Here is a 57671-nt window from a genome sequence, read left to right on the forward strand (position 1 = left end):
GGTTTGTCAGCGGTCAGCTACAAGCCGCGCTCTCGATCAAGGACGACTACCGACCCGGCACTGAGATCACGTTTGATGTCGGCACCCACTACGAAGTCGCCGAGGGTCTGAATGTGCTGCTCCAGCTCAACGCCCGGCATCGCTCGCGTGACACCGGCGCCAATGCCAACCCGGCCTCCGGCGGCTACGCCTGGAATCTCAGCCCCGGCCTCAGCTACGCCATCGCGCCGCAAACGCAGGTCTATGGCTACGTCCAGTTGCCCATCGTGCAGTCGGTCAACACCGATCCCGCCGAAGCGGCTTCCGGGCAACTGGCGCCTCGCTGGTCAGCAACACTAGGCGTGACCCAGCGCTTTTAGGTCCGGCTGCATTCTTTTCAAAAAACCATCTTTTTCCGGTTGACCGTGGGACTTGCCGTTCAACCCATGGTCGCTACAGGCTGGGAGTCCCCACCGGAAATTCGGCAGAGTTCTACCGGATATAATGGCGGGATGATCGCCGGCCTCCGTCTCTCCCAGCCGAAACCACCTGAATGGCTGCACAGCGGCCGTTACTTGCTGCTCGCCCTGATCCTGCACGCCGTCGTTCTACTCTATCCGCTGACCCTGGCCACGGACAAACCCGAGCTCACGCCGCCCGAACCGGTGACCGTCACCCTGCACGAGAAGAAAATTTCGGCCCCAAAAGTGCTGCCTGTAGCCACGCCAGAGCCGGTCGCCAAACCGCGAACGCCGCATCGGGACAACCCCGCACCCGCGTCGCACCCGGTCATCGCCATGACCCCGGCACAGGTTGCAACACCGCCACTCTTCACGGTGCCGACACCGGCTGTTGCACCCGTACCGACGGCGCAACCAGCCCCCGCCCCCCATACCGCCGCCCCGGCAGCCACCACCGTCAGCGCAGCGCGCTTCGATGCTGCCTACCTGCAAAACCCCCATCCTGCTTACCCGACGCTCTCCCGCCGCTTGGGCGAAGAGGGCAAAGTGCTGCTCAGGGTGCGCGTCTCGCCAGATGGCCGGGCTGCTGCGGTCGACGTCGAAAAAAGCAGCAATTTCGAAAGACTGGATGAGACCGCACGGCAAAGCGTGGCGCGCTGGCGTTTCGTGCCGGCCAAACGGGGCGACGAAGCCATTGAGGCAACCGTCATCGTGCCCATCGTTTTCCGCCTGGAAAATTGAAGCCGGCTTTCCGGCAGGTGGACGTGACGACGGGGACCGAAGTCCCCGCCGGCTGTCTTGAGTAACAAGGCTTCAGCGGCCCCGGCTAACCGTTTTTAGGCGGCAATAGCGAATTGCTCATCATTGGCAATTATGGATTTGCTTCATTAACGTCGATCGCCTGACGAGTTGCCTGCGCACCTTTGCCCGCCCTGTCGAAGCCAGTACACCCCCATCCAAACACACTCAGCAGAATGCCCTTGGGTGGAGGTGAGGGGAATCGAACCCCTGTCCAGAACGCCTCCAGATTGCCGGAATTACAACCATGCTTAGGATTATGGGGGCGGGGGGGTTGTATTTCAAGGCTGACGATGCAAAACAACGACGACAGGGCTGGCGTTTCAGCGCTTGCACCACCGGCGGCCGTTCGCGTCGAAAAAGCCCATCATGCTTTCCGTCTGGCTCATGGTGCTCCGCACGCGGCGGCTGGTGCCGTCAAACAGCACGTTGAAACGAGCCGGCTCGCCCCAGTCGTCGCAATAGCGCCACTCCCAAACCAGTTCGTCACGCGCCTTGAAGTAGACCGTCCAGTGCTCCACCGGCGGGCCCAGCGTGCGCATGACATCCTGCTCCGTCATGCCAGCCTTGATCTGCGCGAAATATTTTGGATCGAGCACGTTGTCGTTGCTGACCAGCACACCGGCCACATCGGTACGCGCCATGTAGGTGTAAAAACCCATGAGCCCAAACGGGTAAGCCAACAGCTCCCCACCATCCGGCTCACGCCAGCGCATGGCCGGCAAGCCCATCGTTCGCTCGACTTCATCGATCCGACTGACACCCGGTTGCAAGCGACTGCCGCCGGGCACGGCACAACCGGCTAATAATGCAACCAGCAAGGCCAGACAGGAAAGTCGCCAGCCCGTCATTATCCGAGCTCGCGTTCCGCAGTGAGCAGCCGCTCACAATAGCGGGCGATCAGGTCAATTTCCAGATTGACCTTGCTGCCCGGCTTAAGTCGATTGAGCGTCGTGTTCTCCAGCGTGTGGGGAATCAGGTTGATGGTGAAATCGGTACCGCGAACATCGTTGGTAGTCAGGCTGGTGCCGTCGACCACGATCGAACCCTTGCGCGCGATGAACTTCGCAATGTCCTTCGGAGCACGAATTTCGAGCAGCCGGTTGTCACCCACCGGATCAAAACGCAGCACTTCACCGACACCATCGACGTGACCGGAAACCAGATGGCCACCGATGACATCGTTCAGGCGCAACGCCTTTTCCAGATTGACCGGGCCGGGCGCAGCCAGCCCGACCGTACAGGACAAGGTCTCCGGGGAGACGTCAACCATGAACTCATTGCCCTCCCTGCCGACAACCGTCAGGCAGACTCCGTTGTGGGCAATCGAATCGCCCAGTGCAACGCCATCGAGGCCAAGCGAACCGGCATCGACATGCAGGCGATAACCAACTTCGCGGGGGGTGAGTTTATTGATGCGGCCGACCGCCGCGACGATTCCTGAGAACATGGAAAATCCCGCTATGCGCAAAGATTCAACTTTATCACGTCGACCGCAGCGGATCGCCCTTGCAGAGGACGCTTGACCGCCGTGCAGCATGATCGGTCCATTCCGGACTCGATCATGCGCTGCCAGCACTAGCGCCCGCCGCGATCATCCTCATTGCCGTGGCGACGGCGCGGTTCGTTCTGGCCACCAGCTTGCGGTGTCGCCTGCGGCCGGGGTGGCTCAACTCGCTGCGGCATTGGCGCAACCGGTGCCGGCGCTGGTGCGGGCGCTCTGACTTCCGGTGGCGGTGCCGGCCGCGGCATTTCTGGCTGGCGCATGACCGGTGGGGGCGCAATGGCTTCGCGCTGGGCCGGGCGCTCCATGCGCTGGAAGTCACGCGGCGGCGGTGCGTCACGGCGCTGCTCGCGCTCTTGTGGCTGGATCATCGGTGGGCGCGGCGGCTGACGCGGTTCGCTGCGAACTTCCGGCATCGGCGCCGGCATCTCGCGACGTTGTGGCGCGGGGGCGAATACGGGTGCTGGTACCGGCGCTGCCGCCGGGGCTGCTTCAGGCGGACGAGCCGGCATGCCGCCCTCGAACCGCGGATCACCTTGGCGACGGAAATTTTCGCGGCGCGGCGTCGGCGCCGGTACGCTTTCCGCCGGTTGAGACGGCGGCTGGATCACAGGCTGTACGTCTTCCATACGGCGTGAAAACCCACGACGACTGTCATTCGGCGGAGGCTGGACCGCATCGGGCGTTGCCGGACGAAGCTCTTGCGGCGCCATCTCCCGACGCGGGAGCGGCACTGCGGGTGTAGCCGGCGTGACCTCAACGGACGGGCGGCCACGATTTTCAGCTTGCCGACGCATTTCCGGTGAACCACGCAATACATCGTGGCGCGGCTCCGGCCCGCGACCATTCATGATCTCCGGTACTTGCTGCCGAAAGGCGGGACGATCCGGATTACCTGGCATCGCCTCGGGGCGCGGCACCCCACGCTCCATCACGTTTTGCCTTGGCGCCTCATAGTCGCGCCGCGGCTGACGGTTGAACGCATCGCCTCGCTCTTCACCGTGGGGGCGGGCCGCACCGGGCATCGGCTTGAGCCAATCGGCATCCGGCGCTCTGCGAGCCACTGGTGCCCGCCCCAGTTCATCGCGAGGTTGCTCGCGAAGTACACCAGCTGTAATCCGTCGGCCTTCACGCATCAGATTGGCCGGCACAACCGTCACCGCACGCGGCAAGCTGTTGTTCGCGAAGGCCGGGCGCGGCCCGCCGCGTTCGGCGCGATCGATCGCGCCAACGTCGCGGACATGACCGGCGTTGAGCTGCCGAACGTAGTTGTGGCTGTAGCGATAGCCGGGTACATAAACTTCACGCGGGGCCAGCGGGAACCAGCCGACGGCCGGGGCGGCACCGGCACTGAAGCCAAGGCTCCAGCCGGGGTTACCGATCCAGGCGACCAACGCCGGTGCGTAGATCGGGCGTGCCACGTGACTGCCGGGCACCCAGCCCCAACGACCGCGAATCATCGCCCAGCGACCGTAGTGGAAGGGCGCAAAACCCCACGGCGCCTGATCGATCCACGTCCAGCCCCAAGGCGCAACCCACGCCCAGCGTCCGTAGCGATAGGGCGCCCAGTCATCGGCAACGGCGCCCGGATACCAGACGGCACCGTACTCGGGCACCGTCTGCCAGTCGCCATACGCATCGAGATCCTGATAGCCGGTCATGTGCGGCGAGACATAACGACGGGAGACGGACGCCAGCGTGACGTTTTCGCGATTGGCCACCCAATGGTCGAACTCATCCTGATCCCAATCGCCATCGACGCGCTCGCTACCGTTGTTCCACCGGCTGGCTTTCTGGCCGGCGGCAACCGGCACGACGCGACCACGGTCATCGAAAGTAGCCTGACCGGCCTGAACGCTTAGCTCGCTGTGATCTGAATAGACATCGACGCGATAACGCCCCGGCGTCAGGAACCGAACATCCCCGTCCGGCGTGGCGACCACAACGTCGTCCACCTGATCGCGGTCGAGAATACTGACCGCCAGGCTGCCGCCGTTGAGACGCAGATCGACGCTGCTGTCATCGACAGCGGAAAATTCCGCCTGACTATTGTCGGCCAGTCGGTACGCCGTGGAGCCGATCCAAACTTCGGCCCGGCCACGTCTGCCGGTTTCGAGAACGGCACCGCTGCTGACCGGCCAGTTCAAGGTAGCCGGTCCCCCCTGATCGTTGCGGTCAACCCGAAAAAAGACCTCATTTTCAATCAATGCAAGGCGGCCAACGCGGGCCGGTGGATCGCTTTGCGCCAGAGCTGGCAGGGCAATGGCCACTGCAAGGGCGAAAACGATCCGATGGAATATTTGCAACATCATGAACTCCCTGGATGCAAGGCGGCTCCCGCTCGACTAAGCGGAGAATGTGTAATCAACGCACCGGGACGCGAAAGGATGAACCAGCGGCTCGGAAAAATGGTTTCAAAATGTTGCTGCCGGCATTACCTCAGACTTTGTCGGTGGCAATGCCGTATTTTTTGGCGACCGTCAGATACTGCTGCCGCGCCGAGGCTACCTTGGGGCTCTTCCGATCCTTGCGCTGAGCGCGCAGCAGATAATCCTGGGCGCGGGCAGCCAGTTCCTCATCCCAGCCCCGCTTGTCCATCAAGGCATAAATTGCCTTGGCGGCATTGACCAGAAACTGCAGATTTGGCACCTGCTCGGCCGCCTGGATCAACAGTTGCACGGCGCCTTCGAGATCGCCACTGCGCGCCGCCATGACACCTTTGTTATTCAGCGCAACGATTTCTTTGCCGACCTGATCAAGTAGTGCCTTGCCGGCATCCGGCTGGCCGGTTTTCTCGAAGACGCTGGTGATGTGATCAATGAGGTGCGTGTCCTCGTGATTTTCCGCCGCCACCTGCCGCATGATTCTGGCCGCATCGCCTTCCTTGCCGGTCGCGTAGCAGGCGTGGGCCAGATCGACCGCCAGGCGCTGCGAAACGTGCTTGCCTTTGGCTGCCGCCTCGGCCTCAATCGTTTTCTGCAAGGCCAGCGCCTGATCGACCAGATGTTGCGCCTTGTCCGCCGCGCCTTCGTTGTTCAGACAGAGACTTTCGGTAACCAGTGCCGCCAGTTCGGCCTGCTTGTCGCCACGCCATTCGCGCTTCATGTCAGCGGTGATCTTGCGTGATGCAGCGACATCGCCCCGCTCGACCAGCACGCGCGACAGGTTGGCAAAGTCATCGACCGTACGCAGGCTGGACCCCCTGCTGCGCTCGATCACCTTGCCGTAGGCCTTTTCGGCCGACAGCAGATCCTTGTTGCGGGCCGCCACGTCGCCCACCAAGCGCTGCCGTAGCGTGTTGTGCGGCGAGGCATCGGCGGCGCGCTGCAAGGAATGCTGGGCATCCTGCAGGCGGCCCTGAGCTTCATGCACCGAGGCCAGAAAATCGTAGGCGGAAAGATAATCGGGTGCTTCCTGCGTGACCTGTTCGGCCAGGTGTTCGGCTTCGTCCAGCGCGCCACGGTCGCGCAGGGCCACGGCCAATCCCATCTTGGCCCAGGGCACGACGCGTCCTTCGAGCACACGCCGGAAGACCTCCTCGGCTTCTCGCGTCTTGCCCAGTGTATGCAGCAACTCGCCCTTGAAGCGCATCGCATCGTAGGCAAATTGCGGTTGCTGCTGAATCACCCGATCACAGGCGACAATGGCCTCCTGCAACGCGCCGCGTTCGATATGCTGGTAAATGGAGCGCAGCACATGCTTCTTGTAGATGGCTTTGACCAGCCGTATCTGCAATTGATCGGCGGTAAACGGCTTGATCAGGTAATCGTCCGGCGCCAGCTCGGCCAGCGCCACCACATTGGTATGGCCGCGCTCACTGGTGATGATCATGTAAACCGTGGACAGCGGGATAAGGTGAGCGTGGCGCAATTCTTCGAGCAGTTGCTGGCCATCCCGGCCATCGTCCAGCACGAAATCGGAGAGGATGATATCGAAGCGATTGGCTTTGACCTGCCGCAACACCTCAGCCGAATTTCCGGCGCCGTGCACTAGGATGACCCCAAGTGCGCCGAGCATCAGACGCAAGGAATCCCGCGCCGGTGCGTGACGATCGACGATCAGCACCCTCTTTTTGGTCAGCGACTGCTGCAAAACCAGCAGCATCTCTTCATTATCTAGAGGGTTGGGGCCTTTGGCCGGGTTCGTGCTCATTGCAACAACTTACTTGAGTTCACCAGACAGGGCAAGGAAACGGCAAAAACCTGTGATATTTCAGCGCTCTGAAGTAAAATCCGCGGTCCGCCATTGCGTTGAAAAAAACCCGAACCCATGCTCTATCCCACCCGTTTCGATGTCATCGTCGTCGGCGGCGGTCACGCCGGCACCGAAGCTGCGCTTGCCGCAGCGCGGGCGGGTGCGAACACGCTGTTGCTGACGCACAACCTCGACACGCTCGGGGCGATGAGCTGCAACCCGTCGATCGGCGGCATCGGCAAGGGCCATCTGGTCCGCGAGGTCGATGCACTGGGCGGAGCGATGGCGGCGGCGACCGACGAAGCCGGCATCCAGTTTCGCATCCTGAACGCCTCGAAAGGCCCGGCCGTGCGCGCCACCCGCGCACAGGCCGACCGCGTGCTGTACAAGCAGGCTATCCGCGGTCGACTGGAAAATCAGCCCAATTTGACGATTTTCGCCGAGGCCTGCGACGACCTGATCGTTGAAGGCGAGCGCGTCGCCGGCGCGGTCACGCAACTGGGCATTCGCTTTATGGCCGATGCCGTGGTTTTGACTGCCGGCACCTTCCTCAACGGCAAGATTCACGTCGGGCTGGAGAACTACACCGGGGGCCGCATGGGCGATCCACCGTCAAATTCTCTGGCCAGCCGCCTGAAAGAACTGAACCTGCCGCAGGGCCGCCTGAAAACCGGCACGCCGCCACGCCTGGACGGTAAAACCATCGATTTTTCGGTCATGGAAGAGCAGCACTCGGATAACCCGATGCCGGTCTTCTCCTTCCTCGGCAATGCAGCCCAGCATCCGCGCCAACTGCCCTGCTGGATCACCGAAACCAACGAGAAAACCCACGACATCATCCGCAGCGGACTGGACCGCTCACCGATGTACACCGGCGTCATCGAAGGCGTCGGGCCACGCTACTGCCCGTCAATCGAAGACAAGATCCACCGCTTCGCCGACAAGAACCAGCACAACGTTTTCCTCGAACCGGAAGGCCTGACCACGCACGAGATTTACCCGAACGGCGTGTCCACCAGCCTGCCGTTCGACATCCAGCTGGCCTTGGTGCGATCGATTCGCGGTATGGAAAACTGCCACATCCTGCGTCCCGGTTACGCCATCGAATACGATTTCTACGATCCGCGCGGCCTCAAGGACACACTGGAAACGAAGGTCATCCACGGCCTGTTTTTTGCCGGTCAGATCAACGGCACGACAGGCTATGAAGAAGCCGCGGCGCAAGGCCTGCTCGCGGGCGTCAATGCCGTTCGCTATGTCCGCGGCGAATCCGGCTGGTGCCCGAAACGTAACGAAGCCTACCTGGGTGTGCTGGTTGACGACCTGATCACCCGCGGTGTTTCCGACCCCTACCGGATGTTCACCAGCCGAGCCGAATACCGCCTCAGCCTGCGCGAAGACAACGCCGATCTGCGTTTGACCGAACAAGGCCGCGAACTGGGTCTGGTCGATGACATACGCTGGGCCGCTTTCTGTGAGAAGCGCGACGCCATCGCCGCCGAGCAGGAACGCCTGAAATCGACCTGGGTCAATCCCAAGCTGACGCCAGCTGAAGACTGCATCCGCGTGCTCGGCAAGCCCATCGAACACGAATACAACCTGTTTGAACTGCTGCGCCGGCCCGAGGTCTCCTACGCAGCCCTGCTGACCCTGCCTATCAACGCGCAAGGAAACGAAGGCGAATTCCACGGTCAACCGGAAAATTCGCCCAAAATCGAAATGGACCCGGCAGTCGTCGAACAACTCGAAATCTCGGCCAAATATCAGGGTTACATCGACCGTCAGGCCGACGAAGTCGCCAAGTCCGCCAGCTACGAAAATGCCGCGCTGCCGAGCGATCTTGACTACGGCACCGTCGCCGGCCTGTCCAATGAGGTCAAACAGAAGCTCGCCCAGCACAAGCCACAGACCATCGGCCAAGCCTCGCGCGTTCAGGGCATTACCCCGGCCGCCATTTCGCTGCTGCTGATCCACCTCAAGCGCCATCATCTCAGCCAAGTCGCATGAGTCAGATCACCCTTGCCGCCGGCCTGGCCGAACTCGGATTGAATCTGCCTGAAGAAGTGCAGCACAAGCTGCTTGCCTTCCGCGACCTGCTGCTCAAGTGGAACAAGACCTACAACCTGACCGCGCTGCGCGACCCGGCTCAGGCTATCTCGCACCATCTGCTCGACTCGCTCACCATCCTGCCGCATGTCGGCGCCGGCGATCTGCTTGATGTCGGTAGCGGAGGCGGCCTACCCGGCATTCCGCTAGCCATCGCCCGGCCCGCACTCTCAGTCAGCATGGTCGACACCGTACAGAAGAAAACCACCTTTCTGCAGCAAGGCGTCATCGAACTGGCGCTCAAAAATGTTACGGTCCACCATGCCCGTGTCGAAGCAATGCAGGGGCAGTACGCCCAGATCAGCTCACGCGCCTTTGCCGAAATCGGCCTGTTCATCAGTCTTACCCGACATCTATTGGCGCCGGATGGCCGCTGGCTGGCCATGAAAGGCGTGCGCCCGGACGACGAACTCAAGGCCCTGCCAGCCGACATCACGGTGGAAGCGATCATTCCGCTCGCCGTGCCGGGACTGGAAGCAGAACGACATTTGATTATCTTGAAGGCCGGGTCATGAAAGTACTCGCTATAACTAACCAGAAAGGCGGCGTCGGCAAAACGACCACTGCGGTCAATCTGGCCGCCTCGTTGGCCGTTGAAGGCAAGCGCGTCCTCCTCATCGACATGGACCCGCAAGGCAATGCCACTACCGGCTCCGGCATCCCCAAAAAAGAAACCCTGCCCACCGTCTATCAATTGCTGATCGGCGCCGCCACGCTGCTTGAAGTCTGTATCGAGACCCCCTTCAGTTTTGACATCCTGCCCGCCAACCGCGAGCTGGCCGGTGCGGAAGTCGAACTGATCGAACTTGATCAGCGCGAATACAGGCTCAAACAAGCCCTGCAGCAAAACCACGCCGAATACGATTACGTATTGATCGACTGCCCGCCCGCACTCAACATGTTGACCGTCAATGCGCTGGTCGCTGCCGACTCCGTGCTGATCCCGATGCAATGCGAGTACTACGCGCTGGAAGGCCTGTCAGATCTCGTCGAAACGCTACGCAAGGTGCGTCACCACCTGAATTCCCGCCTCGAAATTGAAGGCCTGCTGCGCACCATGTACAACGGCCAGAGTACGCTAACCCAGCAGGTTTCCGGCGAACTCGAAAGTCACTTCGGCGACAAGGTCTACAAGACCATCGTGCCACGCAACGTACGCCTGGCTGAAGCCCCCTCCTACGGCAAGCCGGTTATCGCCTTCGACAAAAACTCCCGGGGCGCGCAGGCCTATAGCGCACTCGCCAAAGAAATCCTCGAAAGGGTCGCCCAATGATCAAGATGAAAGGACTGGGCCGCGGCCTCGACGCGCTGCTGTCCGGCAGTGACAAGCCGCAGGGTGATGAACAGCGCAATCTGCCGGTCGAACGCCTGAAACCGGGCAAATACCAGCCACGCACCCACATGGATCAGGACTCGCTGGCTGAGTTGGCCGCATCGATCAGGGCACAAGGCATCATGCAGCCAATCTTGGTCCGCGCCATTGATAGCACGCCCGGCGCTGAGCGTTACGAAATCGTCGCCGGCGAACGCCGCTGGCGCGCCGCGCAACTGGCCGGCCTGGCTGAAGTGCCCGTACTGGTGCGCAGCATTCCTGACGAACAGGCGCTGGCCATGGCGCTGATCGAGAATATCCAGCGCGAAAACCTCAATCCTCTGGAGGAAGCTCAGGGCTTGCAACGCCTGATCGACGAATTCGGACTGACCCACCAGCAAGCCGCCGATGCCGTCGGTCGCTCGCGTCCAGCTGCTTCCAATTTGCTGCGTTTATTGCAGTTGACCGCAGCAGTCCAGGAAATGCTGATGGCCGGCCAACTCGACATGGGGCATGCCCGTGCCTTGCTGCCCATTTCGAGTGGCCAGCAGGTGGGCTTGGCGCAGCGCATCATTCAGAAAGACCTGTCCGTACGTGAAACCGAGCGTCTCGTGCAGCAGATACTGAATCCGCCCAGTAAAGCTCAGGAACAACCGGTCGACCGCGACCTTCTTATATTGCAAGAGCGACTCTCTGACGGTCTGGGTGCCAACGTTGCCATCCGCTCCAATAAAAAAGGCGCCGGCAAGCTGACCATCGAATTCTCCAGCCTGGATCAACTCGACGGCCTCATTTCACGAATCAATCCATAATCAATGCCAGCAAACCTGACCTCTCATCGCTACGGGAAAACCCTCATTTTCTGCACCGTTCAAATTGACTCTTCTATAAGAGTCCATTACACTCGCGCAGATATTGAACGAGGCATGTTTTGCACCCGCAGGTAAGCTGGATACTCAGTCGCCAAGCGGCATTGACAATAGCATTAGCCGTAATGGCGATTGTGTTTGTCAACGTAAATGCGGCAGTCTCTGTTCTGATCGGGGGATCAATCGGAATTGTCGCAAATCTCGGGTATGCACTGAGAGCGTTGCGGATGAGTTCGAGCACTGACCCGGTCAAGGCATATCGGGCGCAGTCCGCAGGGGAGAGGTTCAAGTTCATGCTGACCCTCATCGGATTTGCGCTAGTGTTCTTGGGGTACAAGAATGTGGCGGTTCTACCGCTCTTTCTTGGATACGCATCAACCTTCGTCATCTACTGGATGGCACTGCTGAAGCAACGCTAGGCTGACTGGAGAAAACATGAGCGCAGAAGGCGGCACCACCGGCTATATTCAACACCACCTGACCAATCTGGCTGTCTGCGCAGACAGCGCGAAGGTCGATGGGGTTTGTACCGGTTTCTGGAGTTTCCACCTCGACACCCTGCTGGTTTCCGGCATTTTGGGTCTGGTGGTTTTCGGCCTAATGGCCATGCTGGCAAGCAAAGCCACTTCGGGCGTCCCATCGGGCGCACAAAACTTTGTCGAGATGGTAGTTGGTCTGGTCGACCAACAGGTTCGCGACACTTTCCACGGCAAGAGCGCCTTGGTTACGCCGTTGGCCATCACGATTTTCGTTTGGGTATTCGTCATGAATGCCATGGACTTGATTCCGGTTGATTTCCTGCCGTCCGCGCTACAAGCCGCCACCGGCAACCATCATTTGCCGTTCAAGTTCGTTCCGACCACCGATCCCAACCTGACCTTTGCAATGTCGATCACCGTGTTCTTTATCTCGCTGGTCATGGGCCTCAAGGTGAAGGGTTTCGGTCACTTCATGCACGAAGTTTTTGCGGTCCCGTTTGGTCTCAAACTCGCGCCAATCAACCTTCTGTTCCGTATTGTTGAAGAAATCGCCCGGCCAATTTCGCTATCACTGCGACTTTTCGGCAACATGTACGCCGGTGAAATGGTCTTCATCTTGATCGCACTGCTTGGTCTGTATCAGTTGCCGCTGGCTTTGCCTTGGGAACTCTTCCACATCCTGATCATTACCCTGCAGGCCTTCGTGTTCATGATGCTGACGATCGTGTACATGTCAATGGCAGCAGAGTCGCACTAAGTTAGTAACGCTTTTCTGTAGTTTTATTTTGTAGTCTTTCACTTTAACCACGTAACAAACCTACCTTACTGAGGAGTAAACATGGAACTCGCAACCGTTCTCTCCAACACCGCTATCGCTGTAGCCATCCTGATCGGCGCCGGCGCTCTGGGTACCGCTATTGGCTTTGGTATCCTGGGTGGCCGCTTCCTCGAAGGCGCCGCTCGCCAGCCGGAAATGATCCCCACGCTGCAAGTCAAGATGTTCATCGTCGCCGGTCTGCTCGACGCCGTGACAATGATCGGTGTTGGTATCGCTCTGTTCCTGCTCTTCGCAAATCCGTTCCTGGCTCTGTTGTCGCACTAATCCCGCGCCCCTGAAACCCTTATAACCAGGAGGTTAGCGTGAATATCAACGCTACACTGATTGGCCAGGCAATCTGGTTTGGTCTCTTCATCTGGATCACGATGAAGTACGTCTGGCCGCCGCTCCAAAAAGCGATGGCAGACCGTCAAGCACAGATCGCTGATGGCCTGGCTGCAGCAGAACGCGGCAAGCATGAGCAAGAACTTGCTGCCAAGCGTTCCGCCGATGCGCTGCGTGATGCCAAGGAGAAATCCGCGGATCTCGTCGCTCAAGCCGAAAAGCGTGCGCAGCAGATCGTCGAAGATGCCAAAGGCACCGCCAAGGTTGAGGCCGACAAGGTCGTCGCTGGCGCCAAGGCAGAAATCGATCAGGAAGTCGAACGCGCCAAACAAGATTTGCGTGAGCGTGTCGCTGAACTGGCGGTAGCCGGTGCGGAGAAGATTCTGCGCAAGGAAATCAACGCGTCCGCGCATGCTGACATGCTGGTCGCCCTGAAACAGGACCTGTAAGCAATGGCTGAATCCGTTACTATCGCCCGCCCTTACGCCGAAGCTCTGTTTCAGGCAGCCAAGGAAAGCGGCAATCTGGCCAAGTGGGCCGAGCAAGTTTCTACGCTCGCCCAGGTGGCTGCCAGTCCCGACGTCCGTACGGCTATCGGCGATCCCAATGTGGCGGCCCCGCAACTGGTCGACCTCTTCCGGTCTGCCTGCGGTACGGCGGTAGATACGGAGCTGGCGAACTTCATCCAGCTGCTGTCCAACAATAACCGTCTGGGATTACTGCCGGAAATCGCAAGTTTGTACGAACACTACAAGCGCGCAGAGGAAGGCAGCAAACAAGCCGAGATCATTTCGGCTTTCCCGATCGATGATAATCAGGTGAAAGCCCTGGTGCCCCAACTCGAAGCCGTCTTCAAGACCAAGCTCGAAACATCCGTGTCAGTAGATTCGACATTGATTGGCGGTATCAAGGTAATCGTTGGCGACCAGATGCTGGATGCTTCAGTCCGCGGCAAGCTCGACGCCATGGCTACGGCGCTGAACAACTAGGAGACTTTCATGCAGTTGAATCCTTCCGAAATTTCTGAACTGATCAAGAGCAAGATCCAGAACCTGCAAGGCGCATCGGAAGTGCGTACGCAGGGCACAGTGGTATCGGTTACTGACGGTATCTGCCGCGTGCACGGCCTGCAAGACGTTATGCAGGGCGAAATGCTTGAATTCCCCGGCAATACCTTTGGTATGGCGCTCAACCTTGAGCGTGATTCCGTTGGTGCTGTGGTTCTTGGTGCATACGAACACATTTCCGAAGGCGACGTGGTCAAGACCACCGGTCGCATTCTGGAAGTTCCTGTTGGTCGGGAACTGCTTGGTCGCGTGGTTAACTCCCTCGGCCAGCCGATCGACGGCAAAGGCCCGATCAATGCAAAGCTGACCGACAAGCTGGAAAAGGTTGCACCTGGCGTTATTTGGCGTAAGTCTGTTTCCCAACCAGTTCAAACCGGCCTGAAGTGTGTGGACTCCATGGTTCCCGTCGGCCGTGGCCAACGCGAACTGATCATTGGTGACCGCCAGACCGGCAAGACTGCTGTTGCAGTCGACGCCATCATCAACCAGAAAGACAAGGGTCTTTTCTGCGTTTATGTCGCTATCGGCCAAAAGGCTTCCACCATTGCCAACGTCGTTCGCAAGCTTGAAGAGCACGGCGCCATGGCAAACACCATCGTCGTTGCCGCCCCGGCTTCCGAATCCGCTGCGCTGCAGTATCTCGCACCGTATGCTGGCTGCACGATGGGTGAATATTTCCGTGACATCGGCGAAGATGCACTGATCGTTTATGACGATTTGACCAAGCAAGCTTGGGGCTACCGTCAGGTTTCCCTGCTGCTGCGCCGTCCGCCGGGCCGTGAAGCCTATCCGGGCGACGTGTTCTATCTCCACTCCCGTCTACTGGAACGTGCTGCTCGCGTCTCCGAAGCTTGGGTCGAGAAGGTCTCGAATGGCGAAATCAAGGGCAAGACCGGTTCTTTGACCGCATTGCCAGTGATCGAAACGCAAGCTGGCGACGTTTCCGCCTTCGTTCCGACCAACGTGATTTCCATTACTGATGGCCAGATCTTCCTTGAAACCGACTTGTTCAACGCTGGTATCCGTCCTGCGATCAACGCCGGTATTTCGGTGTCCCGCGTCGGTGGTGCAGCCCAGACCAAGCTGATCAAGAAGCTCGGTGGCGGTGTCCGTCTGGCACTGGCCCAGTACCGCGAACTCGCCGCTTTTGCGCAATTTGCTTCCGACCTCGACGAAGCAACCCGCAAGCAGCTGGAACGTGGTCGTCTGGTCACCGAGCTGATGAAGCAGGCCCAGTACTCGCCGATGAGCATCTCCGAAATGGCCGTCACGCTATATGCAGCTGACAAGGGCTACTTCGATGATGTCGAAGTCAAGCGTGCCCTGGAATGCGAAAAGGCCATGATTGGTTATCTGAAAGCCAACTGTGCTGACCTCATGAACACGATGGAGTCCACAGCCGACCTGAGCGCCGACTCCGAGAAGCAACTTGCCGCTGGCATTGTTGCTTTCAAGAGCAGCTGGGCCTGATTAGCTAGGAGAATTACATGGCTAGCGGCAAGGAAATTCGCAACAAGATCAAGAGCGTCGAAAACACGCGCAAGATCACCAAGGCCATGGAGATGGTGGCCGCATCCAAAATGCGCAAGGCGCAGGACCGGATGCGGGCTGCCCGTCCCTATGGCGAGAAGATCCGGCGCGTAGCAGGTAACCTGTCTCATGCTCTGACCGAATACCGCCACCCTTTTCTGGTGAATCGTGAACAAGCCGCTGTCGGCATGATTCTGATCACTTCTGACAAGGGTCTGTGCGGCGGTCTGAACTCCAACCTTCTTCGTCTCGCTATAACAAAGATGAAGGACTTCGAGTCCAAGGGCAATAAAATTCAGGCAACCTGTATCGGCAACAAAGGTCTCGGTTTCATGCAACGTGCTGGCGCGAAAGTTGTGTCGCACGTAACCGGATTGGGTGATACACCTCATCTGGAAAAGCTGATCGGCCCGGTCAAGGTTCAACTTGATTCCTACATGAAGGGCGAGATTGACGCGCTGTATATTGGCTACACTCGCTTCATCAACACGATGAAGCAGGAGCCGGTGTTTGAACAGCTGCTTCCGCTCTCCAGCGATACGGTCGGTACTGCGTCGCACAAATGGGATTACGTCTACGAACCCGATGCCAAGGCTGTGATTGATGATCTGCTGATTCGTTATGTCGAAGCATTGATTTATCAGGCTGTTGCTGAAAACATGGCCTCCGAGCAGTCCGCCCGGATGGTTGCCATGAAATCGGCATCGGATAATGCCAAGACCGTTATCGGCGATTTGAAGCTGGTTTACAACAAGGCCCGTCAGGCTGCGATTACCAAAGAACTTTCGGAAATCGTCAGCGGCGCCGCCGCGGTGTGACGCGTAGATTTTTATTTTTGGGGATTTGAATATGAGTCAAGGTTCAATCGTTCAGTGTATCGGCGCTGTGGTGGACATCCACTTCCCGCGCGAAGCGATGCCAAAGGTCTACGACGCCCTCAAGCTGGATGCTGCTGAAGCAAACGGCATGGCGGAAGATGGCCTGACCTTCGAAGTACAACAACAGCTCGGTGACGGTGTCGTTCGTACCATCGCCATGGGCTCCTCCGACGGTCTGCGTCGCGGCATGAAAGTGAACAACACCGGCGCCGGCATTTCCGTGCCCGTCGGTATGGGCACCTTGGGCCGTATCATGGACGTGTTGGGTCGCCCGATCGACGAAGCTGGTCCTATTGACAGCGACGAACTGCGTGAAATTCACGCAGCCGCACCGAAGTTTGACGAACTCTCGTCATCCGTCGACCTGCTGGAAACCGGAATCAAGGTTATTGACCTGATCTGCCCGTTCGCCAAGGGCGGCAAGGTGGGTCTGTTCGGTGGCGCCGGCGTTGGCAAGACCGTCAACATGATGGAATTGATCAACAACATCGCCAAACAGCACGCCGGCTTGTCCGTATTTGCTGGTGTCGGTGAGCGTACCCGTGAAGGTAACGACTTCTATCACGAAATGAAGGACTCCAACGTTCTCGACAAGGTCGCGATGGTGTTCGGTCAAATGAACGAGCCACCGGGTAACCGTCTGCGCGTTGCGCTGACCGGCCTGACCATGGCCGAGCGTTTCCGTGATGATGGTCGTGACATTCTGTTCTTCGTCGACAACATTTATCGCTACACGCTGGCTGGTACGGAAGTCTCCGCACTGCTCGGCCGAATGCCTTCAGCCGTGGGCTATCAGCCGACGCTGGCTGAAGAAATGGGCCGTCTGCAAGAGCGCATCACCTCCACCAAGGTTGGCTCGATCACCTCCATCCAGGCCGTCTATGTGCCTGCCGATGACTTGACCGACCCGTCTCCGGCCACCACCTTCCTGCACTTGGACTCCACGGTTGTGTTGTCGCGTGATATCGCCTCACTGGGTATCTACCCGGCTGTCGATCCGCTCGACTCCACCTCCCGTCAGCTCGACCCGCAGGTTGTTGGTGAAGAACATTACGCCGTTGCTCGTGCTGTGCAGATGAATCTGCAGCGCTACAAGGAACTGCGTGACATCATCGCGATTCTGGGTATGGACGAACTGTCTCCGGAAGACAAGCTGGCGGTGTCTCGCGCTCGTAAGATTCAGCGTTTCCTGTCCCAGCCGTTCCACGTGGCTGAAGTCTTCACCGGTTCGCCGGGCAAGTTCGTTTCCCTCAAGGAGACGATCAAGGGCTTCAAGGGTATTTGTGCTGGCGAATATGATCATCTGCCGGAACAAGCCTTTTACATGGTGGGCGGTATCGAGGAAGTCCTCGAAAAGGCCAAGACGCTGTAATCATTCGCGTCTGCAAAGGAGCTAGTAATGGCTATGACTGTTCATTGTGATGTCGTCAGCGCTGAGGAATCAATCTTCTCAGGACTGGTAGAGATCGCAGTATTCCCCGGCGAAGCCGGGGAGCTTGGCATTTTGCCGCGTCACACACCGTTGTTAACTCGCATCAAGCCCGGCACAATTCGTTTGAAGGTGCCGGATCAAAGCGAGTTTGAACTGGTGTATGTTTCCGGTGGAATGCTGGAAGTCCAGCCCGACATGATTACCGTGTTGGCTGATACGGCGATTCGTGCGCATGATCTGGACGAAGCCAAAGCACTGGAAGCCAAGAAGCGTGCCGAAGAGGCTCTCGCCAATCGGAATGCCGAAATGGATTACGCCGCTGCGGAAGCAGAGTTGGCGCAAGCCGTTGCCCAGTTGCAAGCGATTCAACGTCTGCGCAAGCATACTCACTGATTCCGGAATTCGGGAACAAAAAAAGGCAGCTTCGGCTGCTTTTTTTGTTTTTTAATCTTTATAGGATCAGAGACGCGAAATACGCTTCTCAAGTCGATTAATGTCATCTCGAAGGCAATTAACTGCACTCCCGAATTCTGCAATATCCCCCGGGACAACGAGCAAGTTTGACTCTTCGGTCGTGTATTCAACAGCATTTTTGCTGACTCGATAAATACTGTCAGAGATCCCGGCAGCTAACGACTTTGCAAGTCTTGCCAATCGATGGGCAGGAATATCACCAATGAATCCTGCAAGATCGCCCTCTGCATCCCACTCCAGATTACGCAAAACGAAAGCCAGGCTCTCTGCAATATCCGCAGCCCCCCCCAACTTTATCGACGAAAACAAGCGGTCACGATCAAATAACAGACGAGCCGGGATATCGGTCGGGAGCGTGATCGCCACATTCGGATTGGACTCTGCATCTCCGATTTGAAACAGTCCGTGCTCGTCGATGCTCATTCGCAGTTTGACCAGCCCCCCCGCATCGATCAATACCTGCGCCCCGGAGTGCACACGCAAACGTTCTTGTGCCCAATGCTCACCCTGAATCAAATGATTCAAGGCACGAATGATCAAGTGAGAAATGGGATCCATCTACATCTGCCAGCTTAAAATTTGAATCCACGGTGCAATGCGACCACACCCAAGGCCAGATTGAAGAATTCAACTTTCTCAAAACCGACCTGTTCCATCATCGCCTTGAGCTCTTCCTGCCCGGGATGGACTCGAATCGATTCCGATAGATAGCGGTAGCTATCCGAATCGTTGGTAACCAACTTGCCTACCCTCGGGATAACCTGGAAAGAATAAAAATCATAAAGCGGCGCCAACGGTTTCCAGACCTGTGAAAACTCCAGCACTAGCAGACGTCCGCCCGGACGAAGTACGCGGCGCATTTCCGCCAGGGCAGCGTCCTTGTGCGTCATGTTGCGCAAGCCAAAGGCAACCGTTACGCAATCGAACCAGTCATCGGGGAACGGCAGTTTTTCGGCGTCACACTGTGCCACAGGCAACATGTAGCCTTTATCGAGCAGTCGATCTCTGCCACGTGCCAGCATTGCATTATTAATATCGGTCAGCCAGACTTGGCCACTCTTGCCAACACGCTTGGCAAACGCCAACGACAAGTCCCCTGTGCCTCCGGCAACATCAAGCACCCGAGAGCCCTCGCGCACGCCGCTACGCTGAATGGTGAAAGCCTTCCAGAGGCGGTGCATGCCACCAGACATCAGATCGTTCATCAGATCGTAGCGACCGGCGACCGAATCAAATACATCGGCAACGCGGCGTGCCTTTTCCTGCTCGGCCACGGATTCGTAGCCAAAGTGTGTCGTGTCGTTTTTCATGACTTTAGTGGTGATGGCCGCAACTGGATGCGGCCTGGCGTGAGGTACTGTCGATATCGCGCGACATTCCCTGAGTTTCGATTTGGTTAAGGTATTCCTGCCACAATTCGTCGTGGTGTTTTCCCAGGTTGTAGAGCAAGTCCCACGAATAGAGACCGCTATCATGGCCATCTGAAAAGACCAGTCGCAATGCATAAGTACCAACCGGCTCTATCCGTTCAACATCGACGTCGCGTTTTCCGGTCTGCAATGTTTCCTGGCCAACACCGTGGCCACGCGCCTCTGCCGAGGGCGTATAAACCCGTAGATACTCGAAATCCAGCGAATAATTTTCGCCGTTTTCGTAAATCAGCTCCAAGCGACGGGACTTCTGGTGCAACTTGATCTCGCTTGGTATTGGGGTATCACGATCAATACCAGCCATAGTTTCCTCCTGGATGAGGACGCTAGTTTAGCGCACTCACCCCAACACCGTACCAAGATAGCTCACAGCACCTGATAGCTGATGCGATCGTAATCAGTCCCACGCTGCAAAATATGGTTCAGGCGAAGTTGCCCGACGGTGTCATCATCGGTAAATACTTCGACGATACGGCCCGCCTGATACATGCCGGGTGGCAGGACGATTGAACCCTCTTCTTTGATCGCCGCTACGGGGGGCAACAAAAAGGCGCGCACATAGCGCTCCTGGTTGCCGATTTTCGACGATGCGATCCGCACGCCGATCCCGGTTGGCATTCCCGGCAGGGTGGCGACACCAACGATCAGCCCGCCGGTTTCATCCTGCATCAACCAGGTCGCCTGAGCCAGCAGGAAGTGATCGCCATCATGCGGGCACACCACCATCAATTGTCCATGCGAAATTCGCTGCCCGGCATTGCTGCGACCCAGTCGAAAACCGTTGGCAGAGTGATTGATAACCGACCACTCATCCACCGGGAATGTGATTTGCGGTTTGATCGCCAGTTCCCGCCCGGGTTGAACACAGTCACCAAACGTGAAAAGCTGGTCAAACTCGCCCCGTGAAAATGAAGCGGCCGAATCAGGCTGTTCGAATTCCTTCCCGGTGACGCAAAAATGCATCGCCTCAAAACCAACGGCCACCCTGGCAATACCCTGGGTTGAAAAACGGCGAAACCGACGCGGTGAAGCCGACTGAGTCCATGGCCGGGCAAGGTGATCAAGCAAGCTGATCACATGTCCACTGGTCTCTTCACCCAGACCAAGCTGGGATGGCGTAACGCGCTGCCGAAGCTGGCTGAGCATGTGATTGATCTGCAGTCCCAGACGCGTGGTATCGAGACGCCTGGCATCGGCGGGCGGTTCCTCGGCCACCGCGGCAGGATGCAGCGGTGCATCCTTCATCAGTTCGATGACGTAAGCCGGCACCTCCAGATCGTCATCCAGCCTATGGATGGAGACCAGCGGCGCCCACATGCCGGCCCAGCGTCGAATCAGATTCAGATTACGCACGCTGTTACTGTAAGGACTGGCAATATCAATCAGCAACAGGGTCGTGTAAGCCGCAGCACAATGCGTTGCCTGCAGGTTGTTTTCCAGAACATCCTCAACCGGCGTGTAGGCGATGCCCCATTCTTCGGCGGTTTCGTAATAGCCGTGCAGGTCCAGCCAGACGCCCGGTGGCAGATCACGGCGCGCGCGGTAGTGCTCCAGAATAATCATTCCGGTGTAGTACAGGCAGCGATGCAGGATCGTCGCCATCAGGGCGACATACTGCGCGTTCTCGGCCTCCGGCTCTTCCAGTCGAGCACACAGGGCATAGGCTTTGCCCACCTTTCGCCAGGCGGATACCACCTGCTGGAAGTAAGACTCCTCGTCGCTCGCCAGCGGCAATGCCTTGTTATGGTAACGACGAGCCATTTCTTCTTCGACAAAACACAGCGGTGCCCGCGCCTGTTCAAGCAAGGCGAGCAAGATACCGGGCTCGGGCGGTGAGAGCAGTAGCGCATCGAGGAAGCACATGAGCTGCCGCTCCGCCACCACTGGATTAGCCAGTGACAACTGCGCGAGATAGTCCGTCCCGCTCTGCAGATCGGTAATTTCAGCCGCCTCGGTATCAGTCATAGTCATGCTCAATTCAGCCTTTTTCACTCTCTGCCAGCACCACAGTCAGCGTCTGCATCATCAGCTCGTCACTGATCGCCGGACGTTGTACCGACGTTTCGCGCTGCACCTTGCCCCACAAGGATTCCGGAAAATGCCGGTCATCCTGCCAACGGGGTATCACGTGCCAATGAACGTGCGGCACCATGTTGCCAAAACTGGCGAGGTTGATTTTATCGGGAATAAAGAGCCGGCGAACCATCGCCTCGACGGCAAATACAACGCGCATCAACATGGCCTGATGGGCGGCGTCCAGGTCGGTCATTTCGCGCACGTGATCGTTCCAGATCACGCGGCAGAAACCTGGATAAAAAGGATCATCGACGCGAATGACGCGGCACAGATCCGAACGCCAGAGGACAAAGCCCCCGGCATTTGCACACAACTCACAGGCTTGATTGCCGACCGTCACGCTGCTTTCTCCAGGAATCCAGACAGAATCACATCAGAAACCTTATAGCACAAGCCTCCGCGACCGATGAATGAAGCATTCCACGGTCAGCCGGAAAAAACAGCCAAAAACTTAAAGCAGCACGCGCTCGATGCCGCCGGTGTTCGCCTTGCCCACGTAATCCGCCATCCAGTTGTCGCCGAGCAAATGCTTGGCCACCTCGACCACGATGTAATCCGCCTTGGTACCGGCATCGTCATCGTAACGGGACAGCCCCTGCAGACAGGCCGGGCAGGATGTCAGTATCTTGACGTCACCCTTGAAACCGTCGGCTCGCAACTTGGCAGCACCCGATTCAATCTCCTCCTGCTTGCGGAATTTCACCTGAGTGGCGATATCCGGGCGTGAATAGGCGAATGAGCCAGCGTCACCGCAACAACGGTCGGTCAGCGGCACTTCCTGGCCCATCAATGCCTTGGTGACGGCCAGCGGCGCGTAGGCCTTCATCGGCGTGTGGCAGGGGTCGTGGTACATGTAGCGCGTGCCCTCGACACCTTCCAGCTTGACACCCTTTTCCATCAGATATTCATGGATGTCGAGCAGGCGGCAACCCGGGAAAATCTTCTCGAACTGGTATTTCTGCAGCTGATCCATGCACGTTCCGCAGGAAACGATCACTGTCTTGATATCGAGATAATTCAGCGTATTGGCCACGCGGTGGAAGAGCACGCGGTTGTCCGTCGTAATCTTCTGCCCCTTGTCTTCGTCACCGGAGGCAGTCTGCGGATAGCCGCAGCACAAGTAGCCCGGCGGCAACACCGTGGTGGCGCCGACTTCGTAAAGCATCGCCTGCGTGGCCAAACCGACCTGCGAGAACAGGCGCTCCGAACCGCAACCCGGGAAATAGAACACGGCATCCGATTCCTCGGTCGTCTTGCGCGGATTTCGGATGACCGGGATCACCTTGTCGTCCTCAATATCGAGCAAGGCACGCGACGTACGCTTGGGCAGGTTGCCCGGCATCGGTCGATTCAGGAAGTGGATGATCTGCGTCTTGACCGTCGGCGCCCCCAGCGTTGCCGGCGGATGAGCGCGACTGTCCTGAATCAGGCCAACCGCCTTGGCTGCCTTGTGGGCGAGACGCTGGGCCTTGAAGCCAAAGTCCATCATGACGCCGCGCATCACCTTGATCGTCGCCGGATCCTTCAAATTCAGGTAGGTCATTGCGGCGACCGTACCCGGGCTGAAGCGCTTCTTGTCCTGCTTGCGCAGGAAATTGCGCATGGCAACCGAGACATCGCCGAAGTCGATATCGACCGGGCAAGGCTTCAGGCAGCGATGACAGACCGTGCAATGGTCCGCCACATCGTTGAATTCGTCGAAATGCTTCAGCGAAATACCGCGTCGGGTCTGCTCTTCGTAAAGGAAGGCTTCGACCAGCAGCGAGGTCGCCAGAATCTTGTTGCGTGGCGAGTAGAGCAGGTTGGCCCGCGGCACGTGCGTCGAGCACACAGGCTTGCATTTGCCGCAGCGCAGACAGTCTTTGACCATGTCCGAGATCTTGCCGATTTCGGACTGTTCCATGATCAACGATTCAGTGCCGAGCAGGCTGAACGATGGCGTATAGGCATTGCCCAGGTCGCCGCCAGGCATCAGCTTGCCCTTGTTGAAACGGCCTTCCGGATCGACCTTCTGCTTGTAGGCGCGGAAGGGGCCAAGTTCGGCTTCGGTCAAATATTCCAGCTTGGTGATGCCGATGCCGTGCTCGCCGGAAATGACGCCATCCAGTCCGCGGGCGATGTGCATGATACGGTCGACGGCCTTGTAAGCCGTCTGCAGCATCTCGTAATTGTCGGAATTGACCGGCAGATTGGTATGCACGTTACCGTCGCCGGCATGCATGTGCAGCGCCACGAAAACCCGTCCGCGCAGCACTTCCTTGTGGATGGCTTCGATGCGCTCGATGATCGGACGATAAACGCCGCCGTCGAAAATCTTGGCCAGCCGGGCATGCAGCTCCTGCTTCCACGACACGCGCACGGAGTAATCCTGCAGGCGGTGAAACAGGATCGGATTGTCTGCCCGATTGGTCAATTCGCCGGCCACCACGCCGTAGGAGGCGAAGCGCGATTCGGCTTCAGCCAGCGGCAGGTCGAGATTTTCCAGCAGCCATGCCCAGCGCAGACGAACAGCTTCAACGTAATCGAGCGCGGCCTGACGACGATCACCGAGCAGCACGTCGGTATCCAGCGTCGTATCGCCGCGATGCAGGGGCAGATCACCCTTGAGAAATTCGGAGAGCGCATCACACAAGGCCAGCTTGTTCTGCGTCGACAGTTCGATGTTGATGCGCTCGATGCCGTCGCAGTAGTCGCCCATGCGCGGCAGCGGAATCACCACGTCCTCGTTTAGCTTGAAGGCGTTGGTATGGCGCGAAATGGCGGCGGTGCGTGAGCGGTCGAGCCAGAATTTCTTGCGGGTTTCGGCGTTGACCGCGATGAAGCCTTCGGCAGCGCGCAAGTTGCACATGCGGACAACTTCCGAAGCAGCAGCCATCACTGCATTTTCGTCGTGACCAACGAGATCGCCGATCAGCACCATCTTTGGCCGACCATGGCGCTTGGCCTTGGTCGCGTAGCCGACGGCCTTCACATAGCGTTCGTCGAGATGTTCCAGACCGGCCAGTTGCACGCCGGCGGCATGCCCGGCACCGCCTGGTTTGAAGTAATCGGTAATTTCGACAATGGCCGGCACCGCTTCGCGCACCTGGCCGAAAAACTCCAGACAAACCGTGCGCGCCACCGGCGGCATCTTGTGCAGCACCCAGCGGGCGGCGACGATGATGCCGTCGGTGCCTTCCTTCTGGACGCCGGGAATACCGCCAAGGAACTTGTCAGTCACGTCCTTGCCCAGCCCGATCTTGCGGCAGGCAGCGCCCGGCATGGTCAGGATTTCTTCGCCGAGAAATTTCTTGCCGGTCGAATCGAAGCGCTTCAGGCGGAATTCGACGTTTTCCTGCTCGTGGATCTTGCCGTAGTTGTGATTGACGCGTTCGACTTCCAGCCAGTTGCCGTCCGGGTCAACCATCTTCCACCAAGCCAGGTTGTCGAGCGCAGTTCCCCACAACACAGCCTTCTTGCCGCCGGCGTTCATGGCGATGTTGCCGCCAATGCAGGAAGCAGAAGCCGACGTCGGATCAACCGCGAAAACACGGCCAGCCAGCGAGGCAGCTTCAGAAACACGGTCAGTCACCACACCAGCGCCCGTACGAATAGTGGCGTAGGGCGTTTCATGACCAGCCAGCACCAGCTCTTCAACCGGGCCGATGTCGATCAGTTTTTCGGTGTTGATCACCGCTGCATGGCGGGTCAGCGGCACGGCGCCGCCGGTGTAACCGGTGCCACCGCCGCGGGCGATGATGGTCAGGCCGGCTTCAATACAACCGCGCACCAGATGACCGATTTCCTCTTCGGTATCGGGATTGAGGACGACGAAGGGGTATTCGACACGCCAGTCAGTGGCGTCGGTCACATGCGAGACACGGGCCAAGCCATCAAATGCGATGTTGTCCTTGCGCGTATGCCGGCCAAGAATTTTCAAAACCTTGCGACGCAGGTCATAAGTTTCGGCAAAACGTTCGGCAAAGCGGTGGACTGCATCCCGGGCCGCATCGACCAGGCGCTTGACCTTGGCGGAGCGTTCCGGATCGTCGTTTTCGGTCGCCATGCGACGCTTTTCCACTTCGGAAAGGCGATGAAGGAGCGCGTTGACCAGCGCATCGCGACGATCGCGATTGTCGAGCAGGTCATCTTCCAGATACGGATTGCGCTGCACGACCCAGATGTCGCCCAGCACCTCGTAGAGCATGCGGGCCGAACGGCCGGTGACGCGCTCGGAACGCAGTTCATCGAGCACGGCCCAGTTGTCGGCGCCGAGCAGGCGGATAACGATCTCACGATCGGAAAACGAGGTGTAGTTGTAAGGTATTTCGCGCAGGCGGGCAGTCATGTGAGCAGCCGGTGGTCCGTCAAAAGGGGGATTTTAGCGTATTGCGGGGCAAGACGCGGGCACAGGTAGACGCAACACGGCAGTCAAAGGTTCAGCTTCCTTAAATGCCGGTGATCTTCAGCAACAATCCGAGCAGCGCACTGGCCGCGATAACGCGCATGACGCTCTGCTTGAAACGGAACAGTGCCAGCGCCGCAGCCAGCGCGATACCGGCCGAAACAAAGTCGAATGTGCCGGCAAAACCCTGTGGCCACAGCACGTGATAGGCGAAAAACATCGCCAGATTGAGAATCACACCGACCACGGCAGCGGTAATCGCCGTCAAGGGCGCCGTGAATTTGAGCTGGCCGTGTGTCGTCTCCACCAGCGGCCCGCCAATCAGTATGAAAATGAACGACGGCAGGAAGGTAAACCACGTCACCAGACAAGCCGCCAGCGCTCCTGCGAGAAACAGACCATCCGGCCCGAACATCACCTGCATCTGCGCCGTCTGGTAGCCGCCGAGGAAGCCAACGAAGGCGACGACCATGATCAGCGGCCCCGGTGTCGTCTCGCCAAGAGCCAGGCCGTCGATCATCTGGGTCGGCATCAGCCAGCCGTAATGCACGACGGCACCTTGATAAACGTAGGGCAGCACCGCGTAGGCGCCACCAAAGGTCAGCAACGCCGCCTTGGTAAAGAACCAGCCCATCTGCGTCAACGTGTGATCCCAACCCAGCGTCGCCGTCAGCAGGCCCATCGGCAGCACCCAGAGCACGGCACCGCTGGCAGCCACCGTGAGCAGGCGCGGCCATTTGAACCGCGCATGTTCCGGCGTCGGCGTATCGTCGTCGATCAGAGCAGAAATTTTGTTTTTGGCCGTTTTTTCCGGTTGACCGCGGAAACTGCCAAACCAGCCCGGCCGCAAGCGTCCGCCGAGGTAACCGACTAGTGCGGCCACCGCGACAATGGCCGGGAAGGGCGTGGCAAAAGCAAAAATGGCGACAAAGGCCGCCACCGCTATCGCCCACAAAAACCTGTTCTTCAGCGCCCGCGAGCCGATGCGCCACGCCGCCTGCAACACAATGGCCGTCACCGCCGGCTTGATCCCGAAAAACAGGCCGGCGACCAGCGTCGTGTTGCCGTAGGCGATGTAAATCCACGACAGCGCAATCAGGATGAACAACGAAGGCAGAACGAACAGCGCACCTGCCACGAGGCCGCCGCGGGTCCGGTGCATCAGCCAGCCGATGTAAGTCGCCAATTGCTGGGCCTCCGGCCCGGGCAGCACCATGCAGTAATTCAGCGCATGGAGAAATCGCCCTTCCGACAGCCAGCGGCGCTTTTCCACCAGCTCCTGATGCATCACCGAAATTTGCCCGGCCGGGCCGCCAAAACTGATGAAACCGAGCTTCAGCCAGAAGAAAAAGGCTTCTCGAAAGGAGATCGCGTCGGGCGGGGCAGCATCAGACATCATCAACTCACGGCAGTTTGGGCGACCAGCCAGTAGCGCGCAAACTTGCCGATGGCCATGAACAGACAGCAGGGCAACCAGTGTAGCCGCAGCCAGCCGGCGGCGACGCACAGGGCATCGCCGATGATCGGCGCCCACGCGAGCAGCAGCGCGGGGCTACCCCAACGCTCCAGCTTATCTTTGTGCGGCAAGTTTTCCAGCCGTTGCCAGCGCGGCAGATAGCGGCCGCACCACCATGAAGTCATGCCGCCGGCCGTATTGCCGAGCGTGGCGAGCGCCAGTGCCGGGCCGTATTCAGCCGGATGCAGGTGCAAAAAGCCCCACAACAGCGCCTCCGAGCCGCCGGGCAGCACTGTTGCCGAGAGAAAACTGGCCGCCAGCAAGCCCCAAAGCCCGCTTTCCGCCGTGACGTTTAGCCACTCCACCCGTAGAATCTCCCTTTTGCCTTAATGAGTTGCGCCAAATGCACCCGGATTATCTCGAAAAAGTTCTCAACGCTCAGGTTTACGATGTGGCGATTGAAACGCCGCTCGACCTGGCCAGCAACCTTTCCGCCCGGGTCGGCAACAAGATTATTCTCAAGCGCGAAGACATGCAGCCAGTGTTTTCCTTCAAGCTGCGCGGCGCCTACAACAAGATCGCCAGCCTCTCGCCGGAAAAACTGAAGCGCGGCGTCATCTGCGCCTCGGCCGGCAATCACGCCCAGGGCGTCGCGCTGTCGGCCAAAAAGCTGGGCTGCCGGGCGGTCATCGTCATGCCGACCTCGACGCCGGGCATCAAGATCGACGCCGTCAGGTCGCGCGGTGGCGAAGTTGTGCTGCATGGCGACTCCTTCGACGAAGCCTACGCCCACGCAGTCGAACTGGAAAAAGCCGAAAAGCTGACTTTCGTCCATCCCTTCGACGATCCCGAAGTGATCGCCGGGCAAGGCACGGTCGCCATGGAAATCCTGCGCCAGCACTCGCGCCACAACGGGCCGATCACCGCCGTGTTCTGCGCCATCGGCGGTGGCGGGCTGGCCGCTGGTGTCGCCGCCTACATCAAGCGCCTGCGTCCGGATATCAAGGTCATCGGCGTCGAAACCTTTGATGCCGATGCGATGAAGCAATCGCTGGCTGCCGGCAAGCGCGTTCGGCTTGAGCAGGTCGGCCTGTTTTCCGACGGCACCGCCGTCAAGCTGGTCGGCGAAGAAACCTTCCGTCTGTGCAAGGAATACCTCGACGAAGTCATCCTCGTCGACACCGACGCCATCTGCGCCGCCATCAAGGATGTATTCGAGGACACCCGCTCGATTCTCGAACCGGCTGGTGCGCTGGCCGTGGCCGGCGCCAAGGAATACGCTCGCCAGCACAAGCTGAAGGACAAGAACCTGATCGCCGTCACCTCCGGCGCCAACATGAACTTCGACCGCCTGCGCTTCGTCGCCGAGCGCGCCGAATTCGGCGAGCAGCGCGAAGCCGTCTTTGCCGTCACCCTCCCCGAAAAGCCCGGTGCCTACAAAAAATTCCTGTCGCTGATCGGCAAGCACAACGTTACCGAATTCAACTACCGCTACCACACAGCCAACGAAGCCCACGTCTTCGTCGGCGTCCAGGTCGGCGACCGCAAGGAATCGCTGAAGCTGGTCGACAGCCTGCAAAAACACGGCTACCCGACGCTCGACCTGACCGATGACGAAATGGCCAAGAACCACATTCGTTACATGGTCGGCGGCCACGCCCCGGCAGTCTGCGAAAAGGGCATGCGCGAACTGCTCTACCGCTTCGAATTCCCCGAAAAGCCGGGCGCACTGATGAATTTCCTGGCCCAGATGAGCGCCGGCTGGAACATCAGCCTCTTCCACTACCGCAACCACGGCGCCGATTACGGCCGTGTACTGGTCGGCATGCAAGTGCCGCCGGGCGACATGGGCAAATTCGAGGACTTCCTGACCAAGCTCGGCTACGCCCACTGGGACGAAAGCCAGAATCCGGCTTACAAGCTGTTTTTGGGCTAGATGACAAACAATTTTTACCCAACAAAGGGTAAATTTATTGGGTAAAAATTTGGCTTGCGTCCAAACTTACCCCATAAACACAAATTTTATGGGGTAAGTCCATGCCAGCACCGGCCCTTTTTCGCGACCATGAATTGGCTTTTCGCACCCAGTACGCCGAACTGAAGGAGCGTACGCTGGGCGCCGGCCCCTTGCTCCCCGGCACCCCTGGCACACTGCATGTGCGCAAAGGCAGCGGCTATGCCTACTGCTATCGGGTCTATTACCCCGCCCCCGGCAAACAAGCCGAAACGCTGGTCGGACGCGAGGACGACATCGCCGCCCGCGAGACCATGCAAACGCAGATGGACTTTGCCGAATGGAGCGCCACGCAGGTCGTCGCCCTGCGCAAACTCGGCTTTCAGGTCGCTGACAAACAGACCGCCCGCGTCCTCGTCGAGCTGCATAACCTGGGCGCCTTTGATCCCGGGCTGGTGCTGGTCGGCACCCTCGGTTACATGGCCTGGCTCAACGAACTCGGCGCCATCGCCGTCACCGCCCGCCCCCAGGACATCGACCTGGCCCGGCGCCAATGCCTCAAGCTGGCTGCCCCGATCTCCTTCCTCGGCACCCTCAAAGCCACCGGCCTGCCTTTCGCAGCAATTCCCGGCCTGCCGTCGAGCAAGCCGTCGACCTCCGTCAGGCTCCCCGGTGTCCAAGCCCTGCGCGTCGACGTACTGGCGCCCGGCGAACCCGTTGGCACCATCATTCAAATTCCCGAACTGGAATGGGCGGCGCAAGGCGTTCCCCATTACGACTACCTGCTGGAAGCCCCCGAACCTGCCGCCCTGCTCGCCGGAGGGCACTGCATCCCCGTCCGCCTGCCGCAAGCCGGGCGCTTCGTGTGGCACAAGCTCTACGCCAGCACCCAGCGCAGCGGCTTTCCGGAAAAAACAGCCAAGGATCGCCAGCAAGCGCTGACGCTGGCCGCCACCCTCAGCGAACACGACCCAGCCGCCCTGCGTACCGCGTGGGACGCAGCGCCAAAGGCAATGACCAACACAATCCGCCCGCTGCGCGAAATTCTCCGGCAAGGCCTGGCCGCCTATCCGATGACGCAGGAAATAGTGGCCGACGCGCTCGATAGCCAGCCCATCTAGACAGCAGAAACACCTCGAAAGCTCGCCCCAAAACCTTTCAATTTCTGCCAAATTTTCCGGTTGACCGCAGCAATCGTTTCCCAATCCCGTTGGCATCGCTACACTGCGCCTTTCGCCCATCCAACCGCCCGCCATGACCCCCGAAGCCTTCATCGCCTACTGGAAAAACAACACCACCACCGAACGGGCCGGGGCGCAGCAGCATTTCAGTGATTTATGCGACCTGCTCGGCGTCGACAAACCGCGTGACCCCGACCACTACTGCTTCGAACGCGGCGCCGGCAAATCCAGCGGCGGCAACGGCTGGGCCGACGTCTGGAAGCGCGGCCACTTCGGCTGGGAAAACAAGAAACCCGGCCGCGACCTGGGCGCCGCCCTCAAGCAGCTCACCGACTACGCGCTGCAACTTGAAAACCCGCCGCTGCTCGTCGTCTGCGACCGCGAACACATCATCATCCACACCGCCTTCACCGGCTATCCGGACGAACCGCGCACCATCCGCATCGAACAACTGATCGAGCCCGAAGCCCGCCAGCTCCTCAAATGGGTGTTCACCGACCCCAAAAAGCTGCGGCCAGAAAAATCCACCGCCGCCATCACCGCCCACGCCGCCGGCCAGTTCGCCCAACTCGCCGCCGCCATGCGGACACGTGGTGAAGAAGGGCAGAAAGTCGCCCACTTCCTCGTCCAGTGCCTGTTCTGCATGTTCGCCGAAGACGAAACCCTGCTCCCCCTCGGCATCTTCACCGACCTCCTCAAGCACGCCGGCAGCGACGCCGACAAAGCCGCCCGCCGCATCGAAAAACTCTTCATCGCCATGCAGAAAAAAGGCGGCGACTACGGCGACCACGACATCGCCTGGTTCAACGGCGGCCTCTTCAAAGCCATCGACGTCCCGCCCCTCACCGCCGCCGACCTCGCCGCCCTGCACCGCGCCGCCGCCGACATGGACTGGCGCGCCATCGACCCCACCATCTTCGGCACCCTCTTCGAACGCGGCCTCGACCCCGCCGCCCGCGCCCCGCTCGGTGCCCACTACACCGACACCGGCACCATCGCCAAACTGATCGACCCGCTGGTCCGCGAACCGCTGGCCGCCGAATGGCAAGCCACCCGCGCCAGATCGCCGAACTCGCCCCCAAGTTCGGCATGGTCAAGGGCCGCAAGAAGAACGAATACCGCCCCAACGACGCCCTGCAAAACGGCAACGCCCTGCTCCAGGGCTTCTTCAACCGCCTCAACGCCTTCCGCGTTCTCGACCCCGCCTGCGGCTCGGGCAACTTCTTGTACCTCGCCCTCAAAGCCCTGCGCGACATCGAAAAGCGCGCCCACGTCGACGCCCAGGAACTCGGCCTGCAGCCCGAACTCGCCATGCACACCGGCCCGCACAACATCCTCGGCCTCGAAATCAACGAATTCGCCGCCGAACTCGCCCGCGTCACCGTCTGGATCGGCGACATCCAGTGGTGCCGGCGCAACGGCTACCCGCACGCCATCAACCCGATTTTGAAGCCGCTCGACGGCATCGAACACCGCGACGCCCTCCTGACTTTCCCAAACCCCCCTCAATCCCCCCTTGACAGGGGGGAAGCAGAAGCCTCAAGCCCCGGGGCGCCGTGCTCCTCCCCTGAAAAGGGGAGGCCGGGAGGGGTTGAGGTTTCCGAAGCCATCTGGCCCACCGCCGACGTCATCGTCGGCAACCCGCCCTTCCTCGGCGGCTCGGTCATGCGCGGCGAACTCGGCGACGACTACGTCGAAACCCTGCGCAAAACCTACGACGGCCGCGTCCCCGGCGGCGCCGACCTCGTCACCTACTGGTTCGAGAAAGCCCGCGCCCAGATCGCAGCGGGAAAACTGCAAGCCGCCGGCCTCGTCTCCACCAACTCCATCCGCGGCGGCGCCAACCGCAAGGTACTCGAACGCATCGTCGACACCACGCGCATTTTTGAAGCCTGGAGCGACGAAGCATGGATCAACGACGGCGCCGCCGTGCGCGTTTCGCTTTTGGGATTTGGGCCGATTTTTCCGGTTGACCGTAGCAATCGGCTGGATGGCGCGGAAGTCGCAGCTATTCATGCCGATTTGACGGCGGGCGAGGGCATCAACCTCACTCTAGCCAAGCGGCTCCCCGAAAATGCTGTCGTCTGCTTCGAAGGCATCAAAAAATACGGCCCGTTCGACATTCCGGGTGAAACCGCGCGCGCTTGGTTATCCACCACCGGTAACCCAAACGGGCGCTCCAACGCCGATGTTCTTCACCCGTGGATCAACGCCACCGACGTTGTTCGCAACGATTCAGATACTTGGGTTATCGACTTCACCGGACTGTCCGTCAGCGATGCAGCGCTGTACGAAGCGCCATTTCAGTTCGCGCTTGAAAATGTGCAGCCCGCTCGCGCCCAAGACCGAAACACCAAAACCCGTGAACAATGGTGGCTTTACGAGCGCCCTCGCCTTGAAATGCGCAAAGCTCTCGCGCCGCTGCCACGTTTCATTGTGACGCCGGTCGTTGCAAAGCACCGTATTTTTGCGTGGCGATCTACGCCTACGTTGGCCATGAACCTACTCGATGTCATCGCCCGTTCCGACGACACCACCTTCGGCATCCTGCATTCCCGCTTCCACGAACTCTGGTCGCTAAGCCTCTGCACCTGGCTCGGCGTCGGCAACGATCCGCGCTACACCCCGACCACCTGCTTCGAAACCTTCCCCTTCCCGGCCGGCCTGACGCCGCGCGACACCGCCCCCGGCGCCGCTCAGGCCTCGCCCGCGTGCATGGCCGGCGAGATCGTCGCCGCCAACATTGCCGCGGCCGCCCGCCGCCTCAACGAGCTGCGCGAGAACTGGCTCAACCCGACCGAGTGGGTCGATTGGGTGATCACCCCGGAAGAGGAAAAGGCCGGCTTCCCGAAACGCCCGGTGGCCAAACCCGGCTTTGAGGCCGACCTCAAAAAACGCAACCTGACCAACCTCTACAACGCCCGCCCGGCCTGGCTCGACCTCGCCCACAAAGCCCTCGACCAAGCGGTCGCCGCCGCCTACGGCTGGACCGACTACACCCCCGACATGCCCGACGAAGAAATCCTCCGCCGCCTGCTGGCGCTGAATCTGGAACGGGCTGGCGCGACATCCTGATCGTCGCCGGCATACACCGGTCGCCCGGCCATTTGCCTCAGCCCTGCGCCGATTTGAGCGCTGGATGAATGAAGCCTTCGATTTCCAGGGCGTGGATGACGTTGCGCAGCAGGTAGCTGTTGGTGAAGCTGACGGTGTAGGTTCGGCTCCCTTCGGCGATGGGACGGATCATGTGCTGATTGACCAGCTTGGTAATCAGGTAGGTACGTTGCCGCTGGCTCAGGTCGGGTAGCACGGCGTCAACGTCGGCAGCGCGGAAGCTGCCTTTGGCGATGGCCATGCTGAGCACCGCTTCTTCCTGCGCAGTGAATTGCCGGCGCGATTTGCCGTACGCCAGGGCGGGACGCAGGATTTTTTCCTGCAGATAGCTGTACTGGGTGAGGCGGTCGACCTTCTCAAGCTCGTTCCGGATACCGCCGAGCACGTAGAGACACCATTTTTCCAGCCCTTCGTCGGTGCCGGTGTCCGCTTCGGAGAGCATGGCGTAGTAGGCGTTGCGGTCGTTGCAGAATACAGCCGTGGGGTTGAGCACGCGGCCGCCGGCCTGCACGTTGAAGCCGTACTTGATGAGCATGGCGTAGCTCAACAGACGGACAGTTCGGCCGTTTCCGTTGCCAAACGGGTGTATCCAGCAAAAGCGATGGTGCACGATAGCCATCTTGAGCAGATCGTATTTTGGCTGGTCATCCCGGTTGATGAAATCGGCGAGTTCCTGCATCAGCATGGGGACCAGGGCGGCTTCGGGCGGCAGGTGGTCGGCGCCGCCAATTTGTACGTTGCCGGGTCGATATTGCCCAGGCGTGCTGTCGCCTTCACGAATCAGTCCACGCACAGTCAGTTGGTGCAGTTCGCGGATGAAGGCTTCGGAGATATGGCCGCTCGCCTGGATTGCTTCTTCGACGTAATCCATCGCGCCCTCGATGTTGGTGACCTCCTGAATTTGGTCGCTGGGCGTGGCGGGCGACTCGATTTTGCTTTCGATGTAATCGGCCAGGGTGGTGTGGTTGCCTTCGATCCGCGCCGAGCCCAGGCTTTCCAGCATGTGGAAAATGTCTTTTAGCTGATGGAAGACGGCTGCAGGCGTGTCGCCAGCCAATCTCAATTTCCTGAGATGGTCCAGCGCGATGACGATGTCCGTCAGCGGAGAGTCAAAGCTGGGCGAGACGATGCGGAGTTTTGAATCGACAAAGCGTGGGGGCATGTAATTACAAAACCTGCTGATAGACAAGTACACATTTTGTGTAGTTTACCCATGAATTGCAAAGATTTTTTCTATATGAAACTAAACGATTATTACAAAAACAATATTGAGGCGGCTACAAATCGGATGTCTGTTAAAGACAAGCTTTAGGTGCCGGCAGGGTAGCCAATGTGGTCAGTGCCGGGTTGTTGCGAACAGTCGCTAATTCTTTTTTGTTATATTTTTGTGATAATCAATTCTTTCCAAGAATAACCAAGCAATCCTAGGCTCCAGTCATCGCACAATCATTTCAAATGACTGGAGTTTCAAATGTTCAAATTTGCCCTTTTTTTCGGGTTGACCGTAGCACTCGGCATTAGCGGTGCCGCCGCCCAGACTTCGCTGCTCAACGTGTCCTATGACCCGACGCGCGAGCTTTACAAGGATTACAACGCGGCTTTTGCCAAGCACTGGCGGGCCAAGACCGGGCAGGTGATCAATTTCCGCCAGTCGCACGCCGGTTCTGGCAAGCAGGCGATGGCTGTGCGCGACGGGCTGGAGGCCGATGTGGTGACACTGGCGCTGGCTTACGACATCGACGCGCTGGTCGAGCGCAAGTTGATTCCTGCTGATTGGCAGAAGCGCTTCCCGAATAATTCCTCGCCTTACACCTCGACCATCGCCTTTCTGGTGCGCAAAGGCAATCCGAAGAACATCCATGATTGGGGCGATCTAGCCAAGCCAGGCATTGGCGTGATTACGCCTAACCCGAAGACGTCCGGCGGGGCGCGCTGGAATTATCTGGCGGCCTGGGCCTGGGCGCTGAAACAGCCGGGCGGCAACGAACAGAAGGCAAAGGAACTGGTGACGGCGATTTTCAGGAACGTCCCGGTGCTCGATTCCGGCGCGCGCGGGTCGACGACGACCTTCGTCGAACGCGGCCTGGGCGATGTGCTGATTGCCTGGGAAAACGAGGCGCAACTGGCGGTCAATGAGATCGGCAAGGACAAGTTCGAGATCGTCGCCCCCAGCCTGTCCATCCTCGCCGAGCCGCCGGTGGCGGTCGTCGACAAGGTGGTCGAGAAGCGTGGCACGCGGCTGACGGCGCAGGCTTACCTCGATTACCTGTATTCGGAAGAGGGGCAGAGCATTGCCGCCAAACACTATTACCGGCCGCGTGATGCCAAGGTAGCGGCGAAATACGCGGGGCAGTTCCCGAAGATCAAACTGGTAACGATCGACGACACCTTTGGCGGCTGGCAGAAGGCGCAGAAGACACACTTCGCCGATGGCGGCACCTTTGACCAGATTTACCTGAAGAAATAGGAGACCAGCATGCCGCTCACCGATCTGATCCGCTATTTCAACGTTGCCGACCACACTGAAGACAGCTCGCTCTATCAGGATGGCAAGCGCGCGGCGGCGTGGCACCTCGGGCTGCGGCTGGGGTCGCTCTTTCAGCCAATTGTCGATCTTCGCGATCAGCGTGTGGTCGGCCATCAGGCCATCCTGCACGCCCGACGCGAGGATGGCACGGTGGTCAGCCCGGCCGAGGCTTACGCGCTTTGCGAAACGCCAGAGTCGGTCGTGTATTTCGACCGCTTGTGCCGCACCCTGCATGCGCTGAATTTTTTGGCCCAGCAGCAACATACCGGCGGCTACTTGCAGCTTTCGGTGCATCCGCGCCATTTGCTGGCAGTTCAGAACCAGCACGGGCTGGTTTATGAAGCGATTTTGAAGCGTTGCGGGCTGGGGCCCGAAGACATCGTGCTGCAAATCGATACCGCGTGGTGCGGTCATACCCGTCAGCTACCCGACGCCCTGCACAATTATCGCCAGCGCGGGTATCGGCTGGCCTTGCGCGACCCGAGCGCCGGACTGGCCATCGAGGATTTGCTTGATCTCGAACCGGACATCCTACAACTGCCGGCCGGAGAGGAGATCCAGCGCATCGAGGCGGCTCATCACGCCGGCATCGTGATCGAGCGCAGCGGCATCGAGACCGGGCAGGATCTTGCGCTGGCCGGCATTGCGGCCATCGATCTCGGCCGGGGTAGTCTGTTCGGCGAGCCGGCGACTGATTGCCGCCCAGCCCACGACAAGCGCAGAGTCGCCTACAATTACCGTTCTTCATCCGGAGCCTTCCCATGAAAATCGCCAACGATGTCACCGGGCTGGTCGGCAATACGCCACTGGTTCGTCTCAACCGCGTCACGGCTGGCTGCAACGCCACCGTTGCCGCCAAGCTGGAATTTTTCAACCCCGGTAGCAGCGTCAAGGACCGGATCGCCGTCGCCATGCTCGATGCGGCACTTGCCGCCGGCAAGATCGGCCCGGATACCGTCGTGCTGGAGCCGACCTCGGGTAACACCGGCATCGGCCTGGCCATGGTCTGTGCGGCGCGTGGGGTCAAATGCGCTTTTACGATGCCGGAAACGATGAGCCGCGAGCGCAAGCTGCTGCTCAAGGCCTACGGGGCCGAGCTGATCCTGACGCCGGGGCCGGAAGGCATGACCGGCGCGATCAACAAGGCGAAAGCGCTGGCCGAGGCCGATGCGCGCTATTTCATTCCGCAGCAGTTTGAAAACCCGGCCAATCCGGCCGTTCACCGCGTGACCACCGCCGAGGAAATCTGGCGTGATACCGATGGCCAGGTCGACATCGTGGTCGCCGGCGTCGGCACGGGCGGTACGGTGACTGGCGTTGGCGAGGCATTGAAGGCAAAAAATCCGCAAATCCGGATCGTCGCGGTGGAGCCTGATGCCTCACCGGTGCTTTCCGGCGGCCAGAAAGGCCCGCACCCAATCCAGGGCATCGGCGCCGGCTTTGTCCCGGCCGTGCTGAATACCGTCATCTACGACGAGGTGATCCGCGTCACGAATGGCGATGCGCTAACCATGGCACGCCGCATGGCGACGGAAGAAGGGCTGCTCGTCGGCATTTCTTCCGGCGCCGCCACCTGGGCTGCGCTGGAAATTGCCAATCGCCCGGAAAACGCCGGCAAGCTGGTGGTGGTCATCATCCCGTCCTGCGGCGAGCGTTATTTGTCGACGGTGCTGTTCGAGCATCTGGCGGTTTGAACCGGGTTTGAACACTTTCGACACGCCCATCGACCGGCGCGGCTCCGACTCGATCAAATGGAGCAAGTACGCCGGTCGCGACATTCTGCCGCTGTGGGTGGCGGACATGGATTTTGCCGCGCCACCGGCCGTGCTGGCGGCGCTGCACCGGCGCATCGAGCATGGCGTCTTTGGTTATGGCGGGCCGTGGCCTTCGCTGGTTGAGTCAGTACTTACTCACCTTGAAACGGAATACAGCTGGCAAATCGAGCCGGAATGGATTGTCTGGCTGCCGGGGCTGGTCACCGGCCTGAACGTGGCTTGTCGGGCGGTCGACGGCGAGGTTTTGACGGCGACCCCGATCTATCCGCCTTTTCTATCCGCGCCGCATTTTTCCGGCCGCAAGCTGAACCGGGCCGAGCTGGCCTGCACCGACGATAGCTGGCATTTTGATCAAAATGCCCTGAAAGCGGCGTTGACCGCAGACACCCGGCTTTTCCTGCTCTGCCACCCGCACAACCCGGTCGGCCGTTGCTGGAGCCGTGAAGAGCTGCTCGATCTGGCGGCACTGGCCGAGGAAAACGACCTGATCGTCTGCTCCGACGAAATCCATTGCGGCCTAATCCTTGACGCCGACAAGCGCCACATCCCGTTCGCCAGCCTGTCGCCGGCAGCGGCCAAGCGCTGCATCACGCTGATGGCGCCGTCGAAGACCTTCAACATTCCCGGCCTTGGCTGCGCTTTCGCGGTGATTTCCGACGCCAAGCTGCGCCACCGCTTCGAGCGCGCCATGCACGGCATCGTGCCGCACGTGAATGTGCTCGGGCTGGCTGCCGGTGAAGCGGCCTACCGCGACAGCGGCGACTGGCATCGTGAATTGATCGAAACCCTGCGCACCAATCGCGATTTGGTCTTTGCTGCGGTCAACCGGGAAAAAGGGGCAAAAATGAAATATGTCGAGGCCACCTATCTGGCCTGGATCGATGTCCGCGAACTGGGGCTGGCCAACCCCGCCGCCCATTTTGAAGCCCATGGCCTCGGCCTGTCCGATGGTGCCGATTTCGGTGCCCCCGGCTGGCTGCGTCTGAATTTCGGCTGCCCGCGCAGCACGCTGGAAGAAGCACTGAAACGCTTCAGCAACGCCTGTCAGGCCGCATGAGCCCCTATCTTTTAAGTATTTATTTTCTGTTTGTCGCAACCCTGAGCCAAACGCTGGCCGGTGTGCTCGCGCTCCAGTCGTGGGGGCTGCCTGACCAGTCCAAACACCGCCGTCGCATGTGGCTGGCCTTCAGCCTGGGTGCCGGGGTTCTTGCACTGCATCACGGCTACACCCTCAGCCTCGCGGCGCAAACCGGGCTTTACGATTTTCGTCAGGCGGCGCTGGCCATGCTGGCCGGGCTGCTGAACACTTACGCCATCGTCCTGCTCAGGCGTCCAGCCTGAACGCCCCGGCCTCGGTCACGATCCAGTCCAGCCGCTGATCGTGGCTTTCGGGCCGAATGCTGGGCAGCCGATTGACTTCAAAACCTACGCCCACCGCCAGCGGACGCGGCGAAAGCGCCGCCAGCGTGCGGTCGAAATAACCGCCACCATAGCCCAGCCGATAGCCGGCAGCATCAAAACCATTGAGCGGCAGCAAAATCAGGTCGGGTTGGATGAAATCACCCGAAATGGGCGTCGGTATTCCGTAACGATCCGGCGCCAGCTTTGTGTCCGGCGTCCACAGCCGAAACGCGAGCGGCGCGGCCTCGGCGACGACAACCGGCAATGCTGCCCGCGCGCCGAGCGCTTCCCAATGCGCCACCACCGCCCGCACATCCGGCTCGTGCTTGATTGGCCAGCAAAAAGCGACCACCTGAGGCGCAGGCAGGGCGGTCAGCAAATGTCCGACAATACCCGCCGACAGGCCGGCGTGCGCCTCGTCGCCCAGCGCCGCCCGCTTCGCCACCATCTCGCGGCGCAATGTGCGGCGCCATGCCGTGTTATCCTCATCGGGTTCAACCATGGCAATAATCTAGCATGAAGTTTCGCATCATCATCGTTGGTCTCCTCCTGTCGACCAACCTCTTCGCCCAGAGCAACGATTCAGCCTTTCTCGCCGCCCGCGATGCCTTCCGGGCCGGCGACCTCAACAAACTGGAACGGGCCACCAGCCAGCTTGGCAATCACGAACTGACCCCGTATGCCGAGAGCTACCGGCTGCGCATGTGGATCGACAAGGGTGATCCGGCCGACATGCGTGATTTCCTGCAGCGGAACGAGGGTAGTTACGTGGCCGAAAAGCTGCGTGCCGACTGGATTCGCTGGCTCGGCAAGCGTGCCATGTGGACCGATGTGGATGCCGAATTTCCCAAGTTGCTCTCGCCTGAACCGGATGTCACCTGCTACAGCCAGCAGGCCCGCCTCGCCCGCAACGACCAGACCGTACTCGCCGAGGCCGAAAAGCTCTGGCTGACCATGCTCGAACCACCCGAGCCGTGCCGCGCGATCATGGACACCTTGGTCGCCAATCAGCGCATCACCACCGATGAAGTTTGGGCCCGTGCCCGCCGCCAACTCGAAGGCAACCGCCCTGGGTCAGCCAAGACGACACTGAATTACCTGCCGGCTAGCCAGACTCCCGACAGCCGTTCGCTCGACAGCGCGATCAGCAGCGCCATGGGTTACCTTGTCCGCCAGCCGGCCAACTGGAGCAGCAGCCGGGCAGGGCGCGAACTCGCCGCCATCGCCATCCAACGCCTGGCCAGCAACGACCCGCGCATTGCCGCCGACGAGCTGGAAAAGATCAAAGGCAAATTGCAGGACTCCGAACGCCAATGGGCGTGGAGCCAGATCGCCCTGCAGGGTGCCAAGAAGCACATGACGGAAAGTGTTGGCTGGTACGCCAACGCCGGCAAGGCCCCGCTCTCGGACGAAGCCTTTCAGTGGAAAGTACGTTCCGCCTTGCGTTCGCAGGAATGGGGGATTGTTCGCGACACCATCCAGGCCATGCCGCCGACCCAGGCAGTACTACCCGAATGGACCTACTGGCTGGGGCGCGCGCTGAAAGCTGGCGGCCGGACCACCGAGGCCGACGCACTCTTCGAGAAGATTTCCGGCCAGCCCAACTTCTACGGCAATCTGGCCGACGAAGAACTTGATCGCAAAATCTTGCCACCACCCAAGGCCAAGGCGACGACGCCTGAAGAACAAAAGGCCGCCCAGGACAACCCGGCCATCCGCCGCGCCCTGGCTTTCTTCCGCCTCGACCTGCGCACCGAAGCCGTCAAAGAATGGAACTGGTCGCTGCGCGGCATGGATGACCGCGAGTTGCTGGCCGCGGCCAATCTGGCCAAGCGCAACCAGATCTGGGACCGCGCCATCAATACGGCCGACAAGACCAAACACGAGCACGACTACTCGTTGCGCTTTCTTGCGCCCTACGGCGAGCAGGTGCGCCCGGCCGCCCAGAACCAGTCCCTCGACGACGCCTGGGTTTACGGCCTGATGCGCCAGGAAAGCCGCTTCATCACCTCGGCCAAATCCAACGTTGGCGCCTCGGGATTGATGCAACTGATGCCAGCCACCGCCAAATGGGTCGCCCGGAAAATCGGCCTGCGCGATTTCAGCCAAGGTCAGGTGCATGACACCCAGACCAACGTGCTGCTCGGCACCAGCTACATGCGTCTGGTCATGGAAAACCTCGACAATCACCCGGTACTGGCCTCTGCTGCCTACAACGCCGGCCCTGGTCGCGCCAAGAAATGGCGGGCAGACCGCCCGCTGGAAGGCGCCATTTACGCAGAAACGATCCCGTTCAGCGAGACGCGCGACTACGTTAAAAAGGTCATGAGCAATGCGGTTTATTATTCGGCGATTTTCAACGGCAAGGCTGATTCTCTGAAGGCACGTCTCGGTGTGGTCGGCGCTCGTACTTCCGATGCGCCCAAAGACGCGGATTTGCCTTAAAATTCAAGTTTTTCGAACATAGTTTCCGGGGTTCCAAATGGACATCAAAAAGGTCTTGCTGCTGGGGGGTAGCGGTTTCGTCGGTACCTATATCGCCAATCGCCTGTCGCAGCGCGGTATTGAGGTCACCATTCCGACGCGCCGACGCGAACGTACGAAGGCGCTGATCATTCAGCCGGGCATCGAAATGCCGGAGGCCGATATCAGTTGCGAACAGACCTTGACCGAACTGATGCGCGGCCACGATGCAGTGATCAATCTGGTCGGCATCCTGCACAGCCGCGATGTCACGCTGCCTTATAGCCGCGATTTCGCCAATGCCCATGTCGAACTGCCGAAGAAAATCATCGCTGCATGCAAGGCAACCGGTGTCCGCCGTCTGGTGCACATGAGCGCGCTGAACGCCGACCCCAAGGGCCCCTCCGAATACCTGCGCTCCAAGGGCGATGGTGAAGCCCTCGTGCTGGCCGCTCAGGGTGCTCTGGATGTCACGGTATTCCGTCCGTCGGTCATCTTCGGTCTGGGCGATTCTTTCCTGTCGATGTTCGCCAAAATCCTGAAAAAGGTCCCCGTCTTCCCTCTCGGTTTTGGCCATGCCCGCTTCCAGCCGGTGTGGGCTGCCGATGTCGCCGATGCCTTCGTCGACTGCCTGAGCGATGTCGGCACCTATGGCCAGGCCTACGAACTGGTCGGCCCGAAGACCTACACGCTGCGCGAACTGGTCGACTACGCCAAGACATTGAGCGGCAGCACCGCCAAAATCATTGCGCTCTCCGAAGGTTGGGCCTATCTGCAAGCAGGTCTGATGTGGCTGGCACCCAGCCCGATGCTGTCGCCGGACAACCTGCGCTCGATGGAAAAGGACAGCGTCGCCCAAGCAGGCAGCCAGCAGCCGGCCAACTGGCGCCCGACGGCGCTGGAAGCCATTGCACCGAGCTATATTGCGCTCAACACGCCGAAGGGCAAGCTCGACAGCTTCCGCTTCCGCGCCGGCCGCTAAAGCCGCACGGCCGACCGTGCAGATCTTCATCGTCGGCGGCGCCGTCCGTGATGAACTGCTCGGCCGGCTCAATGCCGACCGCGACTACGTCGTCGTCGGCGCCACCCCGGAGGCCTTGCTGAAACAGGGTTTCCGCCCGGTTGGCAAGGATTTCCCGGTTTTCCTGCACCCCAAGACCCAAGAGGAATACGCGCTCGCCCGTACCGAGCGCAAGAGCGGGCACGGCTATCACGGCTTCACCTTTCACGCCGCCCCCGACGTGACGCTGGAAGAAGACCTCGCTCGCCGTGACCTGACTATCAATGCGATGGCCAAGGCAGCCGACGGGACGCTGATCGACCCTTTCCACGGTCAACAGGATTTATTGGCAAAAACGCTAAGGCATGTCGGCCCGGCTTTTGCCGAAGATCCGGTACGCATCCTGCGCATCGCGCGCTTCGCAGCGCGTTTCCATGATTTTTCAGTGGCCCCGGAAACACTTGCCCTGATGCGCCAGATGGTGAGCAGCGGCGAAGTCGATCATCTTGTGGCGGAACGTGTCTGGCAGGAACTGGCCACCGGTCTGATGGAAGAAAAGCCGTCGCGGATGCTGGAAGTTTTGCGCGACTGCGGTGCGCTGGCCCGCCTGCTACCGGAAGTGGACGCCCTGTTCGGCGTGCCGCAAAGAGCGGATTACCATCCGGAAGTCGATACCGGCATCCATACGATGATGGTGATCGATCAATCCGCGCTCCGTCGTTTCAGCCTGCCGGTACGTTTCGCCGCGTTAACCCACGACCTCGGCAAAGGCACCACGCCGGCCGATATCCTGCCGCGCCACATCGGCCATGAAGAACGCAGCGTCGAACTGACTGAAAAACTGTGTGCCCGCCTGCGTGTGCCGAACGATTGTCGCGATCTTGCGTTGCTGATGGCTCGCTATCACGGCAACATCCACCGCGCCGCCGATCTCAAGGCGAACACCATCGTCACGCTGTTCGAAAAAACCGATGCGCTACGCCGGCCGGAACGCTTCCAGCAGCTGCTTGATGCCTGCCTGTGCGATTTCACGGGCCGTCTCGGCTGGGAAAACCGCCCTTACGAGACGCCACAACGTTTGCTGACGGCGCTTGCCGCCGTTAACTCGCTAGATGCTGGCAAAATCGCTGCCGCCTGCATCGAAAAAGCACACATTCCTGAACGTATCCACCAGGCAAGGGTCAGAGCCGTCAAGCTAAAGCTTAATGACGCGGGAGACCAGCCACAGCAACAATGAGAATATGATCGTGCTCGCCACGGGAAACGAGTAGGCTCGACCGCGAAAGCGAAAAGCAAAGTCGCCCGGCAATTTGCCAAATCGAATAAAACGCGCCAGATGCGGACCGACAATGCCCAGCAGGAAAATCGCAATTACCAGCGTCAACATCCACTTCAGCATTTTGCCTTGCACCGCAGGGTGAAAGTCGCATTAAATCACGCCTCACCCTAAGCAGAGCCCCATGCTAAAAACTCAGATTGTCGAAGGCCTCGAAGTTTACTCGTGCCTTCCCACCCGCAAGTCAGTAAAACCGGCACTGCTCTTTGTGCACGGTGCCTTTGCCGGCGGCTGGATGTGGACAGAAACCTTCATGCCTTTTTTGGCCAAGGCGGGCTATCCCTGCTACGCGTTGTCACTTCGCGGCCACGGCGGCAGCGATGGTGTCGAGCAAATCAATACTCACTCAATCGCCGATTACGTCGATGACGTCAAAACCATCGTTGACTGGCTGGATGAGCCGCCCATCCTGCTCGGGCACTCCATGGGCGGCTTCGTCATCCAGAAATATCTGGAACACCGTGACGCCCCGGCCGTCGCCCTGATTTGCTCGGTGCCACCGCAAGGTCTGATTGCCTCCCAGTTTCACCTGATGCTCAACAAGCCCCAGCTGTTCCAGGAAATCAATCAGATCATGGATGGCAAATACACCGACACCGGTACACTGCGCGAAACCTTGTTCGCCGGCGAAGTCGATGAAACGATGTTGGCCGCCTGGCTGAGCCGGATGCAGCAGGAGTCGCATCGCGCGCTATGGGACATGTCAATGTTCAGCCTGCCCAACCTTTATTCCATGCACAAGCCGCCCATGCTGATCCTCGGCGCGGAAGAAGACGTTCTGGTACCGGCTTTCCTGGTGCAGACGACCGCAAACACCTACAGCCAGCATGCCCATATTTTCCGGGGCATGGGCCATGCCGTCACCCACGAAAAAGAATGGCCGCTGGTAGCGGCCATGTTGCGCGACTGGCTGGAAGAGCTCAAGCCTTGATGTCGATGGTGTTTCCCAGGTTTGGGGGATTGCTCGGCAGTTGCGGCACAGCTTGCAACAACTGCAGGGCAGTCTGCGCCTCGATATCCATCGCCTTTCTGAGCACTAGGGTATTCACCGCGTCACTGGTCGTCGCCTGAGTCAGTGCGCTGGTTAAACTGCCTACCGAAAGTATATCCACCTTGCGCTCCCTCCTAATCGGACACATTATTAGACCAGTGTAGTCGACCTTTTTGCCACATCAATGAGCAATTCTGAAAAAACAGGCCCACTTTCTGCCATCCTTGAAGCGATCCGTGCCAAACGCGAGCGCAAGACTGGTACAGGCAAGGATATTGCTGAGCTGGAAGCTTCCCTGCTTGCAGATATTGATGCTTTTGACTTCGAGTCTGCCGAACGCCGTGCCCGTCGTGAATACTTGGCCAATTCCGGCGCAGGAATGACCGACAGAGCCTTGGTTTTTCCGGAAATCGCCCCCGCCCAGCCTACGGTCAAAACGATCAATACCCCACATCAAGAAGTAATGCCGGATACGCCGCCAAGCAAGGCAGAAGCTCCCCCGAAAATCAGCAGCAGTCTGCTGGACCAATTGCGCCAGCGTGCCGAGGTACGTCAGCGTGAAATTCATAGCGCCCTGGCAGAACGAACGTCGATCAACGAAGCCATTGATCAGTCGTTGAAGCATCTGTTTTTCTATCTTCATGAATTTGTTCAGCAACTGAATATCATCAAGCCGGACGTCCCCCGCGATTACCCGCTGATCGAACAGTTCGAGTTGAACCAACTCACCTGGCAGGAAGGTTTCGCCGATTACCGCACACAGACCCAGAGTGCCGGGGCCTTGGTCGAACTGGTAAGCTTCTCCTATCACCTGAGTGGCTCCAGTGCCTTGCATGTCGAGCGCGATGGCCCGTCGGTTGAACGCTTCCGGGCCATGCTGTTCAACTTCGGATTGCCCTTCACCTGCAAGGAATTCAAGAACGAACGCCAGTACGTCGAACGGGCAGAATTCGAAATCAGCAGCGAAATAAGTGTCAGCGCGCGCTGGCGGGCCGATTTCGCCCAGGGTGCCATCACCTTGGAAACACGAAACCTGGAACGGCTGGGCAGTGCAATCTATAGCATCCGGCCGCATAACGTCGACCAGGCACTGCTCGACGCATTTGGATTGCTGGTTTTGAGCCAACCCAATCGATTCCGCGAACTGGCCAAGCGCCAGTAACTACAAACGACGACTCTGATCGCCGTTGGCGAAGCCACAGAGTGTTTCGTCCAGGCCGCGCCCGATGGCAATTACCTTGAACAATTCGCCCATCTCGTGCGGCATCAGCAGTTTGCCAACTGCACTCGCCGCCCTGATGTATTCCGGGGTGTCGTGGGGAATTTCTTGCAGTCTATCCAGAATGCCGCAGTTAAGCAGAAATTGCCCCTGGCTTGCGTACCCCAGCAATTGCAGGCCGGCAGGGTGGGCGGCAGCGATAATCGCGGTGAAATCGACGTGGACCGTAACATCCTGCAAGCCCGGCAAGTAAAAGGGATCTGGATGAGCGTGATGCCTGTAATGGCACATCAAGGTTCCACGTCCCCGTTGCTGGTGATAAAACTCACGCCGCGGGAATCCGTAGTCGATCAGTAGCAGGGCACCCTTGTTCAGGCGATGCCCCCATTCTGCAGCCCAGGCTCGCGCTGCGAGGCTGATTTCACTTTCGAAACCCGGTGGCAAACTGCATTGCATGCCGATTTCCTCTGCTGCGGCGAGCAGTGCACCACTTGCCGGACGCTCACTCCATGTAAAGCTACCGGCTACGTCAACAGAAACACCTCGTTCGAAAATTGCCTCTTCCCGCCAGGCGGCGATATGAGCTGGCATGGCATCGAGCAATTCGTTGGCAATCACGACACCGGAAAAGCTTTCCGGCAGGCGATCCAGCCACTCGACGCGATCCAGCAAATGCGGGACGAACGCTGCAATGGTCTGTTGTTGGCGTTGCCGCAAATCCGCTGAAAGATCGAGAATGTAATATCGATCAGGCAAAGCCTTTTCTTTTTCCAGGGTCAGCAAGAGGTCTGCGGCCAAACGTCCGGAACCGGCGCCGACCTCCAGCACTATCGGCACTGAAGCAGCCATGATCTGAGCTGCCTGGCGCGCCAACGCCTGGCCAAACACGGCGGTCATTTCGGGTGCAGTGACAAAATCACCGGCGGCGCCAAATTTCCTCGCCCCTGCGGTGTAATAGCCAAGCCCTGGTGCATAAAGCAGCTGCTCCATAAAACGAGCAAACGAGAGCCAGCCCCCGGCGGCTGAAATTTCGTCAACCAGTGCTTGGTGCAAACGCTGACTGTGGGCGAGTGCTTCAGGGGCGGGAATCGGCAGATTGTTCATCTCAAGTTCAAAAAATGTCAATTTTAATGGAAAGGCAATAATTTCGCGGCTGCCTATGCTATTTTCCCATTCTGCTCCAAAAGAGGAGACTCACTTTGCGCGTTAACCAAATAATCAATCGCAAGCCGGCCGATCTGGCCGCCACGCTGACCGCACTCCCCATCGACTCCGCCGACCTGATCCTGGTCTTCGGCAGTCTTGATCATTTTTCGCCGCCTGGTTTGAGAGAGTCACTCAGTAGTGCTTTCCCGAATGCGATTTTGTTAGGCTGTTCTACTGCGGGAGAAATTACTGCAGATGGAGTTGATGATGGCACTTGTACCATCACCGCCATCAATTTTGAAGAAGCCCGTCTGTGTCAGGGCAGCACTCGCCTTGCCGGCATGGACGACTCCTTTGCAGCTGGACAGCGCCTTGGAAAGCAGCTCGCTGCTGCGGATCTTAAGGCGGTATTACTGTTTGGACCCGGGGTGAAAATCAATGGTAGCGCGCTCGTCAATGGCATGAGCAGCGTAATTGGCGCGGTGATTCCGATTACCGGCGGACTGGCTGGCGATGGCGGCGCCTTCAAGGAAACCTTTACGCTGGACAGCGATGGTGTAAGCACTGATCGGGTGGTCGCCGTTGGCCTGTGCAGTCCCGGCCTGAAGTTCGCGCATGGCTCCTTCGGTGGCTGGGAACCTTTCGGTCCAACCAGAAAGGTGACGCGCTGTGCTGGCAATATCCTTTACGAGCTGGACGGTGAACCCGCCCTCGACATCTATCGACGCTATTTGGGTGAGCATGCGAAGAGCTTGCCCGCATCTGGCCTCCTGTTTCCTTTTTCCATGCTCGGCGAGGACCACAACGCACTGGGCATCATCCGGACTATTCTCGGGATTGATGAGGCGAATGGCAGTCTGGTGCTGGCCGGTGAAATTATTCCCGATGGCTTTTTGCGTTTGATGCATGCCAGTACGGACAAGTTGGTCAATGGAGCTGAAGCTGCTGCTGAGGCCGCTGCAAGCATGATGCATGCACCCGGAGAAAGCTTGGCGATACTGGTCAGCTGTGTTGGCCGCAAGCTGGTCATGGGCGAGCGGGTGGACGAGGAGGTTGAGGCAGTTGGCGATGTGCTTGGTCACCATGCGGTGCTGACCGGATTCTATTCGTATGGCGAAATCAGCCCGTTCACCCCCGGCGCATCGTGCAAGCTGCATAACCAGACGATGACAATTACTTGCCTGAGTGAGGGCTAAGCAGCAAATCATGCAAAAGTCGCTCTTGCGCCAGCTCAAACGCAGTATCGGTATCGATGGCGAGACCGAGTTGGCGGGCTTTCTGGCATTGGCTAGTCAATTGGCGAATACAGCTGATCCTGCCTTGCAGGGTTTGCTAAATGGACTGGGCGATCTACTGACACGTGTAGATGCCAGCTATCAGCAATATGAGCGCGATCTGGAATTGCGTACCCGCAGCCTGGAAATATCCTCTTCGGAGCTTTCCGAGAGTAACGAGAAGCTCCGCCTTTCCCTTGCCGGGCGGGAAAATGCACTCCGGTCACTGCGTACGACTGTTCGCAACCTGATGCCAGAACGCGAACTTAGCGCTCAGGCCGATACGCTTGCCGAGGAAGACGTTACGGCGCTTTCCAAGCGAATTGCCTTGATTGTCCTTGAAAGCGAGCACGGCCATCGGGAGTTGGAAAATCAAAAATTCGCGCTGGATCAGCATGCGATTGTCAGCATTACGGATACGGCAGGGACCATCCTTTACGCTAACGACCGCTTTTGCGAAATCAGCGGTTACTCACGCCAGGAACTGATCGGAAGCAATCACCGCATCGTCAACTCCGGAACACACCCACCCGAACTATTTCGCGATATGTGGCACATGATTTCGCTCGGTCAGGTCTGGCACGGAGAAATCTGCAATCGGGCGCGGAACGGTGATCTCTACTGGGTTAACGCCACCATTGTGCCGCTACTTGACACTGGCGGTTCCGTGGAAAGATACATTGCCATTCGGACCGATATCACTGACCGAAAGCGCATGGAAGCGCAGCTATCGGAACAACTGCATCTGGTCGAAGAATTGATTGAGGCCATTCCGATCCCTGTGTATTTGAAGGATGGGAGCGGTCGCTACATCCGCCTTAACCGCGCGTTTGAACAGTTTTTTCAGGTGCGCCGTGATTCCATTATCGGTCGCACGCTGCATGATCTTCTCCCACCCGAGGAGGCTCTGCTCCATGCAGCAAAGGATGCTGAGCTCTTTGCCACCAAGGGTACCCAGTCCTTTGAAGCGGCAGTGCACACCCGGGACGGCGCCATCCACGACACACTTTATCGCAAGGCGGTACTGACATTGCGTGACGGCAGCATTTCGGGGCTGCTTGGCATCATCATTGATATTACCGAACGCAAGCGGGCAGAAATTGAAGTCCTTCGCGCCAAGGAATCTGCCGAGGCTGCAAGCCGAGCCAAGAGCGACTTTCTGGCCAATATGAGTCATGAAATCCGTACGCCGATGAACGGCGTCATTGGAATGACCGATTTAGCGCTGGAAACCCAGTTGACCGCAGAACAACGGGAATACCTGAGCATTGCCAAGTCGTCCGCTGATGCCTTGCTTACCATCATCAACGATATCCTCGATTTCTCGAAGATCGAAGCCGGCAAGCTGCTCGTCGAACTAATTTCATTCGATCTACATCGCCTCATTGCCGACGCGCTAAAGCCATTAGCGCTAAAGGCCCACGAAAAGGGCATCGAACTGCTTAGCGAAGTACTCAGTGACGTGCCCCGCCATGTTCGAGGCGATCCCGGCCGCATCCGCCAGGTTCTAATCAATTTGGTCGGAAATGCCATCAAATTCACTAACGATGGGGAAATTGCACTTCATACAGAGGTCATGCAGCAGCAGGATGGACATGCCATCATTCACTTTTCGGTACGCGACACAGGCATCGGGATCGCGACCGACAAACAGGAACTCATCTTCGACTCCTTTTCCCAAGAAGACACATCAACCACCCGCAGATATGGTGGCACAGGCTTGGGCTTATCGATCTGCCGTCGCCTGGTGGAACTGATGGGGGGCAAGATATGGCTACAAAGCCAGGCAGGCAAGGGCAGCACCTTCCATTTTTCGGTCCAATTGAATATCGTCGAACATTCAACTCCAGCAGAAGGCAGCGAGGTGGACCTCACCGGGCGCCGCATCCTGGTGGTCGACGACAACGCTACCAATCGCCGCATCCTCTGCCGGATGCTGGGATCGCTCAAACTTGTCACGCGAGATGTTTCGTCCGGACCAGATGCCTTGGCGCAGATGAGGGAGACTGATTTCACTTGTGATTGCATCCTTCTCGATGCGCAAATGCCCGAGATGGATGGCTACGAACTAGCCTCTCGCCTGCGCGCCGAGCATCCTGATTTACCGCCCATGCTGATGCTGTCATCAGGTGCTTTACGAGGAGATGCGCAACGATGTCAGGAAGCAGGTATTGCCGGATTTTTCTCAAAACCAATTTCGGCGGAGGAGCTGCAAACTGCCTTGGAACACGTATTTGATCGCAGCCCCGCAGATCCGATACCAGCCATTAACCCGCTACTGACCCGACACTCACTTCGCGAGGCCCAACCGGTCCTGAATATCCTGCTCGTTGAAGACAATCCGACCAATCAAAAACTGGCACTGCGACTTCTCGAAAAATGGGGGCATACGGCAAAACTCGCCCAGAATGGGCGCGAAGCAATCGACATTCTGGCGATTCAATCCTTCGATTTGATACTGATGGACATGCAGATGCCAGTCATGGGCGGTATAGACGCAACCAGGCACATTCGTAGCCGCGAAGCCGAACAACATTTGCCCCGCACGCCCATTGTCGCTATGACCGCCGCCGCCATGCAGGATGATCGCGATGCCTGCCTGGCTGCTGGCATGGATGACTATCTATCCAAGCCGATCAAGGTCAAGGAGCTTCAGGGGAAACTGCTGGCCTTGGGAAGAAGCCACTGATTTGTAGACGAAATATACGCTAATTTTTAACAACACCATGTAAACTTGGCGTTTTTTCCGGTTGACCGTAGCACTCCTCTTTCGGGGAAGGTTACTGGAAATCACCTTATTCCCGGCGCCATGACCACCTCGAACAACCTGCAAAAGCTTCGTAAATATCTCGAAGGCCGAACCGGCAAAGCGATCATCGAATACAACATGATCGAAGATGGCGATACTGTCCTCGTCTGCCTCTCCGGCGGCAAGGATTCCTACACGCTGTTGGCCATGTTGATGGCACTGCAGCAGCGTGCCCCGATCAAATTCCGCCTGATCGCCATGAATCTTGATCAAAAACAACCAGGTTTCCCGGCTGACATCCTGCCACGCTATTTCGAGTCAATCGGCATCGAATACCAGATCGTCGAAGCGGACACCTATTCCGTGGTCAAGGAAAAGATTCCGGAAGGCAAGACCACCTGTTCCCTTTGTTCCCGTCTGCGCCGCGGCATTATCTACCGCACGGCCAAGGAACTGGGCGCAAACAAAATCGCGCTGGGTCACCATCGTGACGACATGGTACATACTCTGTTCTTGAATCTGCTCTTCGGTGGAAAACTCAAGGCGATGCCACCCAAGCTCGTTACCGATGACAAGGCCCACGTCGTTATCCGTCCGCTGGCCTATTGCGCCGAATCAGATATTGCCAAATTCGCCCGTGGCATGGAGTTCCCGATCATTCCATGTAACCTGTGTGGCTCCCAAGACAACCTACAACGCCAGAAAATCAAGGAAATGATGCAGGACTGGGATAAACGTTTCCCTGGACGCACAGAGTCAGTGTTTACTGCGATGCAAAATATCGTCCCTTCGCACCTCGCCGATACTGAATTATTCGACTTTCGCGGCCTCAAACTGGACACGCCGGTGGACGAAGGAGATATTGTTTTTGATCGACTCGAGCTTCCGATCAGCGGGACTATCCCGTTGAACCTGATGGCATAATGATCAACCTCGGTCAACGGCTTATAATCAATGGTAGATAAATTTTGGGCAGTCGCTAGCCAATGAGCGCCACGCAACGCAAATTGATCGTGATGTTTGCCGATGTCTCCGGCAGTTCCGCGCTTTTCGAGCGGCTTGGAGACAAAGAGGCAATGCACGCTGTCGAACGTTGCCTGAAAAGAATGAAACGCTCTATCGATGGTTATAAAGGACGAACGATAGAGGTTGTTGGCGACGAATTGCTTGCCACTTTTGAAGCAGCAGAAGACGCGTGCCAGTCAGCTATCGACATGCAACAGCGCATCGCCGATCTGCCACCCGTTTCCGGCCTTAAATTGACCATCCGCATTGGCCTGCATTGTGGCGTGGTCTCGGATGACGGCAATAAAATTTCCGGTCCAGCAATTACCAGTGCCGCACGTATCGCGGGCACTGCTCGTCGTGACCAAATTTTGTGCAGTTCGCTATTGTTTGATGAGCTGCCGCAACCTGGGATCATCATTGCGGACCCAATGCCCAATCTGGGTACCATTCAGGAAGACGACTCAGTATTGGCATTATTTCAGATCACCTGGCCAAGCTACCAAGGTGGAACACCTTCCCTGCTCTCAGCCTTCGGATCAAACAGCCCGATGCCGGTGGATCGCCTATGCGTGAGGCATCGCGGAAAAGCCTTCCTGCTTGACGACAAGACGCCCGTGCTAACCATTGGACGGGATCTCGAATGTAAATTGCTTGTGATAGACCGCAAAGCTTCCCGGCAGCACGCACGGATTGAAAGGCGAGCCGATGGCTTCTTTCTGGTCGATACCAGCACGAATGGTTGTTTTGTCACCCTCTCTGGTCGCCAGGAAATCATGGTTCGTCGCCATGAAGTTCAGCTCGAAAATCGCGGGCAGATTAGTTTCGGCAATTCAGGAAACGATCCTTCTGCCGATATCGCCGAATTTGAGCACCTGTAAACGAAAATCGGCCATCCCCGGATGGCCGAATGATCCAAGCTAATTAATTATTTTGCGGCGGCGTCAGCTGAGCATTTCTTCATAAAACTGTTCTTTGCGGCACCGGCCAACTTCTTTTCAGCAGCCGTGGCCGCACAATCATCGGCCGCATAGGCGGTGGTAGCCGCGAATGCTACAAGCAACAGCGTGATCAGTTTCTTCATCGGATGTCCCCTAAGTCAGGTTAAAAAACGCCAAGGCACTATCGATCATTCATGCGTCATCGTCAAGCATTGTCCGATGTTGACGATCCATGAAATCCTGCATGCTATCGATCCCCCGCAACTGCAAAATGGTATTCCTGACAGCAGCCTCAAGTAGAACCGCAAGATTTCGACCAGCAGCAACCGGAATTACCACCTTGCGGATCGGAACTCCCAACACTTCATGAGTTTGTGCATCAAGTGGCAAACGTGGGGCATCCGCTGCAGCCGATGTCTTTTGCAAATGGACGATCAACTTTAGTTTCATTTTCCGGCGCGACGCTGTCTCGCCGAAAATGGTCCGGATGTTGAGCAAGCCTAGGCCGCGAACCTCGAGAAAGTCTCGCAACATACCTGGGCAACGGCCTTCAATGGTTGTAGGGGCTATTCGCGCCATCTCGACCACATCATCAGCCACCAACCCATGACCGCGCGAAATCAATTCAAGTGCCAGCTCCGATTTACCCACACCGGAATCACCAGTAACAAGGACGCCCATGCCTAGCACGTCCATGAATACGCCATGAAGACTCACCGTATTGGCCAAACGTGACGAAAGATAGATCCGCAACAGATCAATGATCGCCGAGCAGGGCTTGGGCGAGAAAATCAAGGGAGTGCCGGACTCAGTACAGATATCAACAACGGCCGGCGGAGGAATCAGCGCATCTGCCACAATAACCGCCGGTGGCAATGCACCAAGGAGGTCACTAAACATTTGCCCGAAACGGCGCTCGCCAATGCGCATCGCCCATTCATTCTCGGCCAGCCCAAGCACTTGCAAACGTTCCGGATGAATAATATTGATGTGCCCAACAAGATCAGCACCGTAGTTATTCGAGCCTTTTATCTCGACACGGCGATCAACATGGGGGGCGACGCTCCAGTTCAGCAGCAGCTTTTCCCGATTATCCTCGTAGAGCTGAACCAGACTGACGTAGCGCACGATTGAGCACTAGCTCTGAAACAGTGCCACAACTGCTGATGGATCAGGTGCCGCATGGAGTTTCTCGCGGAATGCCCGGTCTGAAAAATGCTGCGCCAACTCTGAAAGAATCTGCAAATGTTGCTCAGTCGCCTGCTCAGGGACCAGCAAGACAAATAGCAGATCGACCGGACGGCCATCCGGCGAATCAAACGGTACCGGAGTCGCCAAGCGCATGAATGCACCGACTGCCTGTTTCAACCCCTTGATACGTCCGTGAGGAATGGCCACACCCTGACCCAGACCGGTAGAGCCCAGTTTTTCACGTGCGAACAGGCTATCGAAAATTATCGATCGTGCGAGTCCGAGGTGATTCTCGAAAAGCATGCCGACCTGTTCGAAAACCCGCTTTTTACTACTGGCGTCGAGATCGAGCAGAACTTGTTGGGCAGAAAGAAGATTGGTTAAAGGATTCATAGAGAGGTGATGAAAACAAAGGCCGCAGCATTATGCTGCGGCCCATTCATCGCTTATTCAGCGACAGCGTGCAGTCCGGGTTTTTCACCGCGATGGTGATTCTGAACCTTCTGCTTGTATTTCTGAACCTGACGGTCCAGTTTATCAAACATGGCATCGATAGCCGCGTAGAGATCGTCACCGGACTCTTCGACATGCATATCCTTACCAGGGACGTGCACAGTAACTTCCGCCTTCTGTTTCAATTTTTCAACAGACAGAACGACGCTAACCCCTGTTACCTTGTCAAAATGACGGATAACCGGATCCAGCTTGTTCTCGACGTATTCGCGAAGTGCCGGGGTAACTTCGATATGGTGACCACTAATCTGCAGATTCACTTTTTTCTCCTCTCTCTACAGGGTCTTGCGTAAATTGACCGGTGGGATGTTGAGCGACTCGCGGTATTTTGCAACCGTCCGTCGGGCAACTACGATTCCCTGTTGGCCTAGTATTTCGGATAATTGACTATCCGACAAGGGCTTCTTGCCATCCTCTGCTCCAATCAACTGCTTGATCAGGGCACGAATGGCGGTAGCTGAACACGCACCACCAGTATCGGTGGAAACGTGACTGCCAAAGAAATATTTCAATTCGAAGATGCCGCGCGGCGTTGCCATGTATTTCTGGCTGGTCACCCGGGACACAGTCGACTCGTGCAAGCCAAGAATATCGGCAATTTCGCGCAAGACCAAAGGCCTCATTGCAACTTCGCCATGCTCGAAAAACTGGCGCTGACGATCAACAATGGCTTGAGTGACCCGGTGAATGGTTTCGAAACGTTGCTGAACATTCTTGATGAGCCAGCGCGCTTCCTGCAACTGGGTCGATAAATTGCCATTGCCGCGACGCTGCTTGGCCAAAATTTCAGCATACAGGCGATTGATACGTAAGCGCGGATATGCATCAGGATTGATATACGCAGTCCACTTGCCCTTCAGCTTCTTCACGATTACATCAGGGGTAATGTAGCGCGCTTCTATCTGGGCGAAACGTGCTGCCGGCCGGGGATCAAGACTGGTAATGACCGCGTTTGCCGCTTTGAGGGCCTCGTCATCACAGCCAGTGAGGCGCCGAATCTTGGTGAAATCACGGGCAGCCAACAGTTCGAGATGCTTTTCGACAATGATCAAGGCCAAGGCTCGGTCCGCGTCGTCCGCCGGGAATGCCTTCAGTTGCAAAGCCAAACATTCCCGCAGATTGCGCGCACCAATTCCGACCGGATCAAAGTTCTGGATCAGGTGCAGAGCGATTTCAAGTTCTTCGATTTCAATTTCGTATTCGGCAGGCAGCGTTTCCCACAATTCGAGCAGCGACGCTGACAGATAACCATCGTCATCGAGTGCTTCAATCAGGAAACGAACCAAAGTGCGGTCTCTCTCCGAGACCTGGGTCATGCCCAGTTGCCAGCCGAGATGGTCGCGCAAACTTATGCTCGTACCGTGGATATCCTGCGAATCGCTATCGTCGTCCTCGTCACGGCCGGCGCCGGTAAAAGTGCCCGCATCAGCCGCCCAGCGGTCATCATCGACATCGGATGGTGCCGACGGAACATCCTGCTCCCGATCATCCCGAGCGTCCCGCTCTTCGCGCTCGACACGCTGCTCACGCTCACCTTCCGTAGTTTGCGGCGCGTCAAACTGTTGGGCACTGGAAAACGTTTCAGTCCCGTGCTCATCTTCACGCTCAAGCATCGGGTTTTCGAGCAGATAACGCTCGATTTCCTGCTGCATTTCGATCGTCGACAGCTGTAGCAACTTTATCGATTGCTGCAGCTGAGGTGTCAGCGCAAGGTGTTGAGAGAGTTTTAGCTGGAGTGCCGGCTTCATTAGTTGTTGTGGACGGTTCTTATTTTCCGGTCAAAGCTTGAAGTGCTCGCCGAGATAAACCTTTCGTACGCTTTCATTATCAACGATTTCATCCGGCCGTCCAGCAGCCAGTACATTTCCAGCGTTGATAATGTACGCATGATCGCAAATACCGAGCGTTTCTCGAACATTGTGATCAGTGATCAAGACACCTATCCCGCGGTCCTTGAGAAAGCGAATGATTTTCTGGATTTCGAGCACCGCAATCGGATCGACACCGGCAAAAGGCTCATCAAGCAGGATAAAACGGGGATTGGTAGCCAATGCCCGGGCAATTTCTACCCGCCGACGCTCACCACCGGAAAGTGCTGCTGCATTGACGTGACGAACGTGACTGACGTGCAGTTCGCCAAGCAGGCCCTCGAGGCGGTCGTTCAATTCGGCCTCGGGCAAATCAAGCAGTTCTAGAATGGCGCGGACGTTTTCTTCGACATTCAGCTTGCGAAATACCGAGGCTTCCTGAGGAAGATAGGACAATCCAAGCCGTGCCCGGCTATGCATGGGCAGATGGGT

The 57671-nt window shown here is 58.5% G+C and carries 54 protein-coding genes, 1 other RNA gene and 1 pseudogene (2 of these 56 running past the window's edge); 32 read left to right on the forward strand and 24 right to left on the reverse strand.

Features of this window, described 5'->3' with window-relative positions:
- Together IPJ12_08985 and IPJ12_08990 are read left to right on the forward strand one after the other, a co-directional pair.
- On the forward strand, nucleotides 1-359 hold the 3' portion of the coding sequence (locus tag IPJ12_08985) for a transporter (protein MBK7647277.1). The gene continues 634 nt to the left of window position 1, outside the view; only the last 359 of its 993 coding nucleotides appear in the window; the start codon falls outside the window, past its left edge; the stop codon is at nucleotides 357-359.
- Between the two features lie 132 nt (nucleotides 360-491).
- On the forward strand, nucleotides 492-1181 hold the full coding sequence (locus IPJ12_08990; protein ID MBK7647278.1) for an energy transducer TonB: 690 nt from the start codon (nucleotides 492-494) through the stop codon (nucleotides 1179-1181).
- Nucleotides 1182-1205: 24 nt separating this feature from the next.
- Here the strand turns inward: IPJ12_08990 and ssrA are convergent.
- The 5 genes from ssrA to IPJ12_09015 form a co-directional block, all read right to left on the reverse strand.
- Nucleotides 1206-1537: a transfer-messenger RNA gene (gene ssrA / locus IPJ12_08995) on the reverse strand.
- Nucleotides 1538-1561: 24 nt separating this feature from the next.
- Nucleotides 1562-2089, reverse strand: coding sequence for a hypothetical protein (locus tag IPJ12_09000; GenBank protein MBK7647279.1), 528 nt, complete (start codon nucleotides 2087-2089; stop codon nucleotides 1562-1564).
- Entirely contained in the window at nucleotides 2089-2688 is a 600-nt protein-coding gene (locus IPJ12_09005; GenBank protein MBK7647280.1) for a riboflavin synthase, read from the reverse strand. The genes IPJ12_09000 and IPJ12_09005 overlap by 1 nt, the downstream gene beginning before the upstream one ends.
- A gap of 128 nt (nucleotides 2689-2816) precedes the next feature.
- Nucleotides 2817-5051, reverse strand: coding sequence for a hypothetical protein (locus IPJ12_09010; protein ID MBK7647281.1), 2235 nt, complete (start codon nucleotides 5049-5051; stop codon nucleotides 2817-2819).
- A 130-nt stretch (nucleotides 5052-5181) separates the two neighbouring features.
- Entirely contained in the window at nucleotides 5182-6894 is a 1713-nt protein-coding gene (locus IPJ12_09015; protein ID MBK7647282.1) for a response regulator, read from the reverse strand.
- A 117-nt stretch (nucleotides 6895-7011) separates the two neighbouring features.
- Here IPJ12_09015 and mnmG point away from each other — a divergent pair, with 117 nt between their 5' ends.
- From mnmG to IPJ12_09080, 13 genes are all read left to right on the forward strand, one after another.
- Nucleotides 7012-8943, forward strand: coding sequence for a tRNA uridine-5-carboxymethylaminomethyl(34) synthesis enzyme MnmG (mnmG, locus tag IPJ12_09020; protein ID MBK7647283.1), 1932 nt, complete (start codon nucleotides 7012-7014; stop codon nucleotides 8941-8943).
- A complete protein-coding gene (gene rsmG / locus IPJ12_09025) occupies nucleotides 8940-9557 on the forward strand; it encodes a 16S rRNA (guanine(527)-N(7))-methyltransferase RsmG (GenBank protein MBK7647284.1) in 618 nt (205 codons plus the stop codon). Before mnmG ends, rsmG begins: the two co-directional genes overlap by 4 nt.
- Complete coding sequence (locus IPJ12_09030) at nucleotides 9554-10315, forward strand: ParA family protein (protein ID MBK7647285.1); 762 nt, start codon at nucleotides 9554-9556, stop codon at nucleotides 10313-10315. Before rsmG ends, IPJ12_09030 begins: the two co-directional genes overlap by 4 nt.
- On the forward strand, nucleotides 10312-11166 hold the full coding sequence (locus IPJ12_09035) for a ParB/RepB/Spo0J family partition protein (GenBank protein ID MBK7647286.1): 855 nt from the start codon (nucleotides 10312-10314) through the stop codon (nucleotides 11164-11166). Before IPJ12_09030 ends, IPJ12_09035 begins: the two co-directional genes overlap by 4 nt.
- Before the next feature lie 119 nt (nucleotides 11167-11285).
- The gene (locus IPJ12_09040; protein MBK7647287.1) at nucleotides 11286-11642 is read left to right on the forward strand and encodes an ATP synthase subunit I; all 357 of its coding nucleotides are present in this window, start codon (nucleotides 11286-11288) and stop codon (nucleotides 11640-11642) included.
- A gap of 16 nt (nucleotides 11643-11658) precedes the next feature.
- Nucleotides 11659-12459: a F0F1 ATP synthase subunit A gene (gene atpB, locus IPJ12_09045; GenBank protein ID MBK7647288.1), complete on the forward strand. Its 801-nt coding sequence runs from the start codon at nucleotides 11659-11661 to the stop codon at nucleotides 12457-12459.
- 81 nt (nucleotides 12460-12540) lie between these two features.
- A complete protein-coding gene (gene atpE, locus IPJ12_09050) occupies nucleotides 12541-12804 on the forward strand; it encodes a F0F1 ATP synthase subunit C (GenBank protein ID MBK7647289.1) in 264 nt (87 codons plus the stop codon).
- Nucleotides 12805-12842: 38 nt separating this feature from the next.
- Nucleotides 12843-13313, forward strand: a complete 471-nt coding sequence (locus tag IPJ12_09055) for a F0F1 ATP synthase subunit B (protein MBK7647290.1) — start codon at nucleotides 12843-12845, stop codon at nucleotides 13311-13313.
- Nucleotides 13314-13316: 3 nt separating this feature from the next.
- Complete coding sequence (locus tag IPJ12_09060) at nucleotides 13317-13853, forward strand: F0F1 ATP synthase subunit delta (protein MBK7647291.1); 537 nt, start codon at nucleotides 13317-13319, stop codon at nucleotides 13851-13853.
- A 9-nt stretch (nucleotides 13854-13862) separates the two neighbouring features.
- Nucleotides 13863-15401: a F0F1 ATP synthase subunit alpha gene (locus IPJ12_09065; protein MBK7647292.1), complete on the forward strand. Its 1539-nt coding sequence runs from the start codon at nucleotides 13863-13865 to the stop codon at nucleotides 15399-15401.
- Nucleotides 15402-15418: 17 nt separating this feature from the next.
- On the forward strand, nucleotides 15419-16279 hold the full coding sequence (gene atpG / locus IPJ12_09070; GenBank protein ID MBK7647293.1) for a F0F1 ATP synthase subunit gamma: 861 nt from the start codon (nucleotides 15419-15421) through the stop codon (nucleotides 16277-16279).
- A 31-nt stretch (nucleotides 16280-16310) separates the two neighbouring features.
- Nucleotides 16311-17711, forward strand: coding sequence for a F0F1 ATP synthase subunit beta (atpD, locus tag IPJ12_09075; protein MBK7647294.1), 1401 nt, complete (start codon nucleotides 16311-16313; stop codon nucleotides 17709-17711).
- A gap of 27 nt (nucleotides 17712-17738) precedes the next feature.
- Entirely contained in the window at nucleotides 17739-18164 is a 426-nt protein-coding gene (locus tag IPJ12_09080; protein MBK7647295.1) for a F0F1 ATP synthase subunit epsilon, read from the forward strand.
- Nucleotides 18165-18230: 66 nt separating this feature from the next.
- Here IPJ12_09080 and IPJ12_09085 read toward each other — a convergent pair whose 3' ends face one another.
- The 8 genes from IPJ12_09085 to IPJ12_09120 all read right to left on the reverse strand — a co-directional run bounded on the left by IPJ12_09085 (nucleotide 18231) and on the right by IPJ12_09120 (nucleotide 27956).
- Nucleotides 18231-18803, reverse strand: a complete 573-nt coding sequence (locus tag IPJ12_09085) for a hypothetical protein (protein MBK7647296.1) — start codon at nucleotides 18801-18803, stop codon at nucleotides 18231-18233.
- A 14-nt stretch (nucleotides 18804-18817) separates the two neighbouring features.
- Entirely contained in the window at nucleotides 18818-19555 is a 738-nt protein-coding gene (ubiE, locus tag IPJ12_09090; GenBank protein MBK7647297.1) for a bifunctional demethylmenaquinone methyltransferase/2-methoxy-6-polyprenyl-1,4-benzoquinol methylase UbiE, read from the reverse strand.
- A 4-nt stretch (nucleotides 19556-19559) separates the two neighbouring features.
- Nucleotides 19560-19979 (reverse strand): DUF971 domain-containing protein, encoded by a 420-nt coding sequence (locus IPJ12_09095; protein ID MBK7647298.1) that lies wholly within the window; start codon nucleotides 19977-19979, stop codon nucleotides 19560-19562.
- A 62-nt stretch (nucleotides 19980-20041) separates the two neighbouring features.
- Nucleotides 20042-21646, reverse strand: coding sequence for a hypothetical protein (locus IPJ12_09100; protein ID MBK7647299.1), 1605 nt, complete (start codon nucleotides 21644-21646; stop codon nucleotides 20042-20044).
- Between the two features lie 7 nt (nucleotides 21647-21653).
- The gene (locus IPJ12_09105; GenBank protein MBK7647300.1) at nucleotides 21654-22091 is read right to left on the reverse strand and encodes an HIT family protein; all 438 of its coding nucleotides are present in this window, start codon (nucleotides 22089-22091) and stop codon (nucleotides 21654-21656) included.
- Between the two features lie 111 nt (nucleotides 22092-22202).
- Nucleotides 22203-26078, reverse strand: a complete 3876-nt coding sequence (locus IPJ12_09110) for a DUF3683 domain-containing protein (GenBank protein MBK7647301.1) — start codon at nucleotides 26076-26078, stop codon at nucleotides 22203-22205.
- Between the two features lie 100 nt (nucleotides 26079-26178).
- The gene (gene chrA, locus IPJ12_09115; protein MBK7647302.1) at nucleotides 26179-27534 is read right to left on the reverse strand and encodes a chromate efflux transporter; all 1356 of its coding nucleotides are present in this window, start codon (nucleotides 27532-27534) and stop codon (nucleotides 26179-26181) included.
- The gene (locus IPJ12_09120) at nucleotides 27534-27956 is read right to left on the reverse strand and encodes a DedA family protein (protein MBK7647303.1); all 423 of its coding nucleotides are present in this window, start codon (nucleotides 27954-27956) and stop codon (nucleotides 27534-27536) included. Before IPJ12_09120 ends, chrA begins: the two co-directional genes overlap by 1 nt.
- A 38-nt stretch (nucleotides 27957-27994) precedes the next feature.
- Here IPJ12_09120 and ilvA point away from each other — a divergent pair, with 38 nt between their 5' ends.
- The 3 genes and pseudogenes from ilvA (at nucleotide 27995) to IPJ12_09135 (ending at nucleotide 33801) form a co-directional block, all read left to right on the forward strand.
- Nucleotides 27995-29527, forward strand: a complete 1533-nt coding sequence (gene ilvA, locus IPJ12_09125; GenBank protein ID MBK7647304.1) for a threonine ammonia-lyase, biosynthetic — start codon at nucleotides 27995-27997, stop codon at nucleotides 29525-29527.
- A gap of 101 nt (nucleotides 29528-29628) precedes the next feature.
- Entirely contained in the window at nucleotides 29629-30666 is a 1038-nt protein-coding gene (locus tag IPJ12_09130; protein ID MBK7647305.1) for a hypothetical protein, read from the forward strand.
- 133 nt (nucleotides 30667-30799) lie between these two features.
- Nucleotides 30800-33801, forward strand: a pseudogene (locus IPJ12_09135) (class I SAM-dependent DNA methyltransferase).
- Between the two features lie 37 nt (nucleotides 33802-33838).
- On the opposite strand, the gene IPJ12_09140 reads toward IPJ12_09135, so the two are convergent.
- Nucleotides 33839-35002 carry a Fic family protein gene (locus IPJ12_09140; protein MBK7647306.1) on the reverse strand — a complete coding sequence of 388 codons (1164 nt, stop codon included), beginning with the start codon at nucleotides 35000-35002 and terminating at the stop codon, nucleotides 33839-33841.
- A gap of 309 nt (nucleotides 35003-35311) precedes the next feature.
- Between IPJ12_09140 and IPJ12_09145 the strand changes: the two genes are divergently transcribed.
- Genes IPJ12_09145 through IPJ12_09165 form a run of 5 tightly spaced genes read left to right on the forward strand, consistent with a single transcriptional unit; the run spans nucleotide 35312 to nucleotide 39483 of the window.
- A complete protein-coding gene (locus IPJ12_09145; GenBank protein ID MBK7647307.1) occupies nucleotides 35312-36307 on the forward strand; it encodes a sulfate ABC transporter substrate-binding protein in 996 nt (331 codons plus the stop codon).
- 9 nt (nucleotides 36308-36316) lie between these two features.
- Complete coding sequence (locus IPJ12_09150) at nucleotides 36317-37132, forward strand: EAL domain-containing protein (protein MBK7647308.1); 816 nt, start codon at nucleotides 36317-36319, stop codon at nucleotides 37130-37132.
- A complete protein-coding gene (gene cysK / locus IPJ12_09155; protein MBK7647309.1) occupies nucleotides 37129-38061 on the forward strand; it encodes a cysteine synthase A in 933 nt (310 codons plus the stop codon). The genes IPJ12_09150 and cysK overlap by 4 nt, the downstream gene beginning before the upstream one ends.
- Nucleotides 38062-38068: 7 nt before the next feature.
- The gene (locus IPJ12_09160; GenBank protein ID MBK7647310.1) at nucleotides 38069-39199 is read left to right on the forward strand and encodes a putative C-S lyase; all 1131 of its coding nucleotides are present in this window, start codon (nucleotides 38069-38071) and stop codon (nucleotides 39197-39199) included.
- Nucleotides 39196-39483, forward strand: a complete 288-nt coding sequence (locus IPJ12_09165) for a hypothetical protein (GenBank protein ID MBK7647311.1) — start codon at nucleotides 39196-39198, stop codon at nucleotides 39481-39483. Before IPJ12_09160 ends, IPJ12_09165 begins: the two co-directional genes overlap by 4 nt.
- Here the strand turns inward: IPJ12_09165 and IPJ12_09170 are convergent.
- Nucleotides 39467-40045 carry a 5-formyltetrahydrofolate cyclo-ligase gene (locus IPJ12_09170; GenBank protein MBK7647312.1) on the reverse strand — a complete coding sequence of 193 codons (579 nt, stop codon included), beginning with the start codon at nucleotides 40043-40045 and terminating at the stop codon, nucleotides 39467-39469. The genes IPJ12_09165 and IPJ12_09170 overlap by 17 nt on opposite strands.
- A 14-nt stretch (nucleotides 40046-40059) precedes the next feature.
- Here IPJ12_09170 and IPJ12_09175 point away from each other — a divergent pair, with 14 nt between their 5' ends.
- From IPJ12_09175 to IPJ12_09185, 3 genes are read left to right on the forward strand one after another with little or no spacing between them, the layout of a single operon-like run.
- Complete coding sequence (locus tag IPJ12_09175; protein ID MBK7647313.1) at nucleotides 40060-41988, forward strand: lytic transglycosylase domain-containing protein; 1929 nt, start codon at nucleotides 40060-40062, stop codon at nucleotides 41986-41988.
- Nucleotides 41989-42025: 37 nt separating this feature from the next.
- Nucleotides 42026-42988, forward strand: coding sequence for a complex I NDUFA9 subunit family protein (locus IPJ12_09180; protein MBK7647314.1), 963 nt, complete (start codon nucleotides 42026-42028; stop codon nucleotides 42986-42988).
- A 16-nt stretch (nucleotides 42989-43004) separates the two neighbouring features.
- A complete protein-coding gene (locus tag IPJ12_09185; protein ID MBK7647315.1) occupies nucleotides 43005-44243 on the forward strand; it encodes a multifunctional CCA addition/repair protein in 1239 nt (412 codons plus the stop codon).
- On the opposite strand, the gene IPJ12_09190 is transcribed toward IPJ12_09185, so the two are convergent.
- Nucleotides 44202-44405, reverse strand: coding sequence for a DUF2905 domain-containing protein (locus tag IPJ12_09190; GenBank protein MBK7647316.1), 204 nt, complete (start codon nucleotides 44403-44405; stop codon nucleotides 44202-44204). The genes IPJ12_09185 and IPJ12_09190 overlap by 42 nt on opposite strands.
- 61 nt (nucleotides 44406-44466) lie before the next feature.
- Here IPJ12_09190 and IPJ12_09195 point away from each other — a divergent pair, with 61 nt between their 5' ends.
- Nucleotides 44467-45273, forward strand: a complete 807-nt coding sequence (locus IPJ12_09195; protein ID MBK7647317.1) for an alpha/beta hydrolase — start codon at nucleotides 44467-44469, stop codon at nucleotides 45271-45273.
- On the opposite strand, the gene IPJ12_09200 is transcribed toward IPJ12_09195, so the two are convergent.
- On the reverse strand, nucleotides 45263-45454 hold the full coding sequence (locus IPJ12_09200; protein ID MBK7647318.1) for a YjfB family protein: 192 nt from the start codon (nucleotides 45452-45454) through the stop codon (nucleotides 45263-45265). The two genes, IPJ12_09195 and IPJ12_09200, sit on opposite strands and share 11 nt — an antisense overlap.
- Before the next feature lie 63 nt (nucleotides 45455-45517).
- Between IPJ12_09200 and IPJ12_09205 the strand changes: the two genes are divergently transcribed.
- Complete coding sequence (locus IPJ12_09205) at nucleotides 45518-46495, forward strand: hypothetical protein (protein MBK7647319.1); 978 nt, start codon at nucleotides 45518-45520, stop codon at nucleotides 46493-46495.
- Here the strand turns inward: IPJ12_09205 and IPJ12_09210 are convergent, their stop codons facing one another.
- Nucleotides 46496-47656: an SAM-dependent methyltransferase gene (locus IPJ12_09210; protein ID MBK7647320.1), complete on the reverse strand. Its 1161-nt coding sequence runs from the start codon at nucleotides 47654-47656 to the stop codon at nucleotides 46496-46498.
- A 146-nt stretch (nucleotides 47657-47802) separates the two neighbouring features.
- Between IPJ12_09210 and IPJ12_09215 the strand changes: the two genes are divergently transcribed.
- From IPJ12_09215 to IPJ12_09230, 4 genes are all read left to right on the forward strand, one after another.
- On the forward strand, nucleotides 47803-48894 hold the full coding sequence (locus IPJ12_09215; protein ID MBK7647321.1) for an FIST C-terminal domain-containing protein: 1092 nt from the start codon (nucleotides 47803-47805) through the stop codon (nucleotides 48892-48894).
- Between the two features lie 10 nt (nucleotides 48895-48904).
- Nucleotides 48905-51661: a response regulator gene (locus IPJ12_09220; protein MBK7647322.1), complete on the forward strand. Its 2757-nt coding sequence runs from the start codon at nucleotides 48905-48907 to the stop codon at nucleotides 51659-51661.
- A 120-nt stretch (nucleotides 51662-51781) separates the two neighbouring features.
- Nucleotides 51782-52645 (forward strand): tRNA 2-thiocytidine(32) synthetase TtcA, encoded by an 864-nt coding sequence (gene ttcA, locus IPJ12_09225; GenBank protein MBK7647323.1) that lies wholly within the window; start codon nucleotides 51782-51784, stop codon nucleotides 52643-52645.
- A gap of 62 nt (nucleotides 52646-52707) precedes the next feature.
- A complete protein-coding gene (locus tag IPJ12_09230) occupies nucleotides 52708-53607 on the forward strand; it encodes an adenylate/guanylate cyclase domain-containing protein (protein ID MBK7647324.1) in 900 nt (299 codons plus the stop codon).
- 47 nt (nucleotides 53608-53654) lie between these two features.
- Here the strand turns inward: IPJ12_09230 and IPJ12_09235 are convergent, their stop codons facing one another.
- The 6 genes in view from IPJ12_09235 to lptB are tightly spaced (at most 53 nt apart) and all read right to left on the reverse strand, a layout consistent with a single transcriptional unit that may run on beyond the window.
- The gene (locus tag IPJ12_09235) at nucleotides 53655-53810 is read right to left on the reverse strand and encodes a hypothetical protein (GenBank protein MBK7647325.1); all 156 of its coding nucleotides are present in this window, start codon (nucleotides 53808-53810) and stop codon (nucleotides 53655-53657) included.
- Between the two features lie 49 nt (nucleotides 53811-53859).
- Nucleotides 53860-54795 carry an HPr kinase/phosphorylase gene (locus tag IPJ12_09240; protein ID MBK7647326.1) on the reverse strand — a complete coding sequence of 312 codons (936 nt, stop codon included), beginning with the start codon at nucleotides 54793-54795 and terminating at the stop codon, nucleotides 53860-53862.
- Nucleotides 54796-54804: 9 nt separating this feature from the next.
- The gene (ptsN, locus tag IPJ12_09245; protein MBK7647327.1) at nucleotides 54805-55251 is read right to left on the reverse strand and encodes a PTS IIA-like nitrogen regulatory protein PtsN; all 447 of its coding nucleotides are present in this window, start codon (nucleotides 55249-55251) and stop codon (nucleotides 54805-54807) included.
- Nucleotides 55252-55304: 53 nt separating this feature from the next.
- Entirely contained in the window at nucleotides 55305-55631 is a 327-nt protein-coding gene (gene raiA, locus IPJ12_09250) for a ribosome-associated translation inhibitor RaiA (GenBank protein ID MBK7647328.1), read from the reverse strand.
- A 15-nt stretch (nucleotides 55632-55646) separates the two neighbouring features.
- Nucleotides 55647-57119, reverse strand: a complete 1473-nt coding sequence (locus IPJ12_09255; protein MBK7647329.1) for an RNA polymerase factor sigma-54 — start codon at nucleotides 57117-57119, stop codon at nucleotides 55647-55649.
- A 30-nt stretch (nucleotides 57120-57149) separates the two neighbouring features.
- Nucleotides 57150-57671, reverse strand: the 3' portion of a protein-coding gene (gene lptB / locus IPJ12_09260; GenBank protein MBK7647330.1) for an LPS export ABC transporter ATP-binding protein. 213 nt of this gene lie beyond the right edge of the window; the window shows 522 of its 735 coding nt (coding positions 214-735); its start codon lies off the right edge, out of view; the stop codon is at nucleotides 57150-57152.

This window comes from Betaproteobacteria bacterium, assembly GCA_016709965.1.
In the GTDB taxonomy this organism is placed as follows: Bacteria; Pseudomonadota; Gammaproteobacteria; order Burkholderiales; family Rhodocyclaceae; genus Azonexus; species Azonexus amarohabitans.

What these genes read in the sequence shown, in the direction of transcription:
- IPJ12_09140 (MBK7647306.1), bottom strand. Translation starts at nt 35,002, where the DNA reads ATGCCCCCACGCTTTGTCGATTCAAAACTCCGCATCGTCTCGCCCAGC.
- IPJ12_09035 (MBK7647286.1), top strand. Translation starts at nt 10,312, where the DNA reads ATGATCAAGATGAAAGGACTGGGCCGCGGCCTCGACGCGCTGCTGTCC.
- IPJ12_09255 (MBK7647329.1), bottom strand. Translation starts at nt 57,119, where the DNA reads ATGAAGCCGGCACTCCAGCTAAAACTCTCTCAACACCTTGCGCTGACA.
- IPJ12_09195 (MBK7647317.1), top strand. Translation starts at nt 44,467, where the DNA reads ATGCTAAAAACTCAGATTGTCGAAGGCCTCGAAGTTTACTCGTGCCTT.
- IPJ12_09220 (MBK7647322.1), top strand. Translation starts at nt 48,905, where the DNA reads ATGCAAAAGTCGCTCTTGCGCCAGCTCAAACGCAGTATCGGTATCGAT.
- mnmG (MBK7647283.1), top strand. Translation starts at nt 7,012, where the DNA reads ATGCTCTATCCCACCCGTTTCGATGTCATCGTCGTCGGCGGCGGTCAC.
- atpD (MBK7647294.1), top strand. Translation starts at nt 16,311, where the DNA reads ATGAGTCAAGGTTCAATCGTTCAGTGTATCGGCGCTGTGGTGGACATC.
- IPJ12_09180 (MBK7647314.1), top strand. Translation starts at nt 42,026, where the DNA reads ATGGACATCAAAAAGGTCTTGCTGCTGGGGGGTAGCGGTTTCGTCGGT.
- IPJ12_08990 (MBK7647278.1), top strand. Translation starts at nt 492, where the DNA reads ATGATCGCCGGCCTCCGTCTCTCCCAGCCGAAACCACCTGAATGGCTG.
- atpE (MBK7647289.1), top strand. Translation starts at nt 12,541, where the DNA reads ATGGAACTCGCAACCGTTCTCTCCAACACCGCTATCGCTGTAGCCATC.
- IPJ12_09065 (MBK7647292.1), top strand. Translation starts at nt 13,863, where the DNA reads ATGCAGTTGAATCCTTCCGAAATTTCTGAACTGATCAAGAGCAAGATC.
- IPJ12_09110 (MBK7647301.1), bottom strand. Translation starts at nt 26,078, where the DNA reads ATGACTGCCCGCCTGCGCGAAATACCTTACAACTACACCTCGTTTTCC.
- IPJ12_09080 (MBK7647295.1), top strand. Translation starts at nt 17,739, where the DNA reads ATGGCTATGACTGTTCATTGTGATGTCGTCAGCGCTGAGGAATCAATC.
- IPJ12_09030 (MBK7647285.1), top strand. Translation starts at nt 9,554, where the DNA reads ATGAAAGTACTCGCTATAACTAACCAGAAAGGCGGCGTCGGCAAAACG.
- IPJ12_09010 (MBK7647281.1), bottom strand. Translation starts at nt 5,051, where the DNA reads ATGTTGCAAATATTCCATCGGATCGTTTTCGCCCTTGCAGTGGCCATT.
- rsmG (MBK7647284.1), top strand. Translation starts at nt 8,940, where the DNA reads ATGAGTCAGATCACCCTTGCCGCCGGCCTGGCCGAACTCGGATTGAAT.
- ttcA (MBK7647323.1), top strand. Translation starts at nt 51,782, where the DNA reads ATGACCACCTCGAACAACCTGCAAAAGCTTCGTAAATATCTCGAAGGC.
- IPJ12_09145 (MBK7647307.1), top strand. Translation starts at nt 35,312, where the DNA reads ATGTTCAAATTTGCCCTTTTTTTCGGGTTGACCGTAGCACTCGGCATT.
- ubiE (MBK7647297.1), bottom strand. Translation starts at nt 19,555, where the DNA reads ATGAAAAACGACACGACACACTTTGGCTACGAATCCGTGGCCGAGCAG.
- cysK (MBK7647309.1), top strand. Translation starts at nt 37,129, where the DNA reads ATGAAAATCGCCAACGATGTCACCGGGCTGGTCGGCAATACGCCACTG.
- IPJ12_09095 (MBK7647298.1), bottom strand. Translation starts at nt 19,979, where the DNA reads ATGGCTGGTATTGATCGTGATACCCCAATACCAAGCGAGATCAAGTTG.
- IPJ12_09210 (MBK7647320.1), bottom strand. Translation starts at nt 47,656, where the DNA reads ATGAACAATCTGCCGATTCCCGCCCCTGAAGCACTCGCCCACAGTCAG.
- IPJ12_09150 (MBK7647308.1), top strand. Translation starts at nt 36,317, where the DNA reads ATGCCGCTCACCGATCTGATCCGCTATTTCAACGTTGCCGACCACACT.
- ptsN (MBK7647327.1), bottom strand. Translation starts at nt 55,251, where the DNA reads ATGAATCCTTTAACCAATCTTCTTTCTGCCCAACAAGTTCTGCTCGAT.
- ilvA (MBK7647304.1), top strand. Translation starts at nt 27,995, where the DNA reads ATGCACCCGGATTATCTCGAAAAAGTTCTCAACGCTCAGGTTTACGAT.
- atpG (MBK7647293.1), top strand. Translation starts at nt 15,419, where the DNA reads ATGGCTAGCGGCAAGGAAATTCGCAACAAGATCAAGAGCGTCGAAAAC.
- chrA (MBK7647302.1), bottom strand. Translation starts at nt 27,534, where the DNA reads ATGATGTCTGATGCTGCCCCGCCCGACGCGATCTCCTTTCGAGAAGCC.
- IPJ12_09230 (MBK7647324.1), top strand. Translation starts at nt 52,708, where the DNA reads ATGAGCGCCACGCAACGCAAATTGATCGTGATGTTTGCCGATGTCTCC.
- IPJ12_09235 (MBK7647325.1), bottom strand. Translation starts at nt 53,810, where the DNA reads ATGAAGAAACTGATCACGCTGTTGCTTGTAGCATTCGCGGCTACCACC.
- IPJ12_09165 (MBK7647311.1), top strand. Translation starts at nt 39,196, where the DNA reads ATGAGCCCCTATCTTTTAAGTATTTATTTTCTGTTTGTCGCAACCCTG.
- IPJ12_09170 (MBK7647312.1), bottom strand. Translation starts at nt 40,045, where the DNA reads ATGGTTGAACCCGATGAGGATAACACGGCATGGCGCCGCACATTGCGC.
- IPJ12_09000 (MBK7647279.1), bottom strand. Translation starts at nt 2,089, where the DNA reads ATGACGGGCTGGCGACTTTCCTGTCTGGCCTTGCTGGTTGCATTATTA.
- atpB (MBK7647288.1), top strand. Translation starts at nt 11,659, where the DNA reads ATGAGCGCAGAAGGCGGCACCACCGGCTATATTCAACACCACCTGACC.
- IPJ12_09190 (MBK7647316.1), bottom strand. Translation starts at nt 44,405, where the DNA reads ATGCTGAAGTGGATGTTGACGCTGGTAATTGCGATTTTCCTGCTGGGC.
- IPJ12_09205 (MBK7647319.1), top strand. Translation starts at nt 45,518, where the DNA reads ATGAGCAATTCTGAAAAAACAGGCCCACTTTCTGCCATCCTTGAAGCG.
- IPJ12_09175 (MBK7647313.1), top strand. Translation starts at nt 40,060, where the DNA reads ATGAAGTTTCGCATCATCATCGTTGGTCTCCTCCTGTCGACCAACCTC.
- IPJ12_09085 (MBK7647296.1), bottom strand. Translation starts at nt 18,803, where the DNA reads ATGGATCCCATTTCTCACTTGATCATTCGTGCCTTGAATCATTTGATT.
- IPJ12_09015 (MBK7647282.1), bottom strand. Translation starts at nt 6,894, where the DNA reads ATGAGCACGAACCCGGCCAAAGGCCCCAACCCTCTAGATAATGAAGAG.
- IPJ12_09005 (MBK7647280.1), bottom strand. Translation starts at nt 2,688, where the DNA reads ATGTTCTCAGGAATCGTCGCGGCGGTCGGCCGCATCAATAAACTCACC.
- IPJ12_09130 (MBK7647305.1), top strand. Translation starts at nt 29,629, where the DNA reads ATGCCAGCACCGGCCCTTTTTCGCGACCATGAATTGGCTTTTCGCACC.
- IPJ12_09060 (MBK7647291.1), top strand. Translation starts at nt 13,317, where the DNA reads ATGGCTGAATCCGTTACTATCGCCCGCCCTTACGCCGAAGCTCTGTTT.
- IPJ12_09100 (MBK7647299.1), bottom strand. Translation starts at nt 21,646, where the DNA reads ATGACTATGACTGATACCGAGGCGGCTGAAATTACCGATCTGCAGAGC.